This window comes from Nocardioides sp. SRI_004 (assembly GCF_057586415.1).
Map to the genome: position 1 here is coordinate 223,701 of NZ_JBYCZV010000007.1, position 41,873 is coordinate 265,573.

Annotated in this window: 48 protein-coding genes and 1 riboswitch (1 of these 49 only partly in view); of the genes, 18 read left to right on the forward strand and 30 right to left on the reverse strand. The window is 73.1% G+C overall.

Annotation, left to right across the window (positions count from 1 at the left end):
* Both AC2YHB_RS12060 and AC2YHB_RS12065 read right to left on the reverse strand, forming a co-directional pair.
* Positions 1-506: the 5' portion of a maleylacetate reductase gene (locus AC2YHB_RS12060; protein ID WP_487354010.1), read on the reverse strand. It extends 550 nt beyond the left edge of the window; only the first 506 of its 1,056 coding nucleotides appear in the window; its start codon is at positions 504-506; the stop codon falls past the left edge of the window.
* Positions 503-2,299 (reverse strand): FAD-dependent oxidoreductase, encoded by a 1,797-nt coding sequence (locus tag AC2YHB_RS12065; protein WP_487354011.1) that lies wholly within the window; start codon positions 2,297-2,299, stop codon positions 503-505. Before AC2YHB_RS12065 ends, AC2YHB_RS12060 begins: the two co-directional genes overlap by 4 nt.
* A 106-nt stretch (positions 2,300-2,405) precedes the next feature.
* On the opposite strand from AC2YHB_RS12065, the gene AC2YHB_RS12070 reads away from it, so the two are divergent.
* Positions 2,406-3,344 (forward strand): helix-turn-helix domain-containing protein, encoded by a 939-nt coding sequence (locus tag AC2YHB_RS12070; protein ID WP_487354012.1) that lies wholly within the window; start codon positions 2,406-2,408, stop codon positions 3,342-3,344.
* Between the two features lie 160 nt (positions 3,345-3,504).
* Here the strand turns inward: AC2YHB_RS12070 and AC2YHB_RS12075 are convergent, their stop codons facing one another.
* The 5 genes from AC2YHB_RS12075 to AC2YHB_RS12095 all read right to left on the reverse strand — a co-directional run bounded on the left by AC2YHB_RS12075 (position 3,505) and on the right by AC2YHB_RS12095 (position 8,165).
* Entirely contained in the window at positions 3,505-4,161 is a 657-nt protein-coding gene (locus tag AC2YHB_RS12075) for a DUF305 domain-containing protein (RefSeq protein WP_487354013.1), read from the reverse strand.
* Positions 4,162-4,244: 83 nt separating this feature from the next.
* Positions 4,245-4,628, reverse strand: coding sequence for a DUF6153 family protein (locus AC2YHB_RS12080; RefSeq protein ID WP_487354014.1), 384 nt, complete (start codon positions 4,626-4,628; stop codon positions 4,245-4,247).
* A 28-nt stretch (positions 4,629-4,656) separates the two neighbouring features.
* Positions 4,657-6,225, reverse strand: a complete 1,569-nt coding sequence (locus AC2YHB_RS12085; protein ID WP_487354015.1) for an acyl-CoA synthetase — start codon at positions 6,223-6,225, stop codon at positions 4,657-4,659.
* A gap of 7 nt (positions 6,226-6,232) precedes the next feature.
* Positions 6,233-7,363 carry a DUF5938 domain-containing protein gene (locus tag AC2YHB_RS12090; protein ID WP_487354016.1) on the reverse strand — a complete coding sequence of 377 codons (1,131 nt, stop codon included), beginning with the start codon at positions 7,361-7,363 and terminating at the stop codon, positions 6,233-6,235.
* A 13-nt stretch (positions 7,364-7,376) separates the two neighbouring features.
* Positions 7,377-8,165, reverse strand: coding sequence for an SDR family NAD(P)-dependent oxidoreductase (locus AC2YHB_RS12095; protein ID WP_036544050.1), 789 nt, complete (start codon positions 8,163-8,165; stop codon positions 7,377-7,379).
* 175 nt (positions 8,166-8,340) lie between these two features.
* Between AC2YHB_RS12095 and AC2YHB_RS12100 the strand changes: the two genes are divergently transcribed.
* The 3 genes from AC2YHB_RS12100 (at position 8,341) to AC2YHB_RS12110 (ending at position 12,341) form a co-directional block, all read left to right on the forward strand.
* On the forward strand, positions 8,341-8,955 hold the full coding sequence (locus AC2YHB_RS12100) for a TetR/AcrR family transcriptional regulator (protein WP_036544052.1): 615 nt from the start codon (positions 8,341-8,343) through the stop codon (positions 8,953-8,955).
* A gap of 84 nt (positions 8,956-9,039) precedes the next feature.
* A complete protein-coding gene (locus AC2YHB_RS12105; protein ID WP_487354017.1) occupies positions 9,040-9,756 on the forward strand; it encodes a response regulator in 717 nt (238 codons plus the stop codon).
* Positions 9,753-12,341 carry a DUF4153 domain-containing protein gene (locus tag AC2YHB_RS12110; RefSeq protein ID WP_487354018.1) on the forward strand — a complete coding sequence of 863 codons (2,589 nt, stop codon included), beginning with the start codon at positions 9,753-9,755 and terminating at the stop codon, positions 12,339-12,341. The genes AC2YHB_RS12105 and AC2YHB_RS12110 overlap by 4 nt, the downstream gene beginning before the upstream one ends.
* Before the next feature lie 197 nt (positions 12,342-12,538).
* On the opposite strand, the gene AC2YHB_RS12115 is transcribed toward AC2YHB_RS12110, so the two are convergent.
* From AC2YHB_RS12115 to AC2YHB_RS12125, 3 genes are read right to left on the reverse strand one after another with little or no spacing between them, the layout of a single operon-like run.
* Positions 12,539-13,327: a hypothetical protein gene (locus AC2YHB_RS12115; protein WP_487354019.1), complete on the reverse strand. Its 789-nt coding sequence runs from the start codon at positions 13,325-13,327 to the stop codon at positions 12,539-12,541.
* A 17-nt stretch (positions 13,328-13,344) separates the two neighbouring features.
* Positions 13,345-13,851 carry a GGDEF domain-containing protein gene (locus tag AC2YHB_RS12120; RefSeq protein WP_036544060.1) on the reverse strand — a complete coding sequence of 169 codons (507 nt, stop codon included), beginning with the start codon at positions 13,849-13,851 and terminating at the stop codon, positions 13,345-13,347.
* On the reverse strand, positions 13,848-16,007 hold the full coding sequence (locus tag AC2YHB_RS12125) for a putative bifunctional diguanylate cyclase/phosphodiesterase (RefSeq protein ID WP_487354020.1): 2,160 nt from the start codon (positions 16,005-16,007) through the stop codon (positions 13,848-13,850). Before AC2YHB_RS12125 ends, AC2YHB_RS12120 begins: the two co-directional genes overlap by 4 nt.
* 206 nt (positions 16,008-16,213) lie before the next feature.
* Between AC2YHB_RS12125 and AC2YHB_RS12130 the strand changes: the two genes are divergently transcribed.
* Together AC2YHB_RS12130 and AC2YHB_RS12135 are read left to right on the forward strand one after the other, a co-directional pair.
* Positions 16,214-16,591 carry an ArsR/SmtB family transcription factor gene (locus AC2YHB_RS12130; protein WP_487354021.1) on the forward strand — a complete coding sequence of 126 codons (378 nt, stop codon included), beginning with the start codon at positions 16,214-16,216 and terminating at the stop codon, positions 16,589-16,591.
* Positions 16,591-17,514, forward strand: a complete 924-nt coding sequence (locus AC2YHB_RS12135) for a cation diffusion facilitator family transporter (protein ID WP_487354022.1) — start codon at positions 16,591-16,593, stop codon at positions 17,512-17,514. Before AC2YHB_RS12130 ends, AC2YHB_RS12135 begins: the two co-directional genes overlap by 1 nt.
* Positions 17,515-17,526: 12 nt before the next feature.
* On the opposite strand, the gene leuE is transcribed toward AC2YHB_RS12135, so the two are convergent.
* Positions 17,527-18,183, reverse strand: a complete 657-nt coding sequence (leuE, locus tag AC2YHB_RS12140; protein WP_036544065.1) for a leucine efflux protein LeuE — start codon at positions 18,181-18,183, stop codon at positions 17,527-17,529.
* 35 nt (positions 18,184-18,218) lie between these two features.
* Here leuE and AC2YHB_RS12145 point away from each other — a divergent pair, with 35 nt between their 5' ends.
* Positions 18,219-18,866, forward strand: coding sequence for a dihydrofolate reductase family protein (locus AC2YHB_RS12145; protein ID WP_487354023.1), 648 nt, complete (start codon positions 18,219-18,221; stop codon positions 18,864-18,866).
* A gap of 3 nt (positions 18,867-18,869) precedes the next feature.
* Here the strand turns inward: AC2YHB_RS12145 and AC2YHB_RS12150 are convergent, their stop codons facing one another.
* Entirely contained in the window at positions 18,870-19,253 is a 384-nt protein-coding gene (locus AC2YHB_RS12150) for a VOC family protein (protein ID WP_036544069.1), read from the reverse strand.
* A gap of 91 nt (positions 19,254-19,344) precedes the next feature.
* Here AC2YHB_RS12150 and AC2YHB_RS12155 point away from each other — a divergent pair, with 91 nt between their 5' ends.
* Positions 19,345-19,566, forward strand: a complete 222-nt coding sequence (locus AC2YHB_RS12155; protein WP_207007551.1) for a hypothetical protein — start codon at positions 19,345-19,347, stop codon at positions 19,564-19,566.
* Here the strand turns inward: AC2YHB_RS12155 and AC2YHB_RS12160 are convergent.
* From AC2YHB_RS12160 to AC2YHB_RS12170, 3 genes are read right to left on the reverse strand one after another with little or no spacing between them, the layout of a single operon-like run.
* Positions 19,553-20,011, reverse strand: coding sequence for a GNAT family N-acetyltransferase (locus AC2YHB_RS12160; RefSeq protein WP_487354024.1), 459 nt, complete (start codon positions 20,009-20,011; stop codon positions 19,553-19,555). The two genes, AC2YHB_RS12155 and AC2YHB_RS12160, sit on opposite strands and share 14 nt — an antisense overlap.
* An 11-nt stretch (positions 20,012-20,022) precedes the next feature.
* Complete coding sequence (locus tag AC2YHB_RS12165; protein ID WP_487354025.1) at positions 20,023-20,490, reverse strand: GNAT family N-acetyltransferase; 468 nt, start codon at positions 20,488-20,490, stop codon at positions 20,023-20,025.
* Positions 20,487-21,095: a TetR/AcrR family transcriptional regulator gene (locus AC2YHB_RS12170; RefSeq protein ID WP_036544078.1), complete on the reverse strand. Its 609-nt coding sequence runs from the start codon at positions 21,093-21,095 to the stop codon at positions 20,487-20,489. Before AC2YHB_RS12170 ends, AC2YHB_RS12165 begins: the two co-directional genes overlap by 4 nt.
* A 63-nt stretch (positions 21,096-21,158) precedes the next feature.
* Here AC2YHB_RS12170 and AC2YHB_RS12175 point away from each other — a divergent pair, with 63 nt between their 5' ends.
* Both AC2YHB_RS12175 and AC2YHB_RS12180 read left to right on the forward strand, forming a co-directional pair.
* Positions 21,159-22,217 (forward strand): oxygenase MpaB family protein, encoded by a 1,059-nt coding sequence (locus AC2YHB_RS12175; RefSeq protein ID WP_487354026.1) that lies wholly within the window; start codon positions 21,159-21,161, stop codon positions 22,215-22,217.
* A gap of 83 nt (positions 22,218-22,300) precedes the next feature.
* Complete coding sequence (locus tag AC2YHB_RS12180; protein WP_036544082.1) at positions 22,301-22,612, forward strand: hypothetical protein; 312 nt, start codon at positions 22,301-22,303, stop codon at positions 22,610-22,612.
* A gap of 9 nt (positions 22,613-22,621) precedes the next feature.
* On the opposite strand, the gene AC2YHB_RS12185 is transcribed toward AC2YHB_RS12180, so the two are convergent.
* From AC2YHB_RS12185 to AC2YHB_RS12200, 4 genes are all read right to left on the reverse strand, one after another.
* On the reverse strand, positions 22,622-23,257 hold the full coding sequence (locus AC2YHB_RS12185) for a pentapeptide repeat-containing protein (RefSeq protein ID WP_487354027.1): 636 nt from the start codon (positions 23,255-23,257) through the stop codon (positions 22,622-22,624).
* A gap of 101 nt (positions 23,258-23,358) precedes the next feature.
* Positions 23,359-23,838: a nucleoside deaminase gene (locus AC2YHB_RS12190; RefSeq protein ID WP_207007544.1), complete on the reverse strand. Its 480-nt coding sequence runs from the start codon at positions 23,836-23,838 to the stop codon at positions 23,359-23,361.
* 4 nt (positions 23,839-23,842) lie between these two features.
* Complete coding sequence (locus tag AC2YHB_RS12195) at positions 23,843-24,478, reverse strand: response regulator (protein WP_036544087.1); 636 nt, start codon at positions 24,476-24,478, stop codon at positions 23,843-23,845.
* Positions 24,475-25,704, reverse strand: a complete 1,230-nt coding sequence (locus AC2YHB_RS12200) for a sensor histidine kinase (RefSeq protein WP_487354028.1) — start codon at positions 25,702-25,704, stop codon at positions 24,475-24,477. The genes AC2YHB_RS12195 and AC2YHB_RS12200 overlap by 4 nt, the downstream gene beginning before the upstream one ends.
* Positions 25,705-25,979: 275 nt before the next feature.
* On the opposite strand from AC2YHB_RS12200, the gene AC2YHB_RS12205 reads away from it, so the two are divergent.
* From AC2YHB_RS12205 to AC2YHB_RS12215, 3 genes are all read left to right on the forward strand, one after another.
* Positions 25,980-26,960 (forward strand): SMP-30/gluconolactonase/LRE family protein, encoded by a 981-nt coding sequence (locus tag AC2YHB_RS12205; protein ID WP_487354029.1) that lies wholly within the window; start codon positions 25,980-25,982, stop codon positions 26,958-26,960.
* Entirely contained in the window at positions 26,957-28,216 is a 1,260-nt protein-coding gene (locus AC2YHB_RS12210; RefSeq protein ID WP_179648499.1) for an ankyrin repeat domain-containing protein, read from the forward strand. The genes AC2YHB_RS12205 and AC2YHB_RS12210 overlap by 4 nt, the downstream gene beginning before the upstream one ends.
* Before the next feature lie 69 nt (positions 28,217-28,285).
* Positions 28,286-28,582 carry a DUF1905 domain-containing protein gene (locus tag AC2YHB_RS12215; protein ID WP_179648498.1) on the forward strand — a complete coding sequence of 99 codons (297 nt, stop codon included), beginning with the start codon at positions 28,286-28,288 and terminating at the stop codon, positions 28,580-28,582.
* An 18-nt stretch (positions 28,583-28,600) separates the two neighbouring features.
* On the opposite strand, the gene AC2YHB_RS12220 is transcribed toward AC2YHB_RS12215, so the two are convergent.
* The gene (locus AC2YHB_RS12220) at positions 28,601-29,236 is read right to left on the reverse strand and encodes a hypothetical protein (protein ID WP_179648497.1); all 636 of its coding nucleotides are present in this window, start codon (positions 29,234-29,236) and stop codon (positions 28,601-28,603) included.
* A 50-nt stretch (positions 29,237-29,286) separates the two neighbouring features.
* On the opposite strand from AC2YHB_RS12220, the gene AC2YHB_RS12225 reads away from it, so the two are divergent.
* The gene (locus AC2YHB_RS12225) at positions 29,287-30,036 is read left to right on the forward strand and encodes a DUF4184 family protein (protein ID WP_051932108.1); all 750 of its coding nucleotides are present in this window, start codon (positions 29,287-29,289) and stop codon (positions 30,034-30,036) included.
* On the opposite strand, the gene AC2YHB_RS12230 is transcribed toward AC2YHB_RS12225, so the two are convergent.
* The 5 genes from AC2YHB_RS12230 to AC2YHB_RS12250 form a co-directional block, all read right to left on the reverse strand.
* Positions 30,014-30,493 carry an acyl-CoA thioesterase gene (locus AC2YHB_RS12230; RefSeq protein WP_179648496.1) on the reverse strand — a complete coding sequence of 160 codons (480 nt, stop codon included), beginning with the start codon at positions 30,491-30,493 and terminating at the stop codon, positions 30,014-30,016. The genes AC2YHB_RS12225 and AC2YHB_RS12230 overlap by 23 nt on opposite strands.
* A gap of 66 nt (positions 30,494-30,559) precedes the next feature.
* Positions 30,560-31,486, reverse strand: a complete 927-nt coding sequence (locus tag AC2YHB_RS12235) for a hypothetical protein (RefSeq protein ID WP_179648495.1) — start codon at positions 31,484-31,486, stop codon at positions 30,560-30,562.
* Between the two features lie 144 nt (positions 31,487-31,630).
* Positions 31,631-32,314, reverse strand: a complete 684-nt coding sequence (locus AC2YHB_RS12240; protein WP_179648494.1) for a response regulator — start codon at positions 32,312-32,314, stop codon at positions 31,631-31,633.
* A complete protein-coding gene (locus AC2YHB_RS12245) occupies positions 32,311-33,372 on the reverse strand; it encodes a sensor histidine kinase (RefSeq protein WP_218864655.1) in 1,062 nt (353 codons plus the stop codon). The genes AC2YHB_RS12240 and AC2YHB_RS12245 overlap by 4 nt, the downstream gene beginning before the upstream one ends.
* A 5-nt stretch (positions 33,373-33,377) precedes the next feature.
* Complete coding sequence (locus tag AC2YHB_RS12250; protein WP_179648492.1) at positions 33,378-33,713, reverse strand: hypothetical protein; 336 nt, start codon at positions 33,711-33,713, stop codon at positions 33,378-33,380.
* Between the two features lie 127 nt (positions 33,714-33,840).
* Between AC2YHB_RS12250 and AC2YHB_RS12255 the strand changes: the two genes are divergently transcribed.
* Both AC2YHB_RS12255 and AC2YHB_RS12260 read left to right on the forward strand, forming a co-directional pair.
* Positions 33,841-35,760 carry an APC family permease gene (locus AC2YHB_RS12255; RefSeq protein WP_308645525.1) on the forward strand — a complete coding sequence of 640 codons (1,920 nt, stop codon included), beginning with the start codon at positions 33,841-33,843 and terminating at the stop codon, positions 35,758-35,760.
* 26 nt (positions 35,761-35,786) lie between these two features.
* Positions 35,787-36,107 (forward strand): 4a-hydroxytetrahydrobiopterin dehydratase, encoded by a 321-nt coding sequence (locus tag AC2YHB_RS12260; RefSeq protein WP_179648491.1) that lies wholly within the window; start codon positions 35,787-35,789, stop codon positions 36,105-36,107.
* 10 nt (positions 36,108-36,117) lie between these two features.
* Here the strand turns inward: AC2YHB_RS12260 and AC2YHB_RS12265 are convergent, their stop codons facing one another.
* The 4 genes from AC2YHB_RS12265 to AC2YHB_RS12280 all read right to left on the reverse strand — a co-directional run bounded on the left by AC2YHB_RS12265 (position 36,118) and on the right by AC2YHB_RS12280 (position 39,706).
* On the reverse strand, positions 36,118-36,756 hold the full coding sequence (locus AC2YHB_RS12265; RefSeq protein WP_051932112.1) for a DUF2238 domain-containing protein: 639 nt from the start codon (positions 36,754-36,756) through the stop codon (positions 36,118-36,120).
* 108 nt (positions 36,757-36,864) lie between these two features.
* On the reverse strand, positions 36,865-37,884 hold the full coding sequence (locus tag AC2YHB_RS12270; protein ID WP_179648490.1) for an ABC transporter substrate-binding protein: 1,020 nt from the start codon (positions 37,882-37,884) through the stop codon (positions 36,865-36,867).
* On the reverse strand, positions 37,884-38,693 hold the full coding sequence (locus AC2YHB_RS12275) for an ABC transporter ATP-binding protein (RefSeq protein ID WP_179648489.1): 810 nt from the start codon (positions 38,691-38,693) through the stop codon (positions 37,884-37,886). Before AC2YHB_RS12275 ends, AC2YHB_RS12270 begins: the two co-directional genes overlap by 1 nt.
* Positions 38,690-39,706 carry a FecCD family ABC transporter permease gene (locus AC2YHB_RS12280; RefSeq protein ID WP_308645705.1) on the reverse strand — a complete coding sequence of 339 codons (1,017 nt, stop codon included), beginning with the start codon at positions 39,704-39,706 and terminating at the stop codon, positions 38,690-38,692. Before AC2YHB_RS12280 ends, AC2YHB_RS12275 begins: the two co-directional genes overlap by 4 nt.
* 95 nt (positions 39,707-39,801) lie before the next feature.
* Positions 39,802-39,980: riboswitch (cobalamin riboswitch) on the reverse strand.
* 189 nt (positions 39,981-40,169) lie between these two features.
* On the opposite strand from AC2YHB_RS12280, the gene AC2YHB_RS12285 reads away from it, so the two are divergent.
* Positions 40,170-40,847 carry a hypothetical protein gene (locus tag AC2YHB_RS12285; protein WP_179648487.1) on the forward strand — a complete coding sequence of 226 codons (678 nt, stop codon included), beginning with the start codon at positions 40,170-40,172 and terminating at the stop codon, positions 40,845-40,847.
* Here AC2YHB_RS12285 and AC2YHB_RS12290 read toward each other — a convergent pair.
* A complete protein-coding gene (locus AC2YHB_RS12290; protein WP_179648486.1) occupies positions 40,801-41,001 on the reverse strand; it encodes a hypothetical protein in 201 nt (66 codons plus the stop codon). The genes AC2YHB_RS12285 and AC2YHB_RS12290 overlap by 47 nt on opposite strands.
* Positions 41,002-41,404: 403 nt before the next feature.
* Between AC2YHB_RS12290 and AC2YHB_RS12295 the strand changes: the two genes are divergently transcribed.
* Positions 41,405-41,873 (forward strand): hypothetical protein (locus AC2YHB_RS12295; protein ID WP_487354030.1); only part of this gene is annotated, 469 nt, incomplete at its 3' end.

Below are 41,873 nucleotides of genomic sequence, written 5' to 3' on the forward strand. Positions count from 1 at the left end.
GCGTTCAGGCCGCTCGCCACCGACAGGTGCCGGGGAAGCCCGGTCAGCAGCGTGGCGTCGTACACGACGGTGCGGGGGAGGACGCGCAGGTCGGAGCCGGTCGTCTTGACCGCCCCGTCGGTGAGGCCCCAGACGTCGGTCGCCTCCGACCCGGCGTAGGTGGTGGGGACGGCGAGCAGCGGCAGGCCGCTGGTGAGCGCCACCGCCTTGCCCAGCCCGGTCGTGGAGCCGCCGCCGACAGTGACGACCGCGTCCACCGCGGCCGCCGTGGCGGCCTCCCGGGCCCGCTCGGCGACCTCGACGGGGACGTGCATGACGACCTCGTCGTGGCGCAGCGCGACCGGCAGTCCCGCGGTGACGGTCGCGGCGAGGGAGGCCTCGGCCGGGCCGGCGACCACCATGACGCGTCGGGCGCCGAGCCGGTCGACCTCCTCGGCCAGCGCCTCCGCGGCGGTGCCGGTCGCCATCCGCACCCGTTGGCCGAGGGTGTCGTGGGTCCAGCTCACGACTGCCTGCCCAGCACGTGGCGCAGCGCGGTCCGCAGGGCGTCGGTGGGATCGTCGACGAGGTCGAGCGAGCGCCACGCGACGTGCTTGTCCGGGCGCACCAGCAGGGCGCCGCCCTCCTCGACCTCGCGCAGCTTCGACCAGTCGTAGTAGAGGTCGGTGACCTGCTGGCCGGGGCCGATCACCACCGTGGCCAGGGGCACACCGAGCTCGGCCGCGACCTTGTCGGCGGCCGTGGCCCAGGCCGCGCCGGCGATGCCGGTGATGAGCGTCCACCGGTCGTACGGCGCCAGGTCCATCATCGCCAGCTTGGTCCGGTTGTCGCCGACCCAGGCGTGCGGCAGGTGGGCCCCCGGCGACGTCGACATCACGTGGTAGAGGTCGGCGTCGGGGCTGGGCGCCGGCCGGGTGCCGTCGGACACGATCGCGCGGGACTCGTAGAACTGCCCGAGCTCGACGCCGTGGGCGTTGAACTCGTAGTTCTTGCGGTCCATCGCCGTGACGAGGGCGGCCCGCCGGGCCGCGCCCTCGGGGGTGGCGTCCTTGCGCTGCTCGATCGCGGCCGCCATCGCGACCGGGTCCGCCATGCCGGTGATGCCGAGCGCGTCGAAGATCTCCGAGAACTCCCGGGCGCTCTGGTTCGCCCGCGTGACGATCCGCTTCGCGACCGGGGCGCGCTCCTCGGAGTAGCTCTCCAGGAGCGAGGGGTCCGCGTGCCCGTCCAGCACCGCCGCGATCTTCCAGGCGAGGTTGTAGGAGTCCTGGACCGAGGTGTTGGAGCCGAGGCCGTTGCTCGGCGGGTGGCGGTGCACGGCGTCGCCGACGCAGAAGACCCGGCCCGCCTGGAGGTGGGTCGCGTACATCTCGTTGACGCCCCACAGCGAGTGGCCGGTGATCTCCGGCTCGAGGTCGGGCATGCCGAGCAGGTCCCGCACGATCCGGGCGGCCTCGGCGTCGTCGAGGTACGGCGGCTCGTCGTTGATGTCGTAGCCCCAGACGATCAGCCACTCGTCCCAGGGCCGGACCATCCGGACCAGCCCGGTGCCGATCCCGCCGACGTTGGAGCCCGGCTGGATCACCCAGTAGAGGACGGAGGGCCTGTGGTCGACGTACGCGCTGATGTCGGCCTTGAAGGTGATGTTCATGGACCCCGCGATGTCCATGGCGCCCTCGTAGGGCAGGTCGATGTCGGCCGCGACCCGCGACCGGGCGCCGTCGGCGCCGATCAGGTAGCGGCAGCGGATCGTGTACTCGTGGCCGGTGAGCCGGTCGCGCACGCGGACGTCGACCTTGTCGCCGTCCTGCACGTGGGAGAGGTACTCGGTGGAGAAGCGGGCCTGGGTGCCGCGCTCGGTGGCGTTCCTGACCAGGATCGGCTCGAGATAGGTCTGCGGGATGTCGACGGTCAGGCACGGCGACGCGAGCTGGTAGTCGGCCTCGCGGTCGGGCCGCGTGCCCCACGTGCGGATCCGGCCGATCTCCTCGCCGGCGATGCTGGTGCAGAACACGGTGTCGCCGCACAGCTCGTGGGGCGTGGCGTCCGCGAGCACCTGGTCCTCGATGCCGAGGTCGCGGAAGATCTCCATCGCCCGCTGGTTGGTGATGTGGGCGCGCGGGGTGTTCGCGGTCCAGCGGTACTTGGTGATCATGATGTTCGCGACACCCAGCGAGCTCAGGAACAGGGCCGCGGAGGCCCCGCCCGGCCCGGAGCCGACGACGAGCACGTCGGTCTCGACCACGTCCTCGACGGCCGGCAGCGCGGTCTCGTCGATCCCGTCGTTGAATTCAGCCATGGCCCGACGATGAACCGCACCGTGTGGCGGCCGCCACAGTCGCGGCGGTCGATGGCGGAAATGCGCACCTCTTCCGCGCAAGTGGTTGACGTGTCATCATTCATGCATGAGGGCCGTGTCCGAGCTCCGCAGCTTCGTCGTCGACGACGACGAGGGGCGCACCCGCGTCGCGGACTGGGAGCAGCACAACGCCGACCTCCTCGTCGAGCTGGCCTGCTCCCTGCCGGACGGCCCGTTCCGCGCCCGCGAGGTCAACCTGCAGGTGGACCGGGTGCACCTCGCCCTGGTCACGGGCACCCCGCACGCCGTCGCCCGCGACGCCGCGATGGTGGCCGAGCGGCCGGCCGACGCGATCGTCGCGTACGCCGCCCTGCGCGGCGAGGCCCTCGTCGAGCACGACGGCCGGCGGTTCGTCGTACGGCCGGGGCAGCTGTTGCTCTGCGACGTCGACCGCCCGCTGGTCCGCGGCTTCGGCCACGGGCTCGAGGAGCTCGCGGTGAAGGTGCCGCGGGCCGCCTTCGCCGAGACGACGGGGCTCACGTCGCTGGCCGAGCCGGTCGTGGTCGACGCCGGCGGCCAGGACGCGGATCCCTACGCCCGGGCGCTGGTCCGGCTGGTCGGCCGCGCCGTCGCCGCGGAGGTGCCGGTGGCCGCCGACGAGAGCGCGGTCCTCGAGCTGGTGTCCGTGCTGGCGACCGGCGACCGGTCGTCGCCCACGCTCGCCCACCGCGTCGCCGCGCGCTCCTTCATCGACGACCACCTGACCGACCCGCAGCTGTGTGCGGCGGACGTCGCCGCGGGCGTCGGCATCAGCGAGCGTCACCTCTCGCGCGTCTTCGCGGACGCCGGGACGAGCGTCCCGCGGCAGATCCTCGCGCGGCGGCTCGACCTGGCCCACGCTCTGCTCGCCACGGGCCGCGGCGAGCGGACCGTCGACGTCGCGGCGCGCTGCGGGTTCACCTCGGCGTCGTACTTCTCGCAGTCGTTCCGCCGGCGGTTCGGCCGACCGGCCGGTGAGGTCGGTCGGCCGCCCGCGGCTCCCTAGTGTCGTGCGTCGGAAGTTGTTGGTCGGTTGGCGTGCTCAGCGTGCGTGCATCGCAAGGCGCCGGCGCGAAGCCATACCGGGTCGTCTCGCGAGCGTCGGCAACGCCGCGAGGTGCGTGCGATGGGTGCGCGAGGCGTTCAAGAACTTCCGAGGCGCGACACTAGCCTCGCCCGAGGAGGTCCTCCATCGTCGCGATCTCCGCGCGCTGGGCCTCGGTGATCGCGCCGGCGAGGTCGACGGCGTCCGGGAAGTGGCCGTCGTCCTGCTCGGTCTCGGCCATCTCGATCGCGCCCTCGTGGTGCTCGACCATCATCGTCATCCAGAGCTCGGGGAAGTCCGCGTCGGAGGCCTGCGCGAGCTCGGTCATCTCCTCGGCCGACATCATCCCGGGCATCTCGTCGCCGTGGTCCATGTCGCTCATGTCGTCCATGTCGTCGCCGTGGCCGCCGTTGACGTGGTCCATCGAGGTCTCGGGGATCTCCTCGCCCCAGTCGGTCAGCCAGGTCACCATCGTCTCCACCTCCGCGACCTGCGTGGTGTGGACGCCGTCGACCAGGGTGCGCAGCTCGTCCGGCAGCGGCCGGTCGGCGGCGAGGTTCGCCATCTGCACGGCCTGCGCGTGGTGCGGGATCATCGCGGTCGCGAAGTCCACGTCGGCCTGGTTGAACTCGTCGCCGTTGCGGGCGGTCTGGACGGCGCTCGCGTCGGAGCCGTGGCCGTCGTGGCCGCCGTCGTCGGAGCCGCAGGCCGTGAGGGCCAGGGCGAGGGCCGTCGCGGTGAGCGCGGCGGCGGTACGTCGAAGGGTGCTGTCGTTCATCGGTCTCTCTTCCGGGTGCTCTCGTGCTGGTGGGCAGGCGTGGGCCGCCGGACGACGGACGTCGCCCGGGTGGCACCCGTCGCTCAGCAGCGCTGGACGGAGAGACCGAACAGGTCGGGTGGGTCGCGGAAGCGGGCGCGCGGGGCGAGCGCGCGCCAGCGGGTCGTCGTACCGCGGGACGGGCGGAGGATCACGCCCCCGCGCGTGAGCGCCACGACCAGCACGAAGGCCAGGCCCAGCAGGGCCAGGCAGAGCTCGGCGGCGCCGTGCGAGGCCGGGATGCCCGGCTCGGGCTCGTGGTGCCCGCCGTGGTCCGTCGCCGCCGTGGCGGCGGCCGCGATGGGCGCCGACGGCATCTGGTGGTCGGCCAGCCCGTGCATCGCGAACAGCCCGGCCAGCGCGGCGACCGTCACCAGGAGACGGGCGCCGAGGCCGGGGAGGCGACTCGGGAGCGAGGGGGACGACATCGCTCCCGAGTCTAGGTGGGGTCCTCTCCTAGGCCCCCGCGCCGGCCAGCTGTGCCTTCACCTCCGTCTTCAGCACCTTGCCGACCTTCGACCGCGGCAGGTCCGGCCAGACCTCGACCTGCTTCGGCGTCTTCACGCTCCCGATCCGATCCTTGACGAACGCCTGCACCTCGCCGACCTCGACGGACTGGCCGGGCCGCAGCTGCAGCACGGCGGTGAGGCGCTCGCCCCACTTCTCGTCGGGCAGGCCGACGACCGCGCAGTCCGCGACGGCGGGGTGCGCCATCAGGGCCTGCTCGACCTCGGTGGAGTAGACGTTGAACCCGCCGGTGATCACCATGTCCTTCGCGCGGTCGACGATGTGGAGGAAGCCCTCCTCGTCGAGGAACCCGATGTCACCGGTGTGGTGCCAGCCGTGCGCCGACGCCTCGGCCGTCGCCTCCGGGTTCCTGTAGTAGCCGCGCATCACCAGCGAGCTGCGCACGACGATCTCGCCGCGCTCGCCCTGGGGCAGGGCGCGGCCGTCGCCGTCCATGATGGAGACCGTCACCAGCGGTGCAGGACGCCCCGCCGATGACAGCCGTTCGTGGGCGATGCTCCCGTCGGCGCGGAAGTGGTCCGCCGGCGCCATCGTGGAGATCATCATCGGTGCCTCGGTCTGGCCGAAGAGCTGTGCCATCACCGGACCGATGCGGGTGAGCGCCTCCTCCAGCCGCTTCGCCGACATGGGCGCGGCGCCGTACCAGAAGCACTGGAGGCTGCTCAGGTCCGTGCTCTCCAGGTCCGGGTGGTCGAGCACCATGTAGATCAGCGTCGGTGGCAGGAAGGTGTGCGTCACCCGGTGCTCCGCCACGTTGGCCAGGAAGCCCGCCACGTCCGGCTGCCGCATGACGACGATCGAGCCGCCCTGGGTCAGCACGGGGAAGCAGAGCACGCCCGCCGCGTGGGTGAGCGGCGCCAGGGCGAGGTACGTCGGCCGCGCCGGCCGGTCGGGCCACGGGTAGCCGATGAGGGTCAGCGCCGTCATCGTCTCGATGTTGGTGCCGGTGAGCATCACGCCCTTGGGCCGGCCGGTGGTGCCGCCGGTGCCGACGATGAGGGCGAGGTCGTCCTCGGCCCGGGGGTCTCGTGACGGTTGCTGCGCAACCTCCTCGACCACCGGGGTGGCCAGGAACTCCTCCCAGCCCAGCGCCCAGTCCACGTCGGCGTCGAGGCAGACCAGCGTGGTGACCTTCGGCAGGTCGCCGCGGATCCGGTCCACCAGGTCGGCGTACGCGGCCTTGAAGATCAGCACCGAGCAGTCGAAGAGGTCGAGCAGCTCGCGGTTCTCGTCGGCCTCATTGCGCGGGTTGATCGGGCACCAGACGGCGCCGGCCCGGCTGATCCCGAAGACGCAGGTGAAGGCCACCGGGTCGTTCGAGGACAGGATGGCGACCTTGTCGCCGGGCCGGACGCCCCGCCCTGCGAGGGCGGACGCGACCTGTCCGGCGAGGTCCCGCACCTCGTCGTACGTCCACGTCCGCCCGTCGCAGACCAGGCAAGGCGCGTCGCCCCCCAGCGACGCCCCCTTGTCCAGGTAGTCGACCAGTCTGGTCATGTCGGGCTCAGCCCTCCACGGTGAGGACCGGCTCGGAGACCAGGCCGAACGCCCGCAGCTGGCCCAGCAGCTCGCGGTGGCCGAAGGCCTTGCAGCCCGAGGCGAACCCGACCCGCAGCGGCGGCTGCTGCAGGAGCGAGTACGCCGCGTAGGCCTGCAGGAGCCCGGTCTGCTTGTAGTTCTGGTTGCCGTGGATGACGCAGTGCGCGCGGCCGAGCGGGCCCGAGGCGTGCACGGAGTCGAGCGACTTGTTGAGCCGGGGGTTCTCGCGCGGCGGCATCTGGTTCATCACCTGCGCCGCGGTGGCGGTGAGGGCCTGGTCGCGCTCCTCCTCGTTCATGTCCTTGGTCGCCTCGAGCGCGCCCGCCACGATCTGCGGGACGCCGTTCATCAGCGCCGCGTTGAAGACGCCGCCCTGTGCCTTGCAGTTCGCGACCCGCGGGTCCTTGCGGTACCAGACCGGGTGGGACGTGCCGCCCCACGGCAGCGACAGCGCCAGCTCGTGCTGCCCCGGTACGACGAGCGAGACGAGGCCCTGCGTGGGGTCGAACTCGACGTACTGGTTCTGCTGCAGGTAGTGGGCCCTCGACGTCGCGGCGTTGACCAGGATGGTCTGCGTGGAGGCGATCGTGGGGGATCCTCCCCAGAACACGGCGATGTCGAGGGTGTCCAGGCCCGGCTTCTCCAGGCACAGCTCCGCGGCGATCTCGCCGGTCGTGTACATCTGCGCGATGCCGGGGGAGAGGAGGAGGCCGGCGGCGGCGAAGTCGGCGCCGTACTTCTCGTCGCAGGTGATCAGCCAGTCCTGCTCACCGGTGGTGTCGAGGTAGTGGGTGCCGGCGGCGAGGCAGGCCTCGACCACCTCGGGTCCGTACTTGCTGAACGGGCCGACCGTGTTGCACACGACCGACGCGCCACGGAAGAGCTCGGTGAGCGCCTCGACGCTGTGGTCGACCTGGACGATCTCGTAGTCCGCGGTCTCGATGCCGGGGACGTGGGCCTCCATCGAGGCCTTGAGCTTGCCCTCGTCGCGGCCGGCGGCCACGAAGGGGACGCCGAACTCGCGGAGGTACTCGCAGATGAGGCGGCCGGTGTAGCCGGAGGCGCCGTAGACGATGACGGGCTTGCTGTTGCTCATGGGTGGGTCTCCTTCACATTCCCATGCCGCCGTCGACCGACAGGTCGACGCCGTTGATGAACTTCGAGCGGTCGGAGGCGAGGAAGACGACGGCCTCGGCGATGTCCTCCTCGGTGGCCAGCCCGCCCGACGGCGTGAGCTCGACGACCTGGCCGACGGCGGCCTCGGCCGACTCGAAGAGGCCCATGGCGGTGAGCTCGTTGGCCAGGCCCGCGCCCATCTCGTTGGGGATCAGGCCGGGGGCGACGCAGTTGACCCGGACGCCGAGGCCGAGCTTGCCGGCCTCCATCGCGGCGATCCGGGTGATCCGGTCGACGGCGGACTTGGAGGCGGAGTACTGCGACAGGGCCGGGAAGGCGATGTGGGCCGCGACCGAGGCGACGTTGATGACCGAGCCGCCGTTGCCCGCGGCGCCGCCGGGGCCCATGGTCCGGAAGGCGTGCTTGATGCCGAGGGAGGTGCCGACGACGTTGACGTCGAAGATCCGGCGCGCGACGTCGGGGTCCAGGTTGATGAAGAGGCTGGCGATCTCGATGCCGGCGTTGTTGACGAGGATGTCGAGCCCGCCGACCTCGCTGACCGCCTGGGCGACCGCGGCCTCCCACGACGCGTCGTCGGTGACGTCCAGGTGGACGAAGGTGCCGCCGATGGACTCGGCCACCTCCTTGCCCTTCTCGTCCTGCAGGTCGGCGACCACGACGGTCGCGCCCGCGGCGGTGAGGTACTCGGCGAACTTCTTGCCCAGGCCCTGGGCGCCGCCGGTGACGAGCGCCTTGCGGCCGGCGAGTTCGAGGTCAGTCATGGGGTGCGACTCCTTCGTCGGTGGGTGTCCCGTGGTGTCCCGTGGGTGTCAGGGGGTGACGTGGGCCACACAACTCCTTCTCCTTGACAGTCGTCAAGACTTTTCTGGACAAACGTCAAGATTTTTGTTTGTCACCCGGTCACAAAGGGCCGCCGAGCCGGTAGCCTCGGGCCCCATGACGACTGCCACGGCTCGTCGTACGCCTGCTGACAAGCACGACGAGCGCCGCCGCGCACTGGCCGACTCCGCCCTGCGGACCCTCGGCGAGCTCGGCTACGCCCGCGCCAGCCTGCGCGAGATCGCGAACAACTCGGAGTTCTCCCACGGCGTCGTCCACTACTACTTCCACGACAAGCTCGAGCTGATCGTCTACTGCGTGCGGCAGTACAAGGCCACCTGCGTGCACCGCTACGACGGCGTGGTGGCCGACGCCACCACGGCCGACGAGCTGGTCACCGGCTTCGCCGACAAGCTCGTCGAGACGATCGTCGAGGAAGCGCCGATGCACCGGCTCTGGTACGACCTGCGCTCGCAGAGCATGTTCGAGGAGTCCCTGCGCGAGGCCGTGCTGCAGATCGACAAGACCCTCGAGGACATGATCTGGCGGGTCGTGAGCACCTACGCCGAGCTCGCCGGGCGCGAGCCCGCGATGCTGCCGTCGGTGGCCTACGGGCTGCTGGACGGCCTCTTCCAGCAGGCGCTGCTGGCCTACCTCTGCGGGCGCGAGGGCGTGCTCGACGAGCTGCGCGCCCAGGTCGTGGAGCTGATGCCGGTGCTGCTCGCCGGCTGAGTCCGGCGCGCCCCCGGGCGATCTGCACAGAACCTCCACACGTCGTCCCCACAACCCGGCGGCCGGCGCTCGTAGCCTCGAACCATGAGCAACGGGCCCCTCGCCGGCGCACGCCGCCGCCTCCTCGTGGTCGAGGACGACCCGGTCATCAACCAGGCCGTGTCCGACCGCTTCGTCGCCGAGGGGTACGACGTCGTGCGCGCCTGGGACGGACCGGGCGCGGTCGCGGCGTGCGCGGAGCACCGCCCCGACGCGGTCGTCCTCGACGTGATGCTGCCCGGCTTCGACGGCCACGAGGTCTGCCGGCGGATCCAGGCCGACCGGCCGGTCCCCGTGCTGATGCTGACGGCGCGCGCCGAGGAGTCCGACCTGCTCGTCGGGCTCGGCGTCGGCGCGGACGACTACCTGGTCAAGCCGTTCCGGATGCGCGAGCTGGTCGCCCGGGTCTCCGCGCTGCTGCGCCGTGTCGACCGGGCCGCGGCGCTCGCGCGCGGCGAGGTGCTGCAGGTCGGCGACCTGCGGGTCGACGTCCCGGCCCGGCGGGTCTGGCGGGGTGAGACCGAGGTGCACCTGACGCCGACCGAGCTCGACCTGCTGGTCTGCCTCGCCGCCGCCCCCGGTGCCGTGGTGACCCGCGAGAAGCTGCTCGCCGAGGTGTGGGGGTGGGACGGCGCGACCGGTACCCGCACGGTCGACAGCCACGTGAAGGGGCTGCGCGCGAAGGTCGGCCCGGGCGTCGTACGCACGGCCCACGGCGTGGGCTACGCGCTCGAGACGGACGCGCCGGGGACCACACCGTGAGCAGCGAGCCCCTGGCGCGGGTCACCTCGCTGAAGGTCAAGCTCGGCCTGCTGGTGGCCATCAGCTCGACGGTCGCGGCGGTCGTCGCCTCCCTGGGCAACGCGGGAGGAGTGCCGGTCTGGCTGGGTATCCCGGTCACCATCGGGCTCGCGCTCGCGCTGACCCAGCTGCTCGCGGTGGGGATGACCTCGCCGCTGCGCCAGATGACGCGCGCCGCCCGGCAGATGGCGCGGGGAGACTACGACGTCCGGATCGCCGAGACGTCGCGCGACGAGGTCGGCCAGCTCGCCCGCGCCTTCAACACGATGGCGCGCGACCTCGCCGGGGTGGACCGGCAGCGCCGTGAGCTGGTCGCCAACGTCAGCCACGAGCTGCGCACCCCGCTCGCCGGCCTGCGGGCCGTGCTGGAGAACGTCGTCGACGGGGTCGCGCCGCAGGACCCCGCGGCCCTCGGGACGGCGCTCGCCCAGGCCGAGCGGATGAGCGGGCTCGTCGACGACCTGCTCGACCTGGCGCGGGTCGACGCCGGCAAGGCGCCGCTCTCTCCGCGGCCGGTGGCCGTGGCCGGGCTGATCGACGCCGCGGTCGCGGAGGCCCGCACGTCGGGGCGCGACGTCCGGTACGACGTCCGCGTCGACCCCCAGGCGCTGGTGGTCACCGCCGACCCCGCCCGGCTGCACCAGCTGGTCGCCAACCTCCTCGACAACGCCTCCCGGCACAGCCCGGCCGGCGGCACGGTCGCCGTCGAGGTGACCCGCCGCGGTGACCGCTACCTGGTGGAGGTCCGCGACGCGGGGCCGGGCGTCGACCCGGCCGACCGCGAGCGGGTCTTCGAGCCCTTCGGCACCCTCGGCGACACGTCCGGCGGGGGTGGGACCGGCCTCGGCCTGGCCATCGCCCGCTGGGTGAGCGAGCTGCACGGCGGTGCCATCGGCTTCGCCGATCCCGGCCCGGGAGCCGGGGGAGCACGGGTCGTCGTCGACCTGCCCCTCGAGCCCTCGCCCCGTCCTTCGTCCCGTCCCCCCACCTCCGAACGCAGCCAGGAGCAGGCCGTGCCCGCACCCCCGCCCGTCGTCCCCGCACCCGTCCCCACACCCGTCCCCGCCCCGGCGGCCCCCCCGCCGCCGGTCGCCGACGACCTGCTCGTCGGCTTCTGGCCCGACGACGTGCCCGCCCGGGTCGGCCTCCTGGCCGGGGCCCTCGGCGTCGGGGTGCTGGGCGGGATGCTGCTGCCCGACCGTGCCCTCGGCCTGGGCACCTTCCTCGTCCTCCTCGCCGCGGGCGGCGTCGTACTGGCCGCGAGCTGGGACCGGCGCGACCCGTTCACCCTGGCGTGCGCCGGCCTGTGCGTCCTGCTCGCCGGTACGACGCTGCTGCGCGACGCGGAGTGGATCGTGGTGCCCTGCCTGCTGGCCGGTGCGGCGCTGTGCGTGTGCGGCGTGACGCGCGGCCGCACCCTCGGCGGCTTCCTCGTCGCCGGGCTGATGTGGCCGCTCGCCGGCCTGCGCGGCCTGCCGTGGCTGGGCCGCACCCTGACCGCGCTCCCCGGCCTGGGCCACGGCATGGCGATGGTGCGCACGGCGCTCTGGTCGCTCGGCGGCCTGGTCGTCTTCGGTGCGCTCTTCGCCTCGGCCGACGCGCTCGTGGCGGAGTGGTTCGACGCGGTCGTCCCCGACCTGGCCCGCGAGACCTTCGCGCTGCGGGCGTTCGTCTCCGTCGCGGTCGCGGGCACGGTCCTCGCGGCGGCGTACCTCGCGCTCAACCCGCCGCGCGTCGACGGCGAGGGCTCCCGCACCAGTGCGGTGGCGCGCCGCTACGAGTGGCTCGTCCCGGTCGGCTTCGTCGTCGGGGTGTTCGCGGTCTTCCTCGCGGCGCAGGCGACCGTGGCCTTCGGCGGGCACGACTACCTCCGTCGTACGACGGGACTCACCTATGCGGAGTACGTCCACGAGGGCTTCGCCCAGCTGACCATCGCGACGGCGCTGACGCTGCTCGTCATCTGGGCGGCCGGGCGCAAGGCGTCGCGCGAGACCGCGTCCGACCGGCTCTGGCTGCGGGTCGCCCTCGGCGTGCTGTGCGTCGAGACGCTGGTGGTCGTGGCGTCGGCGCTGCACCGGATGCAGGTCTACCAGGAGGCCTACGGCTTCACCCGGCTGCGTCTGCTCGTCGACGTCTTCGAGGGCTGGCTCGGGCTGCTCGTGCTCGCGGTGCTGATGAGCGGTGTGGCGCTGCGCTCCGGCTGGCTGCCGCGCTTCGCCCTGGTCAGCGGGGCCGTCGCCCTCCTCGGCCTGGCCCTCGCCAACCCCGACGCGTGGATCGCCCGCCACAACCTCGACCGGTACGCCGAGACCGGTCGCGTGGACTGGACCTACCTCGCCGGGCTCTCCGACGACGCGGTCCCGGTGCTCACCGACCTCACCGGCGACGAGCGCCGCTGCGCGCTCGGCGGACGGGAGACCGGCGGGGACGACTGGCTGGAGTGGAACCTCGGCCGGTCCCGGGCCACGGGCGCGCTCGGCGACCACCCGGCCGGTCCGGCCGCGCCGGTCGGCGCCTGTGTCGAGGCCGGACCGTCGCGGGGGTGACCAGCGGCCGGCGCCCCTGCCCGTGGTGTCGCCGGGACGTCATACGAATCGAGCGCCATCACGCGCGCTTCGCATGACGTCCGCCGGCCGCCACGGAGGTGGGTCGCCGGACGTCATGCGAAGGGGCCGTCCGGGCGACCGCTTCGTATGACGTCCCGGACGTCACGCGGTCCCGCCGCCGCCGCTGCTCAGGCTCCTCAGGCGAACGACAGGCCCAGCTGGGCCAGCGCCGCCTCGAGCCGGTCGAGCGCGATCGGGCCGACACCGTGCAGGGCGGCGAGGTCGCGGCGGGTCCAGCCGCTGATCGCCTCGAGGGTGTGTACGTCGACGGCTCGCAGCGCCCGCGTCGCCGGCGCGCCGATGGTCCGCGGCAGCGGGTGGCCCTCGCGCCGGGGTGCCCGCTCGCGCGGCCCGTCCTCGTGGTCGAGGACGACCTCGCCCCGGGGCGAGAGCCGGTAGCCGATGGCGAGCGACTCTGTCAGCCCGCGCTCCTTGAGCTTGCGGACGTCGCGCTTGAACTCCGCGGTCGGGCGATCCAGCTCGGCGGCCAGCTCGGGTGCGCGGACCTCCGGGTTGCGGTCGATGATCCTCAGCGTCGTCCGCGTCCACGGTCCGATCGGCGACGCCGCGTCGAGCCGGTCGAGGCCGGCCAGGATGGTGCGGACCTCGTCGGCGTCGGGGAGCGCGTCGCGCAGGGTCTCGCGCGGGTCGGTGCCGGCGTAGCGCAGGCCGACCCGGAAGACCGGACGCTCGGCGCGCTGGGCGAGCGCGTCCTTGAGGGCGCCGAGCGAGGCGGCGCCCGCACGACGTGCGTCCTCGGCCCGCAGCGCCGACAGGGAGGTCTGCTCGACGCTGACCACCTCGACCAGGCCCACGGCCGTGCGCAGCCGGGTGCCGACCTTCACCCGCGGCCGGTCCCAACGGCGGAACGCGAGGTCGACCTCGCCCTTGCGGATCGCCTCGAGCTCCGCCGGTCGCATCAGCACGAGGCCCGAGACTAGCCCTACGGGAGGTGGAGCACGAAGAGCTCCCCGTCGGGCTCCTGGGCCGTGGCGAGCGCCTGGCGTGTCCGCTGCAGCATGGTGCCGGGGTCGTCGACCCGGGGACGCGCGATGGTGCCGCCCAGCCTGGCCAGCACGAAGAACTGCCGGAGGCGGATGACGACCGGAGGGCTGAGCTCGAAGAGGACGCGGTGGGCCAGCACCCTCAGGCCTTCCTCCCCCACCTCGCCCTGCAGGACGAGGGCGAACGTGGTCGGTCCGAGGCGGCCGACCGAGTCGACACCGCGCACGCACGAGCTGAGCCGCTCCCCGACCTCCTTGAGCACTCCGGCCAGGTCGGCGGCGTCGACCGGACCCTCGGGGTCCTCCACCGCCTCGATGTCGACGAGCACCAGGCCCACCTCGTGGCCGGTGCGCTCGGCACCCCGCAGCGCCATGCGGAGCCGGTCGATGAGCAGGGGCCTCCCCGGCAGGCCGGTCTCGGCGTCGTACAGGACAGCTTCGGTCACGTTCTTCCTTCGGCTCCGGCGGTCGATGGGTGAGCACTCAGGACCAGGCGGCTGGTCCGGTTCGCGACGTCGACGAGGGGAGCGCCCTCGCCGTAGTAGAAGCCCTGGGCCTCGTCGCAGCCGCGGGCACGGAGGTACTCCACCTGCTCGAGGGTCTCGACACCCTCGGCGGACACCCGCATCCCCAGCGCGTGGGACATGGCGAGGATGGCGTCGATGACGGCGGCGTCCGCGTGGGTCGCAGCGATGCGACGGACGAACTCGCGGTCGATCTTGAGCTTGTCGAGCGGGAAGCGGGTCAGGTAGGCAAGGCTCGAGTAGCCCTGGCCGAAGTCGTCGACGACGATCCGCGTGCCGATGCTCTTGAGCTCGTGGAGGACCAGCCGGACGTCGTTGTCGTCGTCCATCAGGGTTCCCTCGGTGATCTCGAGCTCGAGGGCCGCGGGGTCGAGGCCGGACTCCGACAGCGCCGCGTCCACCTCGTCGAGCCAGGTGCTGCGCGCGAACTGCCGGGGCGAGACGTTCACGGCCATCCGCAGCGGCAGCCCGAGCTCCTCGCGCAAGGTCACCGCGTCGCGGCACGCCTGCCGCAACACCTGCGCTCCGAGGTGCGCGATGAGGCCCGAGTCCTCTGCCACCGGGATGAACCGGTCGGGGGGTACGACGCCCAGTGCGGGCGAGGTCCAGCGGGCGAGCGCCTCGAAGCCGAGCAGCGCCCCCGTCGCGAGGTCCACCTGCGGCTGGTAGGCCACCGACAGCTCGCCGTCCCGGTCGAGCGCCTGCTGCAGCGCGGTGGACAGGACCAGCTTGTCGCTGCCGTCGGCGCCCATCGAGGCGTCGTACCAACGCAGGTTGTTGCGCCCGGCCGCCTTGGCGCGGTACATCGCGATGTCGGCGTGCTTCAGCATGTGGGCCGGGGTGCGGCCGTGGTCGGGGAAGACCGCGCAGCCGATGCTGGCGGTCGCCAGGACCTCGCGGTTGTCGACGCTCACCGACCCCGGGAGGGCGGCGGCCAGCCGCTCGACCCGGGCGCTGACCTCCTCGATGCGGGTCAGCCCGCAGATCACCACGACGAACTCGTCGCCTCCGAGCCGGGCGACGAGGTCGCGGTCCTGGACCGTACGCCGCAGGCGGTCGGCCAGCCCCAGCAGCAGGCGGTCGCCGACATGGTGGCCGAGGGAGTCGTTGACCCGTTTGAAGTGGTCGACGTCGAGGAGGAGCAGGGCGACGCGCTCCTGCTTGCGCTCGGCCTCCCGGATCGCGTCCTCGAGGTGGCGGGTCAGCGTGGCCCGGTTGGGCAGTCCGGTCAGGGAGTCGTGGCTCGCGAGGTACGCGACGCGCGCCCTGTCCTCGACCCGCTTGGTGATGTCGAAGCCGACGGCGAGGTAGCCGGTGAGGACGCCGTCGTCGTCGGTGACCGGGCTGATGACCTCGCCCACGGGGACCTCGGAGCCGTCGCGGCGGCGATAGGTGAGCTCCCGTTCCTCGCCGGTGGCCACGGCGGGCAGGTCGAGCACGCGGTCGCCGGGTTCCCGCTGGCCGGCGTAGAGGCGACTCAGCGGCGCCCCCACGAGCTCCGCCTCCGGATATCCCAGCAGCACCTCGGTCGCGGGGTTCGCGGCCAGGATGCGGCCCGCCAGGTCGGTGGCCACCACGCTGCAGGGCATGCTGGCGAGGATGGTGCGGCGCAGCGAGTCCCGGCCGATGGTCTCCAGCGCCGCCTGGGTCGCAAGGCGCTCGCTGATGTCGATCACGGAGGCGAGCACGAACGACTCGTCGCCGATCCGGATCGGGTTGAGGCCGATCTCGATCGGGACCTCCGTCCCGTCCCCCCGCAACCCGTAGAGGTCGCGTCCGGCACCCATGGGACGAGCGGCAGGGTTCGCGAGATAGCGCGTCCGGTAGGTGTGGTGGGCCGCCCGGGAGCGCCGCGGGATGAGGTCCTCGACCTCCATCTCCAGCAGCCGCGCCCGACCGATGCCGAACAGGTTCTCCGCCTGGGCGTTGACCAGCACGACATGGCCCGTCCGGTCCACCATGAGCATCGCGCTCGGCGTGGCCTCGAGGATCAGGCGCAGTCGCTGCGCCTCCTGCTCGGACGCACCCGAGGGCATGCCACCGGGCGGCGTGCCACCGCCGTCGACCCGCACCACCACTTGTCCCGCCTTGTCAGCGGAGGCGACCACCGGTCGCGTCCGCTCTCCCTCTCCACGGGGCCCCGCACTTGCCCGAGGTGGGCTCCTCCCTGCGTCGACCGTAGACGAGGATCCGCCGACCGGACGCGGGAAGTCGGAGAACTTTACGTTCCCGGCGGCCGGGCGCCGCCTTGACCGGCGTCGCCGAACGGTGATTACATCGCCGTATGGCGATGAATAAGGTGGAGGCCTCGTCCGAGGTGGAGGCGCTGGTCGCGGCGGCCTGCCTGCTGCACGGCCTCAGCGATCCCAACCGGCTCGCGATCCTGCAGCACCTCGCGCTGGGCGAGCACCGCGTCGTCGACCTGACCGACCACCTCGGGCTGGCGCAGTCCACGGTGTCCAAGCACCTCGCCTGCCTGCGCGACTGCGGCCTCGTCGTCTCCCGGCCCAGCGGACGGGCGTCGATGTTCTCCCTCGCCCATCCCGCGGCCACCGCGGACGTCCTGCGCGCGGCCGAGCGGCTGCTCGAGGCCACCGGCGAGGCCGTCGTCCTGTCGGCGAACTTCGGGCCCGCCGCCCTGCACGGCGACGAGGAGTGGTGATGGGCGTCGGTCACGGGCACGGCCACGCCGGCGGTACGACGACCGGGCACGCCGGCGGGCGCCACCGCTGGCGGCTCGCCATCTCCTTCGCGATGATCGCGGCCTTCTTCGTCGTCGAGCTCGTCGTCGGCATCGTCAGCGGCTCGCTCGCGCTGATCTCCGACGCGGGCCACATGGCGGCCGACGTCGTCGCGCTGGGGGCGGCGCTCGTCGCCACCAAGATCGCGACCCGGGAGGACAGCACCGGGCGTCGTACCTATGGGTCCTACCGGGCCGAGGTCTTCGCCTCCGGCCTGGCGGCCCTGATGATGCTCGGCGTCGCCGTCTACGTCGTGGTCGAGGCGGTCGGCCGAATGGGTGAGGACGTCGACGTCGAGACCGGCCCGATGCTCGTCGTCGGCCTGCTCGGCCTGCTCGTCAACGTCGCCGCGCTGCTGCTCCTGCGCGCGGGCGCGAAGGACTCGCTCAACGTCAAGGGCGCCTATCTCGAGGTCGTCGCCGACACCGCCGGGAGCGTCGGCGTCCTCGCCGCGGGCGGCCTGATCCTCGCGACCGGCAACGGCGTGTGGGACACGGTCGTCGCGTTCCTGATCGGCGGCTTCGTCGCGGTCCGGGCCGTGGTGCTCGGGCGCGAGGTGCTCGCCGTGCTCGGCCAGCACGTGCCGGCCGGCATGGAGATCGAGGCCGTGACCGCGTCCTTGGCGTCGGTGGACGGGGTGTGCGACGTCCACGACCTCCACGTCTGGACGCTCACCTCCGGGATGAACGTCGCCACGGCCCACCTCGTGCTGAGCGAGGGAGCCGACGCGACGGTCGCGCTGCGCGCCGGGCAGGCCGTGCTGCGCGAGCAGCACCAGATCGAGCACGCCACGCTGCAGGTGGAGGGCCACCGCTCGACGGCCTGCGACGAGGTCTCGTGGTGACCCGGCGCCCGCTCAGGCGTGCGCGAGCGAGAGCTTGACCGCGAAGCCCAGGAAGATCGCGCCGACCGCCGATGTGCCGGCCGCGGAGAGCGCCCGGCGGCGCCGGAAGGCGTCCGCGAGGCGGGTGCCGCCGAAGATCAGCGCCGACAGGTAGGCGACGCTCGCGACCTGCGCGAGCGTCCCGAGGGCGAGGAACGACAGCGCCGGCTTGTCGTAGGCGGGGTCGACGAACTGCACGAAGAAGGCGACGAAGAAGAGGATCGCCTTCGGGTTGAGCAGGCTGATGACCAGCGCGCGCCGGTAGGGGCGCTCGTTCGGCACCGGCGGCGGCGCCCCGTCCTTGACCGCCTGCACCGCCCGCGCGCGGGCCCGCCACATCAGCAGGGCGCCGCGCAGCATGGTGAAGGCGAGGTAGCCGAGATAGCCGGCGCCGACCCACTTCACGATCGAGAACGCCAGGTCGTTGGCCTGCAGCAGCGAGGCCACGCCCGCGGCGGAGAGGGTCATCAGCACGGCGTCGCCGGTCCACACACCGGCTGCCGCGCGGTAGCCGTCGCGGACCCCGCGCCGTGCGGCGACGGAGAGGACGTAGAGGGAGTTCGGGCCGGGCAGCAGGATGATCAGGATCAGGCCGACGAGGTACGTCGACAGGTCGGTGATGCCCAGCACGGCCCGATCCTCCCACGGTCCCGCGGACGGCCACGATGAGTTTTCGGGGCACCGGCGGTCAGTCCGGCATGGGCATCGTGACCGCTGACATCTCCACCACGATCGACGGCTTCGGGGCCGGCCCGGGCCAGCGCCTGGAGCGCCCCTTCGGCGACTTCGACGAGGGGCCGCTGCACGGGTGGATGTTCGACCACGGCGACGACAACCGGGCCGAGGTGGACGCGATCGTCGACGCGGGCGCCTTCGTGATGGGGCGCAACATGTTCAGCCCCGGCCGGGGTGCCTGGGACCTGGCCTGGCGCGGCTGGTGGGGCGAGGACCCGCCGTACCACGCGCCGGTCTTCGTGCTGACCCACCACGAGCGCGACCCGCTCCCGATGGAGGGCGGCACGACCTTCCACTTCGTCACCGAGGGCCTCGACGTCGCGCTGGACCGCGCGCGCGAGGCCGCCGGCGACCGCAACGTGGCGATCGCCGGCGGCGCCTCCACGATCAACGCCGTGATGGCGGCCGGCCAGCTCGACGAGCTGCGCTGGCACGTGGTGCCGCACGTGTCGGGCCTGTCCGCCGCGGACGGCCACGACGGCTCGCGGCTCTTCGACGGCGTGCCCCGGACCGGGCTGGTGCCGGCGTCCGTGCGGCACACGCCGCACGTCACGCACCTGACCTACCGCCGAGGCTGAGCCTCACTGCTCCTGCGGCGGGCACAGGCAGAACGGGTGGCCGTCGGGGTCGAGCATGACCCGCCAGGTCACCCCCTCCGGCTGGCTGTCGGCGACGGTCGCGCCGAGGGAGGTCGCGTGGGCGAGCGCCGTGTCGAGGTCGGGCACCCGGAAGTCGAGGTGGAACTGCTGCGGGTGCTCCTGGCCGGGCCACTGGGGCGCGGAGTAGCCCTCGACGGTCTGGAAGTTGAGCGTCGAGCCGAGGACGGAGGCCGAGGCGTAGCCGTACTCGGGGTAGACGCCGGTGACCTCGCCGCCGGTGAGGTCGGCGTAGAACTGCGCGAGCCGCGCCGCGTCGGAGGTGTCGATGCAGACGGACAGGAGCTCGGTGACGGGGGAGGTGGTCATGGGGCCACCCTGCCCGGGACCGCCGACATCGACGCCACGCAATTACTGCACAAGTGTAGTAATTGCGCTCGGACTCGCCTACCGTGACGTCATGACGGCAACGGAGAACGCGCTCGAGCAGCGGTCGTGGGTGCGCGACCTGATCATCGTCGGGGTCTGGCTCGCCCTGCCCTATCTCGTCGTCGGCGTCTTCTGGGCCGACGCCCACCGCCAGCACCTCAGCAAGCTGCACGGCCTCGACGCGACCGCGTCGTACGTCGGAGAGGTGATCGCCTGGCCGGTCCTGATCTTCGCCGACGTCAACCTGGAGTGACCGCCAGCTCCAGCTGTGGCAGCACGCGGCCGGGCCACGAGCCCGACGCCACCTCGCCGACCCGGACCGCGCCGTGCGCGAGGTAGAAGGCCTCCGCGTTCGGGTCGGCGTCGATCGCCAACCGGGTGAAGCCCAGGCCGCGGGCCCGGCCGACCAGGGCCGCGAGCAGCGCGCCGCCCACACCGCGCCCGATCGCGGCCGGCTCGACGAAGAGCATCCCGAGCTCGCCGGCGGGCGGGTCGCCCTCGAGGGTCCCGAACCCGGCCAGCGCGCCGTCGAGCTCGGCGACGAGGGTACGACGGTCCGCCAGCTCGTCCTCGCGGAGCGTGAGCTCGGCGCGGCAGGCGTCGAGGAAGGCGGCGTCGTAGCCCCAGTGGGCCTTCGACCGCAGGGCCAGCGCCGACAGCGCGGCTGCCTCGCCGGCAGACGCGGTGCGGATCTCCATCGGGGGCGCCGTCACAGCTCGCGCAGGTAGCAGAGCATCCGGTGGTCCGTGCCGGGCTCGATGTTGACGAAGCCGTGGCGCTCGTAGAAGCGCCGGGTGTCCACGTCGACCTCGTCGACGTTGATGTGCACCTCGATCGCGTCCCTGGCGAGCACCTCGTCGACCGCCCGGGTGAGGATCGCCGTGCCGATGCCCCCGTCGCGGAGGTCGGGTACGACGTACAGCTCCTCCAGCTGGGCGAGCGGCCCGTCGCCGTACGGGGTCGGCCGGAGCGTGAGGTAGCCGAAGCCGGTGGCGGCCTCGCCGTCCTCGGCCAGCACGACGAGCACGTCCTCACGGGCCAGCAGGGCGGTGAAGCGGCGGGCGAGCTCGCCGGCCGACGGCGTCGGCGCCTCGAACTCGGAGTTGAAGTCGAACAGCAGCCGGCCCACCACGCCGGCGTCGGCGGGGGCGGCCAGGCGGACGGTGCGACCGGTCACGGCGTCCATGATGCCGCGAGCGCCCTGGCGGCCGCGGTGAGCCGAGCGGCGTCGTACTCCTCCGGGTCGTCGAGGACGAGGCGGCCGAAGTGCTCCAGCAGGGCGATGATCCCGTGCGCCATCACCGGGGCGTCGACCTTCGGGCCCAGGACGCCGGTGACCAGGCCCTCGATGATGGTGCGGACCTGCTGGCGGTCGGCCTCGATGCGGGCGCGGACGACCTCGGGGACGTTGGCCGGCGACTGCAGGATCGCCCGCCAGGTCACCGGGTCGTCGAGGAGCATCTGGTGCAGCCGCGGCCCGGAGAGGTCGACGACGGCGACCGCGTCGGTGGCGGTCTCGGTCGGGAGCGCGGCGAAGAGCTGGGTGATCGCGCGCTGCTGCTGGCGGTCCAGGAGCGCGGTGAGGAGCGGGCCGAGGCCGTCGAAGGCGCCGTAGACGACCGGCCGGGTGACCCCGGCCTCCTTGGCGATCGCGTCGATCGAGACGCCGTCGTACCCGTCGCGGTCGATGACGCGCAGCGCCGCGTCGAGGAGCTGAGTACGACGCTCCTCGATCGGCATGCGGGCGGCGTACGGGCGCCGCTTCCGGGTCTGCTGGGTCACGTCCCCACCCTAGGTCGTCCTGGGGTCTTCCAATTACTACACAACTGTAGCAATATGGCCGCCATGGCGATGCCCAAGCGCTCCGAGATCACCCCTGCCGAGGACTACGGCTTCTTCGGACCCGACTCCGTCGCGTGGCGGGTCTGGGGCTACCCGACCTCACTGACGATCGGCTTCAGCCGCGCCGTCGTCGTCGAGGAGCTCGACCCCAACCTGGTCGCGTCGGTGGACCGGACCCAGGACATCTACCGGCGCCCCAAGACCCGCTACGACCGGACGATCCGCTACTTCGCGCTCGTCGCCTTCGGCGACAGCCGCACCACCTCGCGGGCCGCCGACGTGCTCGTGAAGGTGCACAGCAAGGCGATCGGCACCGAGCCCTACGGCGGCGGGCAGTACGACGCCAACGACCCCGACTCGCAGCTGTGGATCCTGGTCACCGGCTGGCACTCGGTGCTCAAGGCCTACGAGATGTACGGCCCCGGCCGGCTCACCGCCGCCGAGGAGGCGCAGTACTGGGCCGAGTGCGCGGTAGCCGCCGAGCTGCAGACCTGCGACCCCGCCGACGTCCCGCGCAACCGGGCCGAGCTGCACGCCTACTACGAGCGGATGCGGCCGGTGATGTCCGGCTCACCGATCGCGCAGCGGGCGATGAAGCACCTGATGGACGTCGACCAGCTCGTTCGCGTGCCGTGGGTCCTGCGGCCCGGCCAGTGGGTGGTCGGGAGGTTCTTCCGGGCCGGCGTGATCGCGACCCTGCCGCGCTGGATGCGGGAGATGGGCGACCTGCACCAGTCGCGCGCCGTCGACCTCGCCGTGCTGCCGGTCCTCAAGGTCACCTTCGCGCTGCTCACCTTCAGCAAGCGGCTGCAGCTGCGGATCCTCGGGCTGCTCTCGCCCAGCACGGTCCCGGTCGTCGCGCCGGTCTTCCTCGGGGTCCCGCCCACCAACCGCGAGGTCCTCACGCCGGAGCAGGCACGTGAGCGCTACGGCTACGACAGGCCGGCCGAGGCGCACCTGGCCTGGCGGGCCAAGCAGCACGACAAGGTCTTCGGGAAGGGCGAGGCGCCGAGTGATGCCGGCCTGATCGAATCCGAGAGCGTCCTGGGCCGACTGGCGTGAAGTTCCACCGCCTCGGGGGTGCGGCCTGACAAGGTGTGCCTCCGACACCGATCGACACCGTCGTCGTACCGAAGGAGAAAACCGTGGGCCTGAACCCCGTCGCCGACGTCCTCAAGCGCGCCGACAAGGTGCTGAAGAACGCCGAGGTCGCGCTGACCAATGTCGACACCACGCTCGGCACGGTCGGCGGGACGCTGAGCACCGTCGAGGGCACCCTGACCAATGTGGACGGCAAGCTCACGACCGTCGACGCCACGCTCGCCGAGACGCGTGACGTGCTCGGCCAGGTGCAGACCCTGCTCGGCGACCTCAACGACAAGCTGGTGCTGCTCGACGAGGTGCCGGACCTGAAGGCGAAGCTCGACAAGGTCCTCGCAGCGGTCGAGAAGGGCTGAGCCCGCCCGTCACGGGTCGAGCGGCGCGTCCTCCTCGACCTTCAGGCCCAGCGCCCGCACCAGCGCGACGGCCTGGTCCAGGTCGACGACCGCCTTGCGGAGCTGGTGGGCGACCGGGTCGACGGCGCTCAGGTCGGACCCGCGCAGGTCCGCGCCGGAGAGGTCGGCCTGGTGCAGCCAGGCTCCGGCGAGGTCGACGTGGTGGAGCGTGGCGTCGTTGAGCCGCGCGCCGGTGAGGTCCGCCTCGCGCAGGTCGACCCGGCGGAAGACGGTACGACGGAGGTCGGCGCCCGGCAGGCCGACCAGGTGCCAGCTGCCGCCCACGACCTCGAACGACCCGAACCGGCACCGGTCGAACATCGAGCCCACCAGCTTGCAGCCCTCGAAGCGCGCCCCGAAGAAGGACGACTTCGTGAAGGTGCAGTTGAGGAAGCCGGAGTCGGTGAACCGGGTCGCGTTGAGGTCGCAGTCGCGGAAGGTGCACTCGTCGAAGGTCGCGCCGGCCGCGGTCACCTCGGTCAGGTCGACGTCGACGAAGGCGACCCGGGTGAAGGTGCGACCGGACAGGTCCTCGCCGTCCCAGCGCTCGTTGACGACCTCGGAGTCGGTGGGTGGCGTGGGCGTCGCGCCCCGTCGATCGGCCATGGCGCGAGTATGGCGGCCACGTCCGATCCTGCTGCCCGTCGTACCGGACTCAATGGCTGGCTTCTGCCCGAGATCACGACCACTGGGTCCGGTACGACGGATCAGCGGCGGTGGTAGCGCTCGTGCAGCGCACGCACCGCGCCGGCGAACTCCTCGGCCGGGCCGTCGACGGGGATGCCCGGGGCCACCTCGGTGATCCGCAGCGGGGTGACCGGGCCGCCCGGGACGTCGAGCTCCTCCAGCCAGCCGAGCAGCTGCGGGGTCGAGGTCGCGAAGACGATCCGGCCCAGGCCGGCCCACGCGTGCGCGGCCGAGCACATCGCGCAGTGCTCGCCGGAGGTGTAGACGGTCAGGGCCGGCCGGTCCGCGACGGGCACGTTGGCCGCCGCCCACAGGGCGATCGCGAGCTCGGGGTGGCGGGTGCCGTCGCCGCCGCTGACGCGGTTGTGGTCCTCGAAGAGCACGAGGCCGTCCCTGTCGACCAGCACGGAGCCGAACGGCTCGTCGCCGATGTCGACGGCGTGGGACGCGAGCTCCACGCAGCGCGCCAGGTGTCGTCGGTCGTCGTCGTTGATGGGCATGTCCTCAACCTCCCACGGGTCGGATGATGCGTTGCTCGATCGCGGCCGCGACCGCGCCGGCCCGGGTGTCGACCCCGAGCTTGGTGTAGATGTGCGACAGGTGGGACTTCACCGTCGCCTCGGAGACGAACAGCTCGCGCGCCATCTCCTTGTTGCCCAGGCCGCGCGACAGCAGCTCGAGCACCTCGACCTCGCGCTCGGTGATCGTGGTCGCGCCGGGCGTCGTACGCCGCACCAGCGTGGCCGCGACCGACGGGGCCAGCACGGTCTCGCCGCGCGCGGTGGCGCGGATTCCGGCGAACAGCTCGTCCGGCGGGGCGTCCTTGAGCAGGTAGCCCCGCGCGCCGGCCTCCAGCGCCCGCAGGATGTCGGACTCGGTGTCGTAGGTCGTCAGCACCAGCACCTCGGGTGGCTCCGGCAGTGCCCGGACCGCAGCGGTCACCTGCGCGCCGCCCGCCTCACCTGCCCCCAGGCTCAGGTCCATGAGTACGACGTCCGGCCGGTCCGCCGCGACCACGGCGAGGGCCGCGTCGAGCCCGTCGGCCTCACCGACCACGGAGAGGTCCTCCTGGCCGTCGACGAGCGCCCGCAGCCCGGCCCGGACCACGGGGTGGTCGTCGACCAGCACGATCCGGATCACGGTCCCTCCTCTGGCTGGGCTCGCAGCGGGAAGCTGACCGAGACGGTCGTGCCCTCCCCGGGAGCACTCTCCACCTCGGTGCGCCCGCCGAGCCCCGCGGCGCGCTCACGGATGCCGGCGAGCCCGCGGCCACGGGTGCCGGACGGGCGCACCAGCGCCGGGTCGAAGCCGCGTCCGTCGTCGCGGACGTCGAGGACCACCTCGTCCAGCTGGTAGGTCAGCGTGAGCGCGACCCGGCCGGCGGCGGCGTGCTCGCGGACGTTGGCGAGGGCGCCGCGGGCGGTGCGCACCAGGGCGGCGGCGACGTCGGGTGGCACCGGGACCGGGGTGCCGTGCACGCGGACGGCGACGTCGAGGCCGGCCGTCGCGAGCGTCGACTCGGCGGCGGCGCGCTCGAGTGCCGCGGCCAGGGCAGCGGTGTCGGCGTCGTCGGTGAGCTCCGCGGGGGCCAGGTCGCGCACCACGCGGCGTACCTCGTCGAGGCCGTCGCGGGCGGTGGCGGCGGCGGTGCGGACGTGCCCGCGCGCGGTCTCCGGCTGCGCGGACCACGCCTGCTCGGCGGCCTGCAGGAGCAGGTTGATGCTGGAGAGGCCCTGCCCGACGGAGTCGTGGATCTCGCGCGAGAGGCGGGTCCGCTCGGCGAGGGCACCGGTGCGGTGCTGCTCCTCGGCGAGCTCGGCCTGCGCCTCGACGAGCTGGTCGACGAGGGCCTGCCGGGCACGGGTCTCGAGGTCCAGGGCGCGGTAGGCGAGGACGGTGACGAGGGCGACGCCGATCGGGCCGGCGACCTGCACCGGGTCGAAGCCGTCGGTGATGCGTCGCCAGGCGGCGGTCAGCAGCACGGTCATCGCGACCACGCAGCCCACCGCCCACGCGAACGGCAGCACCTGCAGCACGGCGAACGCGACCGGCACCGCGCACCACGCGAAGGACGGCGCGACCGCGGTCAGCGCTCCCCACAGCACGACCATGCCGGTCACCCACACGGTCGGCCACCAGGTCGTGCCTCGCACCAGCCCGCGGGTCGCGTAGGCCAGGCCGAGCACGAGGGCCCCGGCCAGCACGGCGAAGCCCCGGGCGTCGAGGCCGTGGCGCTCGGCGTACCGGACGGCGCAGGTCACGAGCAGCACCACGAGCACGGCGAGCAGCCAGCGGTCCAGCCGCACGGCCGGGGCGAGGATGCCGTGCTCACCCGGACGGCGCGCGACGGAGCTGAGGACAGACATGACCTCCTCACCCTAGTGTCGCGCCTCGGAAGTTCTTGAGCGCTTCGCGCACCCATCGCACGCACCTCGCGGCGTTGCCGACGCTCGCGAGACGACCCGGTATGGCTTCGCGCCGGCGCCTTGCGATGCACGCACGCTGAGCACGCCAACCGACCAACAACTTCCGACGCACGACACTAGGGATGCGGGGTGGCCGGCGGCATCATCCAATTGGCTATCGAGGGCTACCCACCTGCCCGACGTGCCGGACGGCCCGACCGGCGCAAGGTGGAGCCATGAAGCGCAACCACCTCATCCCCAGCTCCCTGCTCCTCGCCACCGCCGCCACCACGCTCGGCCTCGCCGCGACCGCCACCCCCGCGTCCGCCGACGAGGGCGGCCGCCCGGCGTCGTACCTCCTGCAGGGCGACGCCGCCAGCCCGGTCGGCTCGAAGTTCGAGGGCATCGGCGCCGACGAGCGTCGCGGCCTGTTCTACGTCAGCGAGGTCACCGGCGGCGAGATCCACCGCGGCTCGGTGCAGTCCGCGCAGACCGAGGAGTGGTTGGAGGGCGACGGCACCGACGGCCGCTTCACCGCCCGCGGCATCACCGTGGACCACGAGGGCAATGTGTACGTCGCCGGCGGCCCCAACGGCATCGGCACCGGTCGCCCCGACCTCTGGGTCTACGACAAGGAGGGCGCCCTGCTCGCCGCGCTCCGCGTGCCCGGCACCGCCGACGCCTTCCTCAACGACGTGGCGATCGGCCGCGACGGGGCGGCGTACTTCACCAACTCCAACGACCCGCAGGTCTTCCGCGTCGCCGAGGGCGAGGACGGCTGGGAGGCGACCCTGTGGGCCGACGCCACCGGCACCATCACCCGCTCGGCCGGCTTCAACCTGGGCGGCATCGTGCTCTCCGCCGACCGCAGCGCGTTCGTCGTCGCGCAGGGCAATGTCGGCCGGATGTGGCGCTTCGACTCCCGCACCGGCGAGGCCAGCGAGATCGCGACCGACACCGACCTGGTCAACGCCGACGGCCTGGTCCGCCGGGGCAACCGGCTCACCGTCGTACGCAACTTCAGCCGGATGGTCGCCACGCTGCGGGTCTCCGCCGACGGCAGCCGCCTGGTCACCCTCGGCCAGGAGCCCTCGTCGGCCGACCGCGTGCTGACCACGGCGAAGACGCTGCGCGGCCGGATCCTGTACGTCGACAGCAACTTCGACGAGGCCGTCGCGTCGGGCCCGTACGAGGTCGTCACGGACCCGACGCGATGAACCGCGCCGTCCTGGCCGCCCTCCCGCTCGCGCTCCTCCTGGGCGCCTGCGGGGGTGGCGGCGAGCGGCCGGTGGTCGAGGAGGTTGCGCAGCAACCGTCACGAGACCCCGGCACGGCCCGGGCGGAGGCGGCCGGCACGACCCCCGGGCTCACGACGGAGCAGCAGGCCGCGCTCGACCAGCAGCTGCGTGACGCCGCGTGGGCGAACGACGTGGGGACCGCCCGCCGGCTGGTCCGGCAGGGCGCCGACGTCAACGCCAAGGACAGCACCGAGCAGTCCGCCTACCTGGTCGCGACCAGCGAGGGCCACCTCGAGCTGCTGCGGCTCGCGCTGCGCCACGGGGCGAAGGTGGACGACAAGGACAGCTGGAACGGCACCGGCCTGATCCGCGCCGCCGAGCGCGGCCACGGCCTGGTGGTCGGCGAGCTGCTGCGCGCTGGCATCCAGCGCGACCACGTCAACCGGATCGGCTACCAGGCCATCCACGAGGCGGTCTGGCTCGGCGAGGACACGCCGGCCTACGCCACCACGCTGCGCGTCCTCGCCGCCGGCGGCGTCCAGCTCGACAAGGTCTCGCCGTCGGCCGGCCTGACCCCGCTGCAGATGGCCCGCGAGCGCGGGTACGACGGACTGGAGAGGATCCTGAGGACCGTGACCACCGCCGACGCCCCCGCCGACCCCGACGGCGCGCTGCTGCGGGCCGCCGAGCGCGGCGACGCCGATGCCGTGGCGGTCGCCCTGCGCGCCGGAGCCGACATCGAGGCCCGCGACGCCCGTCGTCGTACGGCGCTGCTGCTGGCCAGCACCTTCGACCGCGTCGCCGTCGCGGAGCTGCTCGTCGCGATGGGCGCGGACCCGGACGCCCTCGACGACCGCCACGACACCCCGTGGCTGGTGACCGGTGTGACCGGCAGCGTCGCGATGCTCGAGGCGCTGCTCCCGGCCCACCCCGACCTGACGATCAGGAACCGCTACGGCGGCCTGTCGCCCATCCCCGCCGGCGAGCGCGGCCACGTCGACTACATCCGCCGCGTCGTCCGGACCGACGTCGACATCGACCACGTCAACGACCTCGGCTGGACCGCGATGCTGGAGGCGATCATCCTCGGCGACGGCAGCGACGACTACGTCGAGATCGTCCGGATCCTGCTCGCCGCCGGGGCCGACCGCACCATCGGGGACCAGGACGGGGTCACGCCGCTGCAGCACGCAGAGCGGCGCGGGTACGACGACATCGCCGCCCTGCTGCGCTGACCGGTGCGCTCGCCGGTGCGCTGACCGGTGTGCCGACCGGTTGTCGCCGGGGGGTGCTTCCCTCGTGCCGTGGACCTGACCTTCACCGGCACCGTCGTCGAGTGGCGCGGCCCGGCGCCGTACTGGTTCCTGGCCGTGCCCGAGGACGACAGCGACGACATCAAGGAGGCCGCGCGCGGGCTGGAGTACTGGGGCCAGGTCGCGGTCGAGATGCGGATCGGCGACACCGACTTCACCACCGCGCTCTTCCCCAAGGACGGTCGCTACCTGGTGCCGCTCAAGGTGGCCGTACGACGCCAGGCCGGACTCGAGGGCATCGAGCCCGGGCAGGAGCTCACCGCGTCGCTGCGGATCGCGGGCCGGTGAGGGGGCGGCGCGACCGGGTCAGTCGATCGCGGCGAGTGCTGCCCGGGCGAGCTCCATCGCCCGCTCCTGGCCCTCGCGACCGCCGGTGATGCCGTGGACGAAGACGGTGTTCGTGCCGTCGGTGGCCGAGCAGAGCCCGGTGACGACACTGTCCGGGTCGACCTCCTGGCCGGCCGGGACGGTGACGGTCGAGAACTCCACGCACTCGACCCCGTCGGACTCGACGTGCCGGGGCACGCTCGGGCCCGCCTCGATCCCCAGCACCTCGGGGTCGGCGACCGGACCGCTGGTCAGGCCGGGGGCCGGTGCCCGCACCGCGATGACGGTCGGCAGGAGCTCGAGCTCGTCGTCGGCGTAGGTCCGCATGCCGAAGCCGGCGCCGTCGTAGGCCCGGTCGTACCACTCCTTCGTCAGCGCCACGGACTTCTCGGCGTTCTCCCGGTCCGTCTCGGCGCGCTCCGCGCCGGCCTGGTCCTCGATGACGTCGCTGCGGTCGCGCAGGCCGGCGAGCTCGGCCGGCAGTTCGATCGCGCGGGTGTCGACCGCGCCGGCGGGCGAACCTCCGCCCCGCCCCTCGTCGCCGTCACTGCCTCCGTCGTCGGAGCAGCCGCTCAGCAGCAGCACGGCCGACAGCACCACGATCCCGAGCCTCATGCCCGTCACCCTAGTGCCGCGGCTGAGGCCGCAATGCCTAGCCTGTCCGGGTGCCCGTCACCATCGCCCACCCGGCCGCGGTCCTGCCGCTGCGCGGCCTCGGGCTACCGCTCTCGGCGATGGTCATCGGCTCGATGGCGCCCGACCTGCCGGTCTTCTCGCAGTCGTGGGGCCTCTACGGCTACACCCACAGCCTCGCCGGGATCCTCACCGTCGACCTGGCGCTGACCCTCGTGCTGCTGCTCGGCTGGGACCGTTGGGGCCGTGACGCGATCGTCGACACCGCCCCGGCCCGGGTCCGCGACCGGCTGCCGGGCCGCGCGCGCATCGGTGCGAAGGCCTGGCTGCTCGCGCCGCTCGCCGCGGTCCTCGGCTCGGTGACCCACGTCGTGTGGGACGCCTTCACCCACCGCGGGCGCTGGGGCGTGCGCAACATCGAGTGGCTGCACACCTTCCACGGCCCGCTCCGGGGCGAGCAGTGGGCGCAGCACGTCAGCGGCGTCGTCGGGATCACGGTCGTGGGACTGGCCCTCCTCGCCGTCGTACGACGTCCGGTGCTCGCCGATGCCCCGCGCCCCCGCCGGCTCCCGGCCGTCACGCTCCCCGCGGCGGTCGGCGCCGCGGCGCTGCTCTCCGTCGGCACCTTCCTCGCCGGGCTGGACCGCCCGTTCGAGAGCGCCGCCTTCGACGCAGCGGTCGTCGGGATCGTGTCCCTGGGGCTGGCGCTGGCCGGCGTCACCCTGGCCTGGCTGCTCGCCCCCACCCCCGACGACGAGGTCAGCGGCCGGGTCGCTCCCTGAGCGCCACCGGCGCCCCCGTGTACGACGCCAGGGTGGCCCGCACCTCGTCCGAGATCGCCCACGACGACCCGGCGGCAGGGTCCCAGAAGACCACCGAGCTCTCGGCGACGATCGCCGGCGGCTGGTCGGGCGCGACGCGCAGCTCGTAGGACACCGACATCGACGAGCGGCCGACGTGGCCCACCCACATCCGCACCACGAACGGCTGGAAGGCCACGAACCTCATCTCGGCGTGGTAGTCGATGCGCTGCGACCCGACCAGCTCGACGATCCCCGACGGCACCTCGCGGAACAGCCCCGGCCGGTCGCCCGCGGACCCGCCGGCCAGGGGCGCGTGCCGGAAGAACAGCAGCCGCGCCTCGTCCAGCACCCGCAGCGCCTCGACGTTGTCGACGTGCCCGCCGAGGTTGACGTCGCGCAGCCGCGCCTGGATCTCGCACTCGAAGACCTCGCCCACGCGCGCATCCTCGCAGCCGGGTGCCGGCCGGGAGTCGTGTGCCCCACGCAGCGGGATTCCGCTGCCTCAGGCACACGACTCCCCGCGGAGCGGGCGGACACCGAGGGCGACGAGGTCCGCGGCCACCTCGGCCGGCTCGTGCCGGAGCTCGTACGCCGACGCCCGCACCACCATCCGGTCCGGTGCGGTCAGTCGACGGTCCCGGCGGAGGTCGGCGGTCCACTGGGTGACCTCCATGTGGAAAGCGCCGTCGACCTCCAGGACGAGGATCCGACCGCCGGGCAGCCGCCACTCGCAGTCGGTCCACCGGCGCCGCCCGGAGGTGTCGACCCGGATCGTCTGTCGGTCGGGGAAGGGCAGGTCGAAGCGCCGGCACAGGCGCGCCACGTCCCGCTCCGCCCCCGAGTGGACGCCGCCCTCGACGTCGCGCAGCATCGACCGGAAGCCCGCGGCACGCCGCAGTGGACGGAGCTGCTCGACCCACGCGCTCAGCCGGGCCGCGGTCGTCAGGCGCTGCTGGACAGTAGCTGCGAGTACGCCGTGCGCGGCCCGCAGGGGCGCGTCGTAGCCCGCCCACAGGAGGATCGCCGGCTCGAGTCGGGCGCAGGGGATGCCGGGGCGCGGATCGGTGAGCAGGTCGAAGGGTCGCCGCGACCGGAAGAACGCGATGCCCGACACGGGCTCGAAGGCCAGCTCGTCGTCGACGAGGACCGTGACCTCGGCACGCTCCCAGCCACGAAGGCCGCAACGGGCACCCGCGGTCAGGCCGCCGAGGACGCTGCGGGGACCGGCGTGCAGCACCCCGAGCCAGCGTTGCTGGTCGACCGTGAGGGCACCCGTCGTCGTACACACCACGCGGGGGGAGCACTCCGCCCACCGTCCGGCGCGGACCTGGCGGTCGACCGCGTTCCAGGACATGCCGAGGGAGGTCAGCTGTCGGCGGGCGAGCAGGCCGCACTGCCGGGCGGCGAGCTCGTGGACATCGGGACGCATGCAAGGCGACCTGCCCGCCGCTCCTGCGGGCCCGAACCTCCCGATCCGGTTGTCCACAGCCGCGGCCGGCCGTGCCGGGTCGTGTGCCCCACGCAGCGGGTTTCCGCTGCCTCAGGCACACGACCACCCACCGGGCAGCACCCCTCAGGGCTCGAACCGGTACCCCATCCCCGGCTCGTTGCGGAAGTGCACGGGCCGCGACGGCTCGGGCTCGAGCTTGCGGCGCAGCTGGGCCATGTAGAGGCGGAGGTTGCCGTGGGCGTTCTCGTAGCCCGGTCCCCAGACCTCGCTGAGCAGCTGGCGCTGGCTGATCAGGCGGCCGGGGTTGCGGACGAAGACGTCCAGCAGGTGCCACTCGGTGGGGGTGAGCCGGACCTCCTCGCCGTCGACGGTGACCCGGGTGGCGGCGAGGTCGACGACGACGCGGCCGAAGGCGACCCGGTCCTGCTCCGGCGTGGTCTCCTCGGCCTGGCCGCGGCGTACCAGCGCCCGCAGCCGGGCCATCAGCTCGTCCATGCCGAACGGCTTGGTGACGTAGTCGTCGGCGCCGGCGTCGAGGGCGTCGACCTTGTCGATGCTGTCGCTGCGCCCGGACAGCACCAGGACCGGGACGCTGGAGCGCCGGCGCAGCCGGGTGATCACGTCGACCCCGTCGAGGTCGGGCAGGCCGAGGTCGAGGACGACGACGTCGGGGTCGGCGTGCTCCGCGACGTCGAGGGCCTCGACCCCGTCGCCGGCGGTCACCACGTCCCAGCCGCGCGCCCGCAGGTTGATGCCCAGGGCGCGCACGATCTGGGGCTCGTCGTCGACCACGAGCACCCGGGTCACGAGGACTCCCCGGTGCGCGGCTCGGCCGGGAGGGACAGGGTCATCGTGAGCCCGCCGCCTGCGGTCCGGCCGGGGACCAGGTCACCGTCGACGGCGTCGGTGAGGCCGCGGGCGACCGCGAGGCCGAGGCCGATGCCGGTGGAGTTGTCGGTGTCGCCGAGCCGCTGGAAGGGCTGGAAGACCCGTTCGGCGTCCTCCGCCGCGATGCCGGGCCCGCGGTCGACGACCTCCACCACCACGGTCGACCCGTCCCCGGCGACGGCCGCCCGCACCAGGGGTGGGCGACCGGCCGGGCTGAACCGCTGGGCGTTCGCCACCAGGTTGACGAGCACCCGCTCGAGCAGGCCCGGGTCGGTGACGACGGCCGGCAGGTCGTCGGGTACGTCGACCACGACGCCCCGGGGCGCGACGCCCAGGTCGTCGAGGGCGCTCGCCAGCACGTCGCCCAGGGCCACCGGCCGCAGCCGGACCGGCATCGCCCCGGCCTGCAGGCGGCTCATGTCGAGCAGGTTGCCCACCAGTGCGGCGAGCCGGTCCAGCGCGTCGTCGGCCGTGGCGAGGAGGTCGTCGTGGTCCTGCGGCGACACCGACACGTCGGTGCTGCGCAGCCCGGACACCGACGCCTTCGCGGCCGCCAGCGGGGTGCGCAGGTCGTGGCCGACGGCGGTGAGCAGCGCGGCCCGGACCCGGTCGGCGGCCTCGATGCCGGCGGCCGCCGCGGCGGCCTCGGCCCTGCGGGCGGCGAGGTCGACGACCCAGCCGACCATCACGGCCACGACCACGAAGGCGATCAGGGCCACCACGTTGTTGGCGTCGTCGATGGCGAAGGTGTGGAAGGGCGGCGTGAACCAGAAGTTCAGCAGGGTCGCGCCGAGCACCGCGGCGACGACGGCCGGCCCGGGACCGCCGACCAGGGCCGAGGCCACCACGACGACGAGGAAGAGGGCGACGTCGCTGGCGAGGTTGACCTGATCGCGCAGCGGCACCAGCACCGGCACCAGGAGCAGCGGCGCCAGCACGGCGACGACGAGTCCGCCGACCCGGCGCTGCCTGCTCATGTCGCTCATTGTGCTCCTGCGACGAGGAACGCGGTGGCGGCGTACACGGCGAGCCGGGCGAGGTCGGCCGGCGCGAAGGTGAGCTGGCCGCCGGCATTGACGACGAAGCCGGTCGCGAAGGCCCAGCCCGCCACGGCCAGGAACAGGCCGTGGGACAGCGGCAGGAAGCGGCACCACGCGGCCGTGAGGACCAGGAGTGCGGCCACGCCCGACCACCCCTGCAGGGGTACGGCGGTGCAGATCGCCGAGGCGACGAACAGCGTGCCGCCGGCGATCCCGCAGCGTGCGCCCGGCTGGTCCAGCACGGTGGGGTGGACGTCGGGCCGGGCGTGCGTGCTCACCCGTCCAGTGAAGCCCGCCTCCTCATGGCACCGGCCGGTCCTGACGGGATCCTGACGCGATCCACGCACCTGTCAGGATCCCGTTAGGGCGGGGCCGTGCGCGCTGATCCGGGCGTTGCATGGTGCCGTGACCACGTCCACGACCCCTGCCGCCGACCCGGTACCGGCAGCGGACCAACCCGCCGACAGCGATACCGCCCACGACCACGAGCAGACCCGCCCGTGGTGGCAGGTGATGTGCCTGACCGGCGTCGACTACTTCTCCACCCTCGGCTACCAGCCGGGCATCGCCTTCCTCGCGGCCGGGCTGCTCAGCCCGCTGGCGACGATCGTGCTGGTGCTGCTGACCCTCTTCGGGGCGCTGCCGGTCTACCGGCGGGTGGCGCAGGAGAGCCCCCACGGGCAGGGCTCGATCGCGATGCTGGAGCGGCTGCTGCCGCTGTGGCGCGGCAAGCTGTTCGTGCTGGCGCTGCTCGGCTTCGCGCTGACCGACTTCATCATCACGATCACGCTGTCGGCCGCCGACGCGAGCGCCCACGTCGTCGAGAACCCGCACGTCCCGGCCGCCCTGCACGGCCAGGAGCTCTGGATCACGATGGGCCTGATCGCCCTGCTCGGCGCGGTCTTCCTCAAGGGCTTCAAGGAGGCGATCGGCCTCGCCGTCGCCCTCGTCGGCGCCTACCTGGCCCTCAACGTCGTGGTGATCGCGGTCAGCGCGGTGCACGTGCTCGAGCACGGCCACGTCGTCACCGACTGGACCTCGGCGCTCACCGCCGAGCACGGCAACATCGCCCTGATGATCGCGGTCTCGCTGACCCTGTTCCCGAAGCTCGCCCTCGGCATGTCCGGCTTCGAGACGGGTGTGGCGGTGATGGGGCATGTGCGCGGAGCGCCGGACGACGACCCGGTTCGCCCCGCCGTACGGATCCGCGACACCAAGCGCCTGCTGACCACCGCGGCCGTCGTCATGAGCGTCTTCCTGATCTGCTCGAGCCTGGTGACCACCCTGCTGATCCCGGCCGAGGCGTTCGAGGACGGCGGCGAGGCCAACGGCCGCGCGCTGGCCTATCTCGCCCACCTCTACCTCGGCGACACCTTCGGCACCGCGTACGACGTCTCCACGATCCTCATCCTGTGGTTCGCCGGCGCCTCGGCGATGGCCGGCATGCTCAACCTGATCCCGCGCTACCTGCCGCGCTACGGCATGTCGCCGGAGTGGGCCGGCGCGGTGCGCCCACTGGTCTGCATCCTCACCGTGACCGCCTTCGTGATCACCTGGATCTTCGACGCCGACGTCGACGCGCAGGGCGGCGCCTACGCCACCGGCGTCCTGGTCCTGATGACCTCGGCGAGCGTCGCCGTGGCCCTCGCGGCCCGCAAGGCCCGCCAGCGCGGCTGGACGATCGCGTTCACCCTCATCGCCGTCGTGTTCACCTACACGACCCTCGACAACGTCAAGGAGCGCCCCGACGGCGTGAAGATCGGCGCCTGCTTCATCGCCGCGATCGTCCTCGTGTCGCTGCTCTCCCGGATGACCCGGTCGCTGGAGCTGCGCACCACCGAGATCGAGTACGACGCCAAGGCGGACGCCTTCGTCCGCGACTGCGCCCGTCGTACCCTCCGGCTGGTCGCGCACGACCCGCAGCACCACGACGCCGGCGCCTACCGCGCGAAGGTCCGCCAGATCGTGGAGGCGCACGAGCTCGACCACGGCGGCGACCTGGTCTTCGTGGAGGTCGTGGTCGAGGACTACTCCGACTTCGAGAGCCGGATCGTGGTGCAGGGCTCGGTCGCGCACAAGGAGTTCCGGGTGCTCACGGTGCACGCCGCGACCATCCCCAACGCCCTCGCCGCCCTGCTGCTCGACCTGCGCGGGCGCACCGGCGTCCGGCCGCACATGTACTTCGAGTGGACCGAGGGCAGCCCGGTCGCGCAGATGGCGCGCTTCCTGCTCTTCGGCACCGGCGAGGTCGCCCCGCTCACCCGCGAGGTGATCCGGCGGGCCGAGCCCGATCCGCGCAAGCGGCCGCACGTGCACGCGGGGTGAGGGTCGCTGCGGCGTACTGTCGGACCATGGCACGCAGCTACCAGACCGTGACCGCCGATGAGTTCACCGCAGCCGCGGGGCTCGGGGAGTGGCGGGTCGAGGGCGACCAGGCGGTCGTCCGGTTCCGGACCGGTGACTTCGTGACCGGCCTCGCGCTGGTCAACGAGATCGGCCGGCTCGCCGAGGAGGCGAACCACCACCCGGACCTGACCTTGAGCTATCCCGAGGTCGGGATCCGGCTCGGCACCCACGACACCGGCACCGTGACCGACGCCGACGTCGCGCTCGCCCAGGCGATCACCGCGGTCGCGCAGGAGCTGGGCGTGCCGGTCGTGGCCGACTCCTGACGGTCCGCCGTCAGACGAGGTGGCGGTCGTCGAGCTGCGGCGCCGCCTCCCGGAGCTGGCCGCGCTGCCAGAGCCGGTGGATGACGAGCGCCGCGGTGACCGAGCCGAGGACGCCGAGTCCGAGGTCGCCCAGGGTGTCCTCGTACGCGAACGCGTGCTCGGCGCCGCCGCTGATGAAGGCGAAGAACTCGGCGATCTCCCAGGCGATCGCCGCGGTGGCTCCGACCGCCAGCGCCCGCTCGACGACCCGGTACAGCGGTGCGCTGCGGTGCAGCGTCAGCAGGATGACGGCCGCCGCGATCAGGCCGGTGTTGGCGAAGTGCATGAGGTCGTCGAACCAGACGACGGTGTCGTAGAGGTCCATCCGGTTGCCGAGGATGTCCGTGAAGCAGGTGAGCGTCACCAGCAGGTCGGCCAGCCACGGGAAGGACGCACGGTCCTTCCAGAAGAGCAGCCAGATCGCCGGCACGGTGAAGGACACCAGCGGGTAGCCGATCGCGCGCGCCTCGGCCGCCTTGTCGCGCAGGTGGCTCCCGTCGGGGTCGACGACCGCGAGCACCAGCAGGAGGACGAGGAGTCCCTTGGCGGTGCCGTCGGCGGTCCGGACGAGGGTGGGCGTCGGGTACCGCACGGCCACGGCCTCGGTCATCCGGGGGGCTCCTGTCGTCGGGAAGCCCCCATCCTCACATGCGCTCGCGCGCCGACCTCCTCCGCCGCGGTGTCGGATGGGTCACCCCTGCCGCTGGTGGCCGCCCGCTCAGCGCGCGGGTGTGAGCCCCCACTTCTCCAGGGCCGTCCGCACGTCCTCGGCCGCATCGACGTTCAGCGGACCGCTGGTCCACATCGCGTACGGGAGGTTGAGGAAGCGTCCCTCCCTGACGGCCGGCAGGTCACGGGTGGCCGGGTTCGCCCTCAGCACCGCGACCTTCTGCTCGAAGGTCTGGCCGGGGTAGTCGACGAAGACGAACGCGTCCGGTCGCGAGGACGCGAGCTTCTCCCACGAGACCTCGACCCAGGTGTCCCGGACGTCGGCGGTGGCGTTCGCGCCGCCGGCCGCCTCGATGATCGCCTGCGGGGCGCCGAACGCGCCGGAGGTGAAGACGGCCTTCTCCCCACTGTCGAAGACGAAGAGGACGGGCTCGCTCGCGGGTGCCGGCGCGGCGGCGAGGGCATCGAGCCGCTCGTCCAGGTCGGCGACCACCGCGGCGGCCCGGTCTTCGTGGCCCGTGATCGTGCCGAGGTTGGTCAGGTCGGCGCGGAGCGCGGTCCAGGGGTCGACGATGCCGCGGGCGGCGCCGTCGGCCTGGCGGCAGGACTCCGTGAGGACGTAGGCCGCGATGTCGCGCTGGGCGAGGGAGTCGGGCGTGAGCTGCTTCGTCTCGTCGTACCCGTAGTTCCAGCCGGCGACCATCACGTCGGGCCGCGCCGCCACGACCGTCTCCAGGCTCGGGTAGTCGTCGGAGACCTGGTGGAGATCGGCGACGACGTCGCCGTAGTGCTCGGTGAGGACCGCCTCGTCGCGGCCGATGCTGGACACGGCGGCGACCTGGTCCTGCGCGCCGAGCGCCAGGACCATCGAGATCAGGTTGGAGTCGTTGACGAACATCCGCTGCGCCGGCGTGGGGAAGTCGACCTGCCGGGCGCAGTTCTCGACCGTGGCCCGGTCGCCGTCCGCGGCGCCGCCGTCGGCGCCGGCCGAGCAGGCGGTCAGGGCCAGGGCGGCGGTGGTGGCGAGGACGACGCAGCGGCGGTACCGGCCGCGCGGGGGCTGGGGCATCACGGGTGGGTCTCTCTCTCGTCGTGGCTGAACAGCAGGTGCGTCCGGCCGGTCAGCGGGTGGGTCACGCGGGTGGCCAGGACGCCGAAGGCGTCGTGGAGCACGTCCGGGGTGAGGACGTCGTCGGGGGTGCCGCACGCGAGGAGCGTGCCGTCGTGGAGCACTGCGATCCGGTCGCAGAAGGTGGCGGCGAGGTCCAGGTCGTGGAGGGCGAGGACGACCGCCCGCCCGTGCTCGCGGCTCAGCCGCCGGACCAGCCTCATCACGGCGAGCTGGTGGCGGATGTCGAGGTGGTTGGTGGGTTCGTCGAGGAGCAGCAGCGGAGCCTGCTGGGCGAGGCCACGCGCCAAGACGGCCCGGCGTCGCTCGCCCCCGGAGAGCTGGTCGAGCGGCACCCGGGCGGCACGCTCCAGGCCGACCAGCCGCAGCGCCTCGTCGACGGCGGTGCGCGACGTGTCGTCGACGCCGCCCCAGGACCGCGCGTGCGGCAGCCGGCCCAAGGCGACGAGCTCCCCCACGAGCAGGTCGGAGGGGGCTGCCTCCTCCTGGGCGACGAAGGCGATCCGCCGCGCCCGGTCCCTCGCCGAGTACGACGCCAGCGGCTCATCGCCGAGCCGGACCTCGCCGGCCGTCGGCGCCCGCACCCCGGCGAGAACCCGCAACAAGGTGGACTTGCCCGTCCCGTTGGCCCCGATCAGGCCGAGGACCTCACCGCGTCGTACCTCCAGGTCGATGCCGGTCAGCACGGTTCGGCGGCCGATGCCGCAGGCCAGGTCCCGGGTGGCCAGGGCCGGCCCGGTCGTGGTCACGACTCTCCTCCGAAGCGGTAGCTGCGGCGCCCCAGCAGGATGAGGAACACCGGCGCGCCGATCAGTCCGGTGACGACGCTGAGCGGGATCTCGGTCGGGCGGACGGCCACGCGGGAGACGACGTCCACCCACATCAGGAACACCCCGCCGAGCAGCACCGCGACCGGGAGCGCGGCGCGGTGCCGCGGGCCGACGAGCAGGCGGGCGAGGTGGGGGACGACCAGGCCCACGAAGCCGATCCCGCCGGCCACCGCGACGAGCACGCCGACCAGCACCGACAGCAGCACGAACAGGCCGACGCGCAGCTCCCGCACGGGCACGCCGAGCGCCGCTGCGGTGTCGGGTCCGACGGCGAGGGCGTCCAGCCATCCGCTGGCGGCCATCAGCACGACGAAGGCCGCGACGACCGCGGCCACGGGCAGCCACAGCTGGCCCCAGGTGGCGCCGGACACCGAGCCCAGGAGCCAGAACAGCACGGACTGCGCCGTCTGCGGCTCGGCGCTGCGGAAGACCATGAAGCTCGCGAGTGAGGAGAACGCCGCCGACAGCACCGTCCCGGTGAGCACGAGCCGCAGCGGCGTCAGGCCCCCCTGGAGCATCGCGACGGCGAACACCAGCACCGAGGCGGCGAGCGCGCCGAGCAGCGCGCCGAGGGACAGGGCCCACAGTCCGGCGCCGGCGAGGACGCCCATCGTCAGCACGGCCGTCGCACCGACGCTCGCTCCCGACGACACACCGAGCAGGTAGGGGTCGGCGAGCGGGTTGCGCACGAGGGTCTGGATCCCCGCGCCTGCGAGGGCGAGCCCGGCGCCGACCACGAACGCGAGGATGGTCCGGGGCAGCCGGATGTCCCAGACGATCGCGTCGTACGCCGGGTCCACGGGCGCCCCGGCGAACCGGACGCGGAGCGCGTCCACGACGACGTGGAGGGGCAGCGGCTCGGCTCCGTGGGCGGTCGACAGGAGCAAGGTCGCCCCGGCCGAGGGCACCAGCACGACGAGCAGCACGGGCACGGGCAGGCGGCGCGCGTCGGAGCGTCGCTCGACGGCATCGAGGTGGTGCACGGGTGGGACCTGCTCAGTGTCGGGAGCTCAATCGCGAAGCTCGGTGGGACCACGGCGAGCCAGCAGGTCTTCGGACTCGGGGTCAATCGGACGAGACGCCTTCCCAGACCCTTCGGTCCAGTGGCTGCGTGCCTCGTCCGTCGCCCTCACCGCTGCGCGACAGTTCCGGATTCTCACCGGATTCCCTCACCTCGGGGGTGTGACTGGCTCGGGTCGGAATGTACGCACAGCCGACGCGGCGCGCCAAGCCGGTGTGACCCGGGCGACACGCGGCCGGCCTGCGCCCCCACCGGCAGGTCCGGGCGCCCGGAACCATGGGCAGCCGCCCGCGCTGCGGCAGGATGTAGGAGAATCGTCAGTGCTGACGGGGCTTTCCGGCTCCGGGCGGTGTGACAACGAGCAAGGGGGAGCCGTGGTCGACGCACTGGCGGGGGTGGATGCGGTGGCGGAGCTGCCGGACCCGGAGCTGCAGGAGCTGGAGCCGGAGGCGACCGGACCGGCGTCGTACGAGCGCTTCGGTGTGCACTGGGTACGCCGCGTGCTCCACAAGGAGCGGATCCTGCGCACGATCGACGCGGTCCTGGGCGACCAGATCTCGCTCGGGCCGATCGGTGCGGGCCCGGGCCGGGCCTTCGCCAGCGTGAGCTTCACCGGCACCTTCGGCCCGACGTCGGGCGAGGAGGTGCCGGCCGAGCTGCTGACCTACGCGATCGACCTGCCGATCAGCGTGGTCTTCCAGCTCGACCTGCCGCTGGACAAGCTGAACTTCAACGCCGAGGTCGTGATCCCGCTGGTCCTGGTGGTGCACACCGAGGACCCGTTGAAGCTCCGCCTCGAGCTGCTCACGCCGAGTGAGAACCAGATCGGGCTCGAGCTGAAGACCGACACCCGGCGCGGGGCGATCCTGCGGAAGATGACCGGCTTGGACGCCGAGCTGCGCCGCTTCGTGCTCAAGGTGATCGACACCGAGTTGGCCAAGCCCTACGTGAAGCGGGCGACCTACCTCGACATGGAGGAGCTCATCGACCACGCGTGGCCGATGCTCACCGAGCAGTTCCTTCCGCGAGGACCCGAGGACCGACGGGGCTGACGCCCGCGTGGCGAGGGGCGGGACGCGCCGCGCCGTGGTGCGTGACGGCCTTCGCCGGCGCCTTGATCGCGTCCGACACCATCCCGAACGCAGCCGCGACGAGCGGGATCCACACCGGGATCAGCATGAAGGTGAAGATCGGCACAAGCTGCATCAGGTCGCTCATCGCTGGTGGCTCCGTCCCAGGTCGGGGTGCTGGTTGGTTCGACACGGGAAGTCTCGTCACGGCGCAGGGGTGCCCGCTCGTGCCGTCGAACAGAGTCGGGGCGGCTCTTTGTCGTCCTGCACGAAAAGTGTGACGGGCGCAACATCGCCCGGCCGCGGGCATCGGCCTGAGTAAAATCTCCGCAGTTCAGCGGATCCGCTGGGTAAAGATCCCTAGGTTGGTGTGCGGGACCGGTTGCGCGTGGGGCGCGGTCGGTAGGGGAGTGCAACGCAGGGCGTCGCAGGACGCGGGCCCGGCGCCGCGCTCCCTTCGTGGTTTTCGGCCATGCCCGCTCCGAAGCTCCCTCGGTCGTGCAGTGGGTGCGACCGAACACACACATGGGGACAACGAAATGAAGCAGTCACTGCGGCCTGCCCGCCGCACCCTCTGGCAACGCGCTGCCCTGACCGTCCCGGTCGCCGCGCTCGTCGCCGTGTCGGCCTTCGCGGCGCCGGGCTACGCCGACGACGCGGACGGCGGCAACGGCACTCCCTCCGCCGAGGTCGAGTCGCCCGCTCCCGCGCCGGAGCCCGAGCCGGCCCCGGAGCCGAAGCCGGCTCCCGAGCCGAAGCCCGCGCCGGAGCCGGAGCCCGCCCCCGAGCCCGAGGCCGAGCCCGCTCCCGACCCGGCGCCCGCGCAGGACGACCAGCCCGCCGACGCTCCTGCTCCGCAGGACGTCCCGGCCGACGCGGTTCCCGCGGGTGACGGCGCCGAGGACGGCGCCCAGCAGATCCGGTCGCGCCGGATCGCGGCCGCCAAGGACGACGACGAGAAGAAGGTCGTGGTCTGCAAGTACGTCGGCACCCCGCCGGGCGTGCCGC

Bases quoted from the DNA above. Each gene is read 5' to 3' on its own strand.
- AC2YHB_RS12065 (WP_487354011.1), bottom strand. From the start codon at position 2,299: ATGGCTGAATTCAACGACGGGATCGACGAGACCGCGCTGCCGGCCGTC.
- AC2YHB_RS12070 (WP_487354012.1), top strand. From the start codon at position 2,406: ATGAGGGCCGTGTCCGAGCTCCGCAGCTTCGTCGTCGACGACGACGAG.
- AC2YHB_RS12075 (WP_487354013.1), bottom strand. From the start codon at position 4,161: ATGAACGACAGCACCCTTCGACGTACCGCCGCCGCGCTCACCGCGACG.
- AC2YHB_RS12080 (WP_487354014.1), bottom strand. From the start codon at position 4,628: ATGTCGTCCCCCTCGCTCCCGAGTCGCCTCCCCGGCCTCGGCGCCCGT.
- AC2YHB_RS12085 (WP_487354015.1), bottom strand. From the start codon at position 6,225: ATGACCAGACTGGTCGACTACCTGGACAAGGGGGCGTCGCTGGGGGGC.
- AC2YHB_RS12090 (WP_487354016.1), bottom strand. From the start codon at position 7,363: ATGAGCAACAGCAAGCCCGTCATCGTCTACGGCGCCTCCGGCTACACC.
- AC2YHB_RS12095 (WP_036544050.1), bottom strand. From the start codon at position 8,165: ATGACTGACCTCGAACTCGCCGGCCGCAAGGCGCTCGTCACCGGCGGC.
- AC2YHB_RS12100 (WP_036544052.1), top strand. From the start codon at position 8,341: ATGACGACTGCCACGGCTCGTCGTACGCCTGCTGACAAGCACGACGAG.
- AC2YHB_RS12105 (WP_487354017.1), top strand. From the start codon at position 9,040: ATGAGCAACGGGCCCCTCGCCGGCGCACGCCGCCGCCTCCTCGTGGTC.
- AC2YHB_RS12130 (WP_487354021.1), top strand. From the start codon at position 16,214: ATGGCGATGAATAAGGTGGAGGCCTCGTCCGAGGTGGAGGCGCTGGTC.
- AC2YHB_RS12135 (WP_487354022.1), top strand. From the start codon at position 16,591: ATGGGCGTCGGTCACGGGCACGGCCACGCCGGCGGTACGACGACCGGG.
- AC2YHB_RS12145 (WP_487354023.1), top strand. From the start codon at position 18,219: ATGAGTTTTCGGGGCACCGGCGGTCAGTCCGGCATGGGCATCGTGACC.
- AC2YHB_RS12150 (WP_036544069.1), bottom strand. From the start codon at position 19,253: ATGACCACCTCCCCCGTCACCGAGCTCCTGTCCGTCTGCATCGACACC.
- AC2YHB_RS12155 (WP_207007551.1), top strand. From the start codon at position 19,345: ATGACGGCAACGGAGAACGCGCTCGAGCAGCGGTCGTGGGTGCGCGAC.
- AC2YHB_RS12160 (WP_487354024.1), bottom strand. From the start codon at position 20,011: ATGGAGATCCGCACCGCGTCTGCCGGCGAGGCAGCCGCGCTGTCGGCG.
- AC2YHB_RS12175 (WP_487354026.1), top strand. From the start codon at position 21,159: ATGGCGATGCCCAAGCGCTCCGAGATCACCCCTGCCGAGGACTACGGC.
- AC2YHB_RS12185 (WP_487354027.1), bottom strand. From the start codon at position 23,257: ATGGCCGATCGACGGGGCGCGACGCCCACGCCACCCACCGACTCCGAG.
- AC2YHB_RS12190 (WP_207007544.1), bottom strand. From the start codon at position 23,838: ATGCCCATCAACGACGACGACCGACGACACCTGGCGCGCTGCGTGGAG.
- AC2YHB_RS12200 (WP_487354028.1), bottom strand. From the start codon at position 25,704: ATGTCTGTCCTCAGCTCCGTCGCGCGCCGTCCGGGTGAGCACGGCATC.
- AC2YHB_RS12205 (WP_487354029.1), top strand. From the start codon at position 25,980: ATGAAGCGCAACCACCTCATCCCCAGCTCCCTGCTCCTCGCCACCGCC.
- AC2YHB_RS12210 (WP_179648499.1), top strand. From the start codon at position 26,957: ATGAACCGCGCCGTCCTGGCCGCCCTCCCGCTCGCGCTCCTCCTGGGC.
- AC2YHB_RS12220 (WP_179648497.1), bottom strand. From the start codon at position 29,236: ATGAGGCTCGGGATCGTGGTGCTGTCGGCCGTGCTGCTGCTGAGCGGC.
- AC2YHB_RS12235 (WP_179648495.1), bottom strand. From the start codon at position 31,486: ATGCGTCCCGATGTCCACGAGCTCGCCGCCCGGCAGTGCGGCCTGCTC.
- AC2YHB_RS12245 (WP_218864655.1), bottom strand. From the start codon at position 33,372: ATGAGCAGGCAGCGCCGGGTCGGCGGACTCGTCGTCGCCGTGCTGGCG.
- AC2YHB_RS12260 (WP_179648491.1), top strand. From the start codon at position 35,787: ATGGCACGCAGCTACCAGACCGTGACCGCCGATGAGTTCACCGCAGCC.
- AC2YHB_RS12265 (WP_051932112.1), bottom strand. From the start codon at position 36,756: ATGACCGAGGCCGTGGCCGTGCGGTACCCGACGCCCACCCTCGTCCGG.
- AC2YHB_RS12270 (WP_179648490.1), bottom strand. From the start codon at position 37,884: ATGCCCCAGCCCCCGCGCGGCCGGTACCGCCGCTGCGTCGTCCTCGCC.
- AC2YHB_RS12290 (WP_179648486.1), bottom strand. From the start codon at position 41,001: ATGCAGCTTGTGCCGATCTTCACCTTCATGCTGATCCCGGTGTGGATC.